Source organism: Actibacterium lipolyticum (assembly GCF_900184935.1).
In the GTDB taxonomy this organism is placed as follows: Bacteria; Pseudomonadota; Alphaproteobacteria; order Rhodobacterales; family Rhodobacteraceae; genus Actibacterium_A; species Actibacterium_A lipolyticum.
Genome location: NZ_FXYE01000002.1, coordinates 1178356 through 1235000, shown reverse-complemented (window position 1 = coordinate 1235000; position 56645 = coordinate 1178356). Strand labels below are relative to the sequence as shown.

At 55.7% G+C, this 56645-nt stretch carries 45 protein-coding genes, 1 tRNA gene, 2 rRNA genes and 1 pseudogene (2 of these 49 only partly in view); 30 read left to right on the top strand and 19 right to left on the bottom strand.

What is annotated here, in order from left to right; translation table 11 throughout:
* The 13 genes from COL8621_RS14670 to COL8621_RS14610 all read left to right on the top strand — a co-directional run.
* Positions 1–870: ribosomal RNA gene (locus COL8621_RS14670) — 23S ribosomal RNA — on the top strand (it extends 1956 nt beyond the left edge of the window).
* A gap of 83 nt (positions 871–953) precedes the next feature.
* A 5S ribosomal RNA gene (rrf, locus tag COL8621_RS14665) occupies positions 954–1068 on the top strand.
* A 76-nt stretch (positions 1069–1144) separates the two neighbouring features.
* Positions 1145–1221, top strand: a tRNA-Met gene (locus COL8621_RS14660).
* 360 nt (positions 1222–1581) lie between these two features.
* Positions 1582–2016, top strand: a complete 435-nt coding sequence (locus tag COL8621_RS14655; protein WP_141137897.1) for a hypothetical protein — start codon at positions 1582–1584, stop codon at positions 2014–2016.
* Entirely contained in the window at positions 2013–2363 is a 351-nt protein-coding gene (gene tnpB, locus COL8621_RS14650; protein WP_093968051.1) for an IS66 family insertion sequence element accessory protein TnpB, read from the top strand. Before COL8621_RS14655 ends, tnpB begins: the two co-directional genes overlap by 4 nt.
* A gap of 136 nt (positions 2364–2499) precedes the next feature.
* A complete protein-coding gene (locus COL8621_RS14645) occupies positions 2500–2979 on the top strand; it encodes a metallophosphoesterase (RefSeq protein ID WP_235823890.1) in 480 nt (159 codons plus the stop codon).
* A 251-nt stretch (positions 2980–3230) separates the two neighbouring features.
* Positions 3231–4562: an SWIM zinc finger family protein gene (locus tag COL8621_RS14640; RefSeq protein ID WP_093968049.1), complete on the top strand. Its 1332-nt coding sequence runs from the start codon at positions 3231–3233 to the stop codon at positions 4560–4562.
* On the top strand, positions 4555–7242 hold the full coding sequence (locus COL8621_RS14635; protein WP_093968048.1) for a DUF6493 family protein: 2688 nt from the start codon (positions 4555–4557) through the stop codon (positions 7240–7242). The genes COL8621_RS14640 and COL8621_RS14635 overlap by 8 nt, the downstream gene beginning before the upstream one ends.
* Positions 7243–7691: 449 nt before the next feature.
* A complete protein-coding gene (locus tag COL8621_RS19445; protein ID WP_093968047.1) occupies positions 7692–7946 on the top strand; it encodes a helix-turn-helix domain-containing protein in 255 nt (84 codons plus the stop codon).
* Positions 7947–8135: 189 nt separating this feature from the next.
* Entirely contained in the window at positions 8136–9815 is a 1680-nt protein-coding gene (gene tnpC, locus COL8621_RS14625) for an IS66 family transposase (RefSeq protein ID WP_093968046.1), read from the top strand.
* A 284-nt stretch (positions 9816–10099) separates the two neighbouring features.
* On the top strand, positions 10100–11983 hold the full coding sequence (locus COL8621_RS14620; protein ID WP_093968045.1) for an AAA family ATPase: 1884 nt from the start codon (positions 10100–10102) through the stop codon (positions 11981–11983).
* Between the two features lie 122 nt (positions 11984–12105).
* Positions 12106–13011, top strand: coding sequence for a hypothetical protein (locus COL8621_RS14615; RefSeq protein ID WP_093968044.1), 906 nt, complete (start codon positions 12106–12108; stop codon positions 13009–13011).
* A gap of 189 nt (positions 13012–13200) precedes the next feature.
* Positions 13201–13569 (top strand): hypothetical protein, encoded by a 369-nt coding sequence (locus COL8621_RS14610; protein WP_141137895.1) that lies wholly within the window; start codon positions 13201–13203, stop codon positions 13567–13569.
* A 343-nt stretch (positions 13570–13912) separates the two neighbouring features.
* Here COL8621_RS14610 and COL8621_RS14605 read toward each other — a convergent pair whose 3' ends face one another.
* Positions 13913–16204, bottom strand: coding sequence for a DUF1963 domain-containing protein (locus COL8621_RS14605; protein ID WP_093968042.1), 2292 nt, complete (start codon positions 16202–16204; stop codon positions 13913–13915).
* A 571-nt stretch (positions 16205–16775) separates the two neighbouring features.
* On the opposite strand from COL8621_RS14605, the gene COL8621_RS14600 reads away from it, so the two are divergent.
* Positions 16776–17084, top strand: coding sequence for a hypothetical protein (locus COL8621_RS14600; RefSeq protein WP_141137894.1), 309 nt, complete (start codon positions 16776–16778; stop codon positions 17082–17084).
* Positions 17085–17374: 290 nt separating this feature from the next.
* Here COL8621_RS14600 and COL8621_RS14595 read toward each other — a convergent pair whose 3' ends face one another.
* Genes COL8621_RS14595 through araD form a run of 4 tightly spaced genes read right to left on the bottom strand, consistent with a single transcriptional unit; the run spans position 17375 to position 22269 of the window.
* The gene (locus tag COL8621_RS14595; protein ID WP_093968613.1) at positions 17375–18085 is read right to left on the bottom strand and encodes a ribonuclease activity regulator RraA; all 711 of its coding nucleotides are present in this window, start codon (positions 18083–18085) and stop codon (positions 17375–17377) included.
* A gap of 10 nt (positions 18086–18095) precedes the next feature.
* Positions 18096–19610 carry an aldehyde dehydrogenase (NADP(+)) gene (locus COL8621_RS14590; protein WP_093968040.1) on the bottom strand — a complete coding sequence of 505 codons (1515 nt, stop codon included), beginning with the start codon at positions 19608–19610 and terminating at the stop codon, positions 18096–18098.
* A gap of 11 nt (positions 19611–19621) precedes the next feature.
* Positions 19622–20515, bottom strand: a complete 894-nt coding sequence (locus COL8621_RS14585) for a dihydrodipicolinate synthase family protein (protein WP_235823889.1) — start codon at positions 20513–20515, stop codon at positions 19622–19624.
* Positions 20516–20526: 11 nt separating this feature from the next.
* Positions 20527–22269 carry an L-arabinonate dehydratase gene (gene araD, locus COL8621_RS14580; RefSeq protein WP_093968612.1) on the bottom strand — a complete coding sequence of 581 codons (1743 nt, stop codon included), beginning with the start codon at positions 22267–22269 and terminating at the stop codon, positions 20527–20529.
* A gap of 232 nt (positions 22270–22501) precedes the next feature.
* Here araD and COL8621_RS14575 point away from each other — a divergent pair, with 232 nt between their 5' ends.
* The 5 genes and pseudogenes from COL8621_RS14575 to COL8621_RS19440 form a co-directional block, all read left to right on the top strand.
* Positions 22502–23548, top strand: a complete 1047-nt coding sequence (locus tag COL8621_RS14575; protein WP_093968038.1) for a type 2 periplasmic-binding domain-containing protein — start codon at positions 22502–22504, stop codon at positions 23546–23548.
* 67 nt (positions 23549–23615) lie between these two features.
* On the top strand, positions 23616–24035 hold the full coding sequence (locus COL8621_RS14570; protein WP_093968037.1) for a tripartite tricarboxylate transporter TctB family protein: 420 nt from the start codon (positions 23616–23618) through the stop codon (positions 24033–24035).
* 10 nt (positions 24036–24045) lie between these two features.
* Positions 24046–25530 carry a tripartite tricarboxylate transporter permease gene (locus COL8621_RS14565; RefSeq protein ID WP_093968036.1) on the top strand — a complete coding sequence of 495 codons (1485 nt, stop codon included), beginning with the start codon at positions 24046–24048 and terminating at the stop codon, positions 25528–25530.
* A 46-nt stretch (positions 25531–25576) separates the two neighbouring features.
* Positions 25577–26602 carry a LacI family DNA-binding transcriptional regulator gene (locus tag COL8621_RS14560; protein ID WP_235823888.1) on the top strand — a complete coding sequence of 342 codons (1026 nt, stop codon included), beginning with the start codon at positions 25577–25579 and terminating at the stop codon, positions 26600–26602.
* 187 nt (positions 26603–26789) lie between these two features.
* Positions 26790–26897, top strand: a pseudogene (locus COL8621_RS19440) (transposase); the annotation flags it as partial.
* A 262-nt stretch (positions 26898–27159) separates the two neighbouring features.
* Here COL8621_RS19440 and COL8621_RS14550 read toward each other — a convergent pair.
* The 13 genes from COL8621_RS14550 to COL8621_RS19210 form a co-directional block, all read right to left on the bottom strand.
* Positions 27160–30504, bottom strand: coding sequence for an error-prone DNA polymerase (locus COL8621_RS14550; RefSeq protein WP_235823886.1), 3345 nt, complete (start codon positions 30502–30504; stop codon positions 27160–27162).
* A complete protein-coding gene (locus tag COL8621_RS14545; RefSeq protein ID WP_093968033.1) occupies positions 30501–31967 on the bottom strand; it encodes a Y-family DNA polymerase in 1467 nt (488 codons plus the stop codon). The genes COL8621_RS14550 and COL8621_RS14545 overlap by 4 nt, the downstream gene beginning before the upstream one ends.
* A complete protein-coding gene (locus COL8621_RS14540; protein ID WP_306345725.1) occupies positions 31909–32346 on the bottom strand; it encodes a hypothetical protein in 438 nt (145 codons plus the stop codon). Before COL8621_RS14540 ends, COL8621_RS14545 begins: the two co-directional genes overlap by 59 nt.
* Positions 32347–32546: 200 nt before the next feature.
* The gene (locus COL8621_RS14535) at positions 32547–32837 is read right to left on the bottom strand and encodes a Rid family hydrolase (protein ID WP_093968031.1); all 291 of its coding nucleotides are present in this window, start codon (positions 32835–32837) and stop codon (positions 32547–32549) included.
* Entirely contained in the window at positions 32812–34917 is a 2106-nt protein-coding gene (locus COL8621_RS14530; RefSeq protein WP_093968030.1) for a hypothetical protein, read from the bottom strand. Before COL8621_RS14530 ends, COL8621_RS14535 begins: the two co-directional genes overlap by 26 nt.
* Positions 34918–35204: 287 nt before the next feature.
* Positions 35205–36371: a pectinesterase family protein gene (locus COL8621_RS14525; protein ID WP_176438508.1), complete on the bottom strand. Its 1167-nt coding sequence runs from the start codon at positions 36369–36371 to the stop codon at positions 35205–35207.
* A gap of 185 nt (positions 36372–36556) precedes the next feature.
* Positions 36557–37654, bottom strand: a complete 1098-nt coding sequence (locus COL8621_RS14520; protein WP_093968028.1) for a glycoside hydrolase family 88/105 protein — start codon at positions 37652–37654, stop codon at positions 36557–36559.
* Positions 37648–39159: a polygalacturonase PglA gene (pglA, locus tag COL8621_RS14515; RefSeq protein ID WP_093968027.1), complete on the bottom strand. Its 1512-nt coding sequence runs from the start codon at positions 39157–39159 to the stop codon at positions 37648–37650. Before pglA ends, COL8621_RS14520 begins: the two co-directional genes overlap by 7 nt.
* A 57-nt stretch (positions 39160–39216) precedes the next feature.
* Positions 39217–40479, bottom strand: coding sequence for an ABC transporter substrate-binding protein (locus COL8621_RS14510; RefSeq protein WP_093968026.1), 1263 nt, complete (start codon positions 40477–40479; stop codon positions 39217–39219).
* Positions 40476–41627 (bottom strand): ABC transporter ATP-binding protein, encoded by a 1152-nt coding sequence (locus COL8621_RS14505; RefSeq protein ID WP_093968025.1) that lies wholly within the window; start codon positions 41625–41627, stop codon positions 40476–40478. The genes COL8621_RS14510 and COL8621_RS14505 overlap by 4 nt, the downstream gene beginning before the upstream one ends.
* Positions 41627–42529 carry a carbohydrate ABC transporter permease gene (locus COL8621_RS14500; protein WP_093968024.1) on the bottom strand — a complete coding sequence of 301 codons (903 nt, stop codon included), beginning with the start codon at positions 42527–42529 and terminating at the stop codon, positions 41627–41629. The genes COL8621_RS14505 and COL8621_RS14500 overlap by 1 nt, the downstream gene beginning before the upstream one ends.
* Positions 42530–42532: 3 nt before the next feature.
* On the bottom strand, positions 42533–43417 hold the full coding sequence (locus tag COL8621_RS14495; RefSeq protein ID WP_093968023.1) for a carbohydrate ABC transporter permease: 885 nt from the start codon (positions 43415–43417) through the stop codon (positions 42533–42535).
* 57 nt (positions 43418–43474) lie between these two features.
* Positions 43475–43651, bottom strand: coding sequence for a hypothetical protein (locus tag COL8621_RS19210; protein WP_176438507.1), 177 nt, complete (start codon positions 43649–43651; stop codon positions 43475–43477).
* A gap of 174 nt (positions 43652–43825) precedes the next feature.
* On the opposite strand from COL8621_RS19210, the gene COL8621_RS14490 reads away from it, so the two are divergent.
* Positions 43826–44683: a helix-turn-helix domain-containing protein gene (locus COL8621_RS14490; RefSeq protein ID WP_093968022.1), complete on the top strand. Its 858-nt coding sequence runs from the start codon at positions 43826–43828 to the stop codon at positions 44681–44683.
* On the opposite strand, the gene COL8621_RS14485 is transcribed toward COL8621_RS14490, so the two are convergent.
* The gene (locus COL8621_RS14485; RefSeq protein ID WP_235823880.1) at positions 44680–45693 is read right to left on the bottom strand and encodes a LacI family DNA-binding transcriptional regulator; all 1014 of its coding nucleotides are present in this window, start codon (positions 45691–45693) and stop codon (positions 44680–44682) included. The genes COL8621_RS14490 and COL8621_RS14485 overlap by 4 nt on opposite strands.
* Before the next feature lie 206 nt (positions 45694–45899).
* Between COL8621_RS14485 and iolG the strand changes: the two genes are divergently transcribed.
* The 10 genes from iolG to COL8621_RS14435 form a co-directional block, all read left to right on the top strand.
* The gene (gene iolG / locus COL8621_RS14480; protein ID WP_093968020.1) at positions 45900–46892 is read left to right on the top strand and encodes an inositol 2-dehydrogenase; all 993 of its coding nucleotides are present in this window, start codon (positions 45900–45902) and stop codon (positions 46890–46892) included.
* 120 nt (positions 46893–47012) lie between these two features.
* Complete coding sequence (locus COL8621_RS14475; protein WP_093968019.1) at positions 47013–47936, top strand: sugar ABC transporter substrate-binding protein; 924 nt, start codon at positions 47013–47015, stop codon at positions 47934–47936.
* 61 nt (positions 47937–47997) lie between these two features.
* The gene (locus COL8621_RS14470; protein ID WP_093968018.1) at positions 47998–49104 is read left to right on the top strand and encodes an ABC transporter permease; all 1107 of its coding nucleotides are present in this window, start codon (positions 47998–48000) and stop codon (positions 49102–49104) included.
* A gap of 1 nt (position 49105) precedes the next feature.
* Complete coding sequence (locus COL8621_RS14465) at positions 49106–49885, top strand: ATP-binding cassette domain-containing protein (protein WP_093968017.1); 780 nt, start codon at positions 49106–49108, stop codon at positions 49883–49885.
* 80 nt (positions 49886–49965) lie between these two features.
* A complete protein-coding gene (locus COL8621_RS14460; protein ID WP_093968016.1) occupies positions 49966–51078 on the top strand; it encodes a Gfo/Idh/MocA family protein in 1113 nt (370 codons plus the stop codon).
* A 3-nt stretch (positions 51079–51081) separates the two neighbouring features.
* A complete protein-coding gene (locus COL8621_RS14455; RefSeq protein WP_093968015.1) occupies positions 51082–53004 on the top strand; it encodes a bifunctional 5-dehydro-2-deoxygluconokinase/5-dehydro-2-deoxyphosphogluconate aldolase in 1923 nt (640 codons plus the stop codon).
* Between the two features lie 5 nt (positions 53005–53009).
* Positions 53010–54854, top strand: a complete 1845-nt coding sequence (gene iolD / locus COL8621_RS14450; RefSeq protein WP_093968014.1) for a 3D-(3,5/4)-trihydroxycyclohexane-1,2-dione acylhydrolase (decyclizing) — start codon at positions 53010–53012, stop codon at positions 54852–54854.
* A 56-nt stretch (positions 54855–54910) separates the two neighbouring features.
* On the top strand, positions 54911–55807 hold the full coding sequence (gene iolE / locus COL8621_RS14445) for a myo-inosose-2 dehydratase (protein WP_093968013.1): 897 nt from the start codon (positions 54911–54913) through the stop codon (positions 55805–55807).
* Between the two features lie 11 nt (positions 55808–55818).
* Entirely contained in the window at positions 55819–56613 is a 795-nt protein-coding gene (gene iolB / locus COL8621_RS14440; RefSeq protein WP_093968012.1) for a 5-deoxy-glucuronate isomerase, read from the top strand.
* A gap of 31 nt (positions 56614–56644) precedes the next feature.
* On the top strand, position 56645 holds a 1-nt sliver of the coding sequence (locus COL8621_RS14435; protein ID WP_093968011.1) for a TIM barrel protein. It continues 788 nt past the right edge of the window; only 1 of the gene's 789 nt is visible here; the start codon is cut by the window's right edge — 1 of its three bases falls inside, at position 56645; the stop codon falls past the right edge of the window.

Sequence of the window (56645 nt, the reverse complement as noted above, 5' to 3'; positions counted from 1 at the left end):
TGAATTGCCTGTCAAGATGCAGGCTTCCCGCGGTTAGACGGAAAGACCCCGTGCACCTTTACTACAGCTTCACATTGGCATTAGGCCGAACATGTGCAGGATAGGTGGTAGGCTTCGAAGCAGAAACGCCAGTTTCTGTGGAGCCTTCCTTGAGATACCACCCTTGTTCTGCTTGATGTCTAACCGCGGTCCGTTATCCGGATCCGGGACCCTGTGTGGCGGGTAGTTTGACTGGGGCGGTCGCCTCCTAAAGCGTAACGGAGGCGCGCGAAGGTTGGCTCAGAGCGGTCGGAAATCGCTCGTTGAGTGCAATGGCAGAAGCCAGCCTGACTGCGAGACTGACAAGTCGAGCAGAGTCGAAAGACGGCCATAGTGATCCGGTGGTCCCGAGTGGAAGGGCCATCGCTCAACGGATAAAAGGTACGCCGGGGATAACAGGCTGATACTGCCCAAGAGTCCATATCGACGGCAGTGTTTGGCACCTCGATGTCGGCTCATCTCATCCTGGGGCTGGAGCAGGTCCCAAGGGTACGGCTGTTCGCCGTTTAAAGAGGTACGTGAGCTGGGTTTAGAACGTCGTGAGACAGTTCGGTCCCTATCTGCCGTGGGTGTAGGATACTTGAGAGGAGTTGCCCCTAGTACGAGAGGACCGGGGTGAACGATCCACTGGTGTACCAGTTGTTCCGCCAGGAGCAGTGCTGGGTAGCTATGATCGGAAAGGATAACCGCTGAAGGCATCTAAGCGGGAAGCCCCCCTCAAAACAAGGTATCCCTGAGGACCGAGGTAGACCACCTCGTCGATAGGCCGGAGATGTAAGTGCAGCAATGCATTCAGTTGACCGGTACTAATTGTCCGATAGGCTTGATTTGATCCAGTAACAGCAAGGCTGACTGATCTGAAAGCATACACTTCATTGTGAAACTTGACTTGGTATATTGTGCTTCTTTCTCGGTTTGGTGGTCATAGCGCGAGCGAAACACCCGATCCCATCCCGAACTCGGCCGTTAAGCGCCGTCGCGCCGATGGTACTGCGTCTTAAGACGTGGGAGAGTAGGTCACCGCCAAACCTAGAAAGAAGCACAAAACGTATCTCTCAAATCGATGGCTTCACTCAAAAAAATGCGCGTGAAGCAAACAATTTGGCGCGGGATGGAGCAGCCCGGTAGCTCGTCAGGCTCATAACCTGAAGGTCGTAGGTTCAAATCCTACTCCCGCAACCAAAAATCAAAAATATAAGAACAAGAAATCAGCGCCCCTTGGGGCGATATACGCGTTTGCAGTATGGCGCGACAATCCCAAGCACAAAATCAATGAAAATCACGGCTCGGAAACAAACGCGTCGCCGGATCACGAGGAGGACGCCAACCGGACCTTCATTTGGTCATTCCCCGCCGCGATGCAGCTTCACTGAAACGAACCTTCGCCGCGAGTGCAAAGTCCTACGGTGGCCGAACTCACGGCCCGCCGGACAATGTGAGCTTTCCCTGCGGAAGCTCCGTAAGCGTTGCATCTGACCCCATAAATAGGGGCTTAGCACATTCGACTTGAGAAAATATGATGTCCAAAAGGATACAGGCATCATGAACTCTCAAACATTAGGTGCACTCTCAAGTGATCAGAAAATCGATAAAGTCTTCCATGCTTTCGGCTACTCCATCCCTGTCGGAAAAGATGGCCGCCGTCTGTGGCCCACAAAATTCAAGCGCGAAATGGCGCAGCGTATGAGATCCGGCACGCTATCAATCGGTGACGTCCAGAAGACGTGCCAGATTTCGGACAAGACCGCCTACGCTTGGCGGAAGGGGCCGAAGCAGAAGAATTCGGCAAAGCGGCAAAAGGTCCAGGAACAGGCACCAGTATTTGCTGAGATCAAGGTTCAGCATGATGTGCCAGTTGAACAAACCGAGATGTGTCACATTGTTTTCAAACGCGCCGGTTGTGAATTGTTGCTGCCATCTGATTACCCCGTCGCTGGCTTGGTTGGCCTCATCCGTGCATTCGAAAGCAGATCATGATTTCTCCAGCGGGCAACTTCAAATTCTACGTGGCCAGCAAGCCGGTCGACTTCCGAAAGGGGATGGATGGCTTGGCGGCCATTGTTCAGAATGAATTTGATCTCGACCCCTTCAGCGGTGCCATATTTATCTTCCGCTCGAAACGAGCAGACCGGCTCAAACTTATTGTGTGGGACGGCACTGGCCTCGTGATGACTTACAAGCGGATCGAAGGCAAAGGCTTTGAGTGGCCTCGTATTCAGGACGGCATGATCAACATGAACAAATCCCAGTTTGAGGCCTTATTCGAGGGCCTCGACTGGAAGCGAGTTACCGCCCGAGATATGCGCCGCCCCGTGGCGGTTTAGAACAGAAGATGCTGAGGCTGGACAAAACATTAAGAGTTGGAAGTGCAAGATGACGAATTGGTATACGGCGGACACCCATTTTGGGCATGAGAACGTCATTCGGTTTTGCGACCGTCCTTTCAGATCAGCGTCTCATATGGACGGCATCCTGCTCGAAAACATGTGGAAGGTTGTGAAGCCGGAGGACGATCTGTGGATTATTGGAGATTTTGCATTTGGCGCACCAGCCAAGGATGCGGCTTACCTACAACAAGTATTTGGCCAGCTGCCCAGAGCGCGTAAACACTTGATCGTTGGCAATCACGATGGCGATCTTACCCAATCGTTGGATTGGACGTCGGTTTCTTTGATGGCCGAAGTGCCCGATGGGCCAAAGAAGCAGCGAAATACGCTTTGTCACTACCCAATGATCACATGGAACCATGCAAGACGTGAAGCTCTCCAGTTGTTTGGGCACGTACACAACAACTGGCGCGGTTCGCGAAATTCCGTCAATGTCGGCGTCGATGTTTGGGATTTCATGCCGGTAACATACGATGATATCGCACGGCGGGCACGAAAATTACCAATCAACAAGCATTGGTCAGACGTCGAGCATCGCAAGGAACTCAACTAATTCCCGAGATTCGGCGCGATCGGTGCTAACCGCGACAATGCGGGACAAAGTGAGCTTTCGCTGCCCGGATCATCAACGGCTGAAAGGACAGCACTTCGGACGCAGCGAAGAACAATGCGCCACCAATTGATGGTTGAATTGGGGCAGACCCAGACGCTCAGATCTTTTTGCGAAGGAAGACAATTGATTAGGGCAGTGCTATCGATGTCTCAACAAAGATAAAATAAGCCATGGTAATTCTGAGTACTTGAATGATTGAACAAATTTACAGGTATGACCGCGACTCGGAGTTGCGCTCCACCTCACAGGGACAGGCGTTAACGCTAGCCAGCGACCAGAACGTTCAAGCGGCGTCGACATTCTTGAAAGCTCGGGCACTCTTTCCAAACGTGACTGCAAAATCGCTCCGTGCGGTTTCCGAGATCGTAGGATCGAGGTTTTATGTACCACCATCAATGCTGGCCAAGATTCTTCGCGAAGCGGATCCCGTCGCGACGGTTGGAACGGGCGCGGTTCGGTTCGAGGGGTTCTCGGCCTGTTGCAGCGCATATATCCGGCTGGATCTGGACAACAGCGCCCTGGAAACCGAAGCGCGCAGCAAAGGAACGACGAATGTTGATTTCGGCCCCGAATTGAGAGGTGCGCTATCCACGGTCTCGCGCGATACCGAAATGGAGATCAGCATCGGCTCAAACTCGGTCGAGGTTGTCACCGACGGCACCGCCTATATCGAAAAGAAAGTGCCGCTGCCTTTGCGATGGGTCAAAGGATTTGCCGAGGTGCAGGTGGCGATGGCCGGAATGAGGCCCGCTTTCAGCCTGCCCAAGATCGGTGCGCAACGGTTTTTACGCGGGCTGCCCCGAGGGAAAAATGACCAACGGATCTGGGTTGCCGCGAATGGCCCCATGGCGCGGGTGACTGCCCGCGAGGCGCGTGGGGCCGTTCCTTTACGAGGGTGCCACCGGCTGCGTGTTTTTGAGCCTTTGGTCACGCTAGCTGATAGTCTCGACGTGCAACACAATCCGGCAACCGGCGCGACGAGCTGGGCGTTGAATTTCGGCACCCAACGGCTGTGGCTTGTTTTGAACGCAGAACCGTGGCGAGGGTTTTCGGGCGACGGCGGATTGCTCAGCCGAATGGCAAGCTCAGTCGACACCGGAATGGCAGCGGTTGCAGCGCAGTTGAACTGGCAAGACAGTATCGAACCGGCAGCGATTTCCAAGACAACTGACCTTTCGATTGAGTCCGTTGACGTTGCTTTGGCCAAGCTCGCCGCTGGAGGCCGGTTGGGGTTCGACTTGAAGCAGCAGACCTATTTCCACCGCGACCTTCCGTTTGACATGAGCAAGACTGAAGGTTTGAACCCGCGCCTGAAGTCGGCAAAGAAATTGGTCGATGCAGGAGCTGTACGTTGGACTGATGAAGTGGCCGAAGTGTCGTCAGACGATGTGATCCACAAAGTCGCACCTGATGAAGCTAGCTGGCGATGCACGTGCCCTTGGTTTGCCAAGAATGGAAACCAACGCGGACCGTGCAAACACATCCTTGCAGCTGAGATGGAATTGGACCGGCAAAATGACTGAGCAGGAATTTCTGAAGTTCATTTCTTCAAACAGCGCCAAAAAGGTGTTGGACTGGTTAGCCAAGATACCGGCGAAGGAACGACGGGCCTATGCCAAACCAACAATGGCCTTGTTCAAGAAACTGGATCGGTACTGGAACGCTGGTGCCGATATATCCCAGCCCAAAGTTAAGGATGGTGAAGCCATCTCAGTCGCGGTCCTTGCGACCTCATCTCAATCCGAACTGACCAAGCTGTCGTTTTTCCCCATGCCTGAGAAAATCCCGATTGAGGACATCATCCGCAAGTTGGACCCCGATTGGGTACAAGGCGTCGTAGAGCATTTCATTGAAGATCGTACTTTCTATATCAACCGTTTCCAAGAGCTGTGGAAGACAGGCCTGTGCAAGCGCCCCGAAAGCGATGCGATCATTCTTGGCTACTACTCTCATTGGTCTGGAACGCGGACAGAAGACAGCAAGTCAGCGTTGTTGGATGGTGATGTTTGGCGGTTCTTCGAGGTCGAGGGCGGCGGTGAAGATAGCCTTGCCAACCACGACAAGTTTCTGAAACGCGGCCAAGAAAGCTGGGCGGATCGGATCAAACGATATGCCGACGAAGGTTTGTTGGACCGCCAGCGTTTGTTGGATGCGTCGCTGGACGCGTTGGATCGAGATTTCGCCCAATACCGCGCCGGATGGTATTCGCGGTTTCATGTGTTGATGGCGCCGGTTGCCGGCGAAATGGCGATGCGGTCTGACCGGTATTTGCGATTGCTGTCATCCTCAATCCCTCCGACGGTTTCGTTTGCTTTGAAGCATGTACAGAAGTTGGAAAAATCGGGGGCCATCGCCGCGGAAGAGCTGTTAGCAGCGTTGGAACCTGCGCTGCAAGCGCGTGTTAAGGGTACCGTGACGGGGGCACTCAAGCTGTTGCTGAGCGCTGCGAAACGGAAACCTGAGTTGAAGCAGGAAGCCGCAGCGAAGATGGTTTTGGCGCTGATTTTCGAAGATGCGGGCGTGCAAGCAAAAGCGCTGGACGCAATCGAGACTCTGGGGGCTGAAAGCGTCTCGGATGAGTTGGCCAACTATGTCGATCTTGTTGCCCCCTCAGTCCGATCACGCATCGCAGAAATGGCGGGTGTTGCGTTTGGGACCGCACCTGATACCGCCCTCGACTTTGTTCCGAATGAGGCTCAGCCGATCGCGGCAGTAACATCCCCTGATGAGGCACTTGCATTGTTTCTGACCGTGCTGGAAGAGCCGCGCGATCCGTTTGAAGTCGAACGCGCAATAGATGGTATTTCGCGCTTCGGGGCCGCGCTTCGACTGGATGACAAGACTTTGTCGCCGCTTCGCAAGCGCGCAAAGCAGGTGTGCAAGTCGTCTGGCGACAGCGATATTCGCTATGTCCTTGCTTTGAGCGGACGGGCGATGGCCGAGAGCGTGCCGCTTGCGGCGATACTTGCGGAAGAAAGCGATGGGCAAAAGAACTTCAGGTTTGTTTCGGAGCTTAGCCTACAAGAACATCATCTTGCCCGAAATGCTGGTGTGATCGAACGGGTCGGAGATGGGGCTTCCCTTCCGTTGCTGGCTCTGCCAAGCGAAACCTCGGGCTTGGTTCACGTTGCCGATCTGCTGGCGCGGATAGAGTGCTATCGCGAACAGGGCATCAAGCCCGAGCCCCATGACCTTGCAATGGCATTGATGAGGCTTGCTCCGGAGGGGCGCGACGTCGGGAACCTTTCCCTTGCAACCGAGGCAGATCGGGCCATTGCCTACGCCCTGGGACAAGACGTCAAGGTCGGCCCCGCGCCTGAGCTGTGGGGCGCCGCATGGCGCGCGCGTATTCCAGAACAGGCCGACAAAGCTATCACCAAACTGTTCAAGAAGCCGCTCAAACTGAAGCAAGATTCCGTACCAGAATGCGGCACGCCTGCCACCATGGAATTGCAGGTCGAGCGCAAGGAAACGGAGGATGGTAGTTGGCATTGGCTTGTGGTTGAGGTTCCGGTAACGCCCGCGAACACGATGAAGTCTCGCGCCTTGCCCGCTCTCTTTTGTCTTCCCGACCAAGGCTACCAATACGCGACGTGCTGCGGATACACATTTTCCGACATCGCATGGGCCTCGCTAACTCGACCGGCGGATCCGGAACCGTTTTTTCGGGTTGCGTTGATCGGTTTGGATACATGGCAAAAACTTTCCGACAATCCCACAAGGGCTTATCTGGAACCGTTCTTTCGACCTGGTCCGTCGGTGGGCCCTCTGGGGGCGGCTGTGCTAGCGTGCTATGTGGCCTGTGAGGACAAATCCGTTTCCTCGCTTGCAATCGAGGCGGCCGCTGTGCTCTCGGCTGAAGGGCGACTGACAGCCCGGGTCTTTGTGCCCGAGCTGAAAAAGGTCTTGATGTCGAATTCATTGCCGACCAGCCGCTGGACAAAGGCCTTGAAAGGCGTCGCCGATTTGGGTGCCAGTCGTTTTGCCATAGAGACGATCTTGGGCCTTTTGGACTTCGCGCCAGAAGAAACCCCAAGGGATATCGGCGGCATGCTGGAGCTTTGCTTCGAGCTTCACGTTGCGCAAAATGCCCAACTTGCCAACGAACGCGCGATTGCTTGTCTGCGATCCATTCCAGGAGGCGGGAAAACGACGCGGTTCTCAAAGAAACTATTGTCCTTGGCGAAGCAAGATCAAGTTTGAGAACGAAGTAGTTTCGTTGAAACTGCGCTCGCCAACGTGGATTGGGCAGAAAGGCCGAATTCTCAAGTTTTGCCACCACGCGACGCCAGTCTAGCCAAAGTCGGCTTCCAGCAAAGTCGCCTCCATTGGTACAAATTGCAGCATCATTCACTTTGGGCTCGTTTGAGACATTCGCCGCTCGGCGCATGAATGGCAGCTCTCGCAAAATGGACAAGCTACTTTAAGTCAAATCCGCCTGACGAACACTGCAGCTGTCGTAAAGTTAAGTTTTTCGTAGGCCGCCTTATGTCAATTGTTGTTTCTACAATTGACATAGATTGCATGGCGGTCTAATACATCACCTAGGTTAGATAATCGCGATAGCGATCCCTTTTTTGTGTCGATTCTGAAAATTGTTGCCGTGTCGACAATAATATGCGACTCATTTGTTGTAAGCAACTTTTGGAGTCATGTTATTGCCTTCCACCGATGTTCAGATTAATCGCGAGAAACACGCTAAAATCAAGTATTTACTGGATTTGGCAGGCTCATCATTTTCTGATCTAGCGTCGAGCCTCGCGCTTTCTCCTTCTACAATCAGCTCTGTATCATTGGGGCGAAGTCGTTCTCGGCGCGTCGAAAAAGCAATTTCTGAACGCATAGGTGTGCCCGAATCCGAACTGTGGCCAGAACGAATGGCAGATAAATCGGAGGACGCCGCATGACCTGATCTCAAAAACTCAGGGCACGGAATGAATGAGGCCCCTCGGATGTGAAGATCCTCGAGGCCTCGGAAAATCGCTTGAACCACGATCTCTTTCCCTTTCATCCCATCCCAATCATCAAAAATCAAGCCAAAACACGCCCGGTTCGCTGGGCGTGACCAAGATCGCTGCATTTCAGCGAACAACGGGATGAACAAAGATATGCAAGAAATACAATCTGCCTGCGCGAAGCTCGCCGGGCACCCAGAAAGCGATGTGTCAAAGCTGGCACTCCTTATTGCGAACGCCGATCTGAGGCGTGATCTCGAACATGACAACGAGATCGTCGCGAAAGACGCCAAGTTGTCGACCGCGAAGGTGAAGCTAAAGGTCATGAAAGCCGATAACAGGCTTTTGAGGGCGCAGCTTAACAAGAGCCAAGACATGCAGTTTGGGCAATCCAGCGAGAAAATTCCAAAGAAACGGAAAAAGAAGAAAGGGGATGATGATGATACCGGCATAGGTGGTACTTCACCGGACGGCGGCAACCCAAACGCTGGAGGCGATGAAGCGAAGCCTGAAACTGGCAAACCAAAACCGCGTGGCATGTTGGGTCGACAGGCAATTACTATTCCCGCGAACATTCCACGTGACAAGGCGACGATATCGCCACCCAACGGTTCTATCTGTCAGTGTGGCTGTGGCATGGTTCAGATTGGCGAACAGACTATTGAACGCTTAACATACGTACCGGCGCAGTTGCGGGTCATTGAAGAACGATACCCCAAATACGTCTGTCGAGATTGCGACAAGATTGTTCAGGCACCGGTTCCCAAGCGCGCATTTGAGCAGACTCGCTTTGACGATCATCTGATCGCGGGCCTCGCTGTCAGCAAGTTTGCTGACTACATGCCCAATTATCGGCAAGAGCAGATATTCAAGCGTTCTGGGGTCCAGCTCCACCGATCTACCATGGGGCGCCTTATGGATCAGGCCGTCGATGCGTTGCTACCGCTCTATGACGTTTTGAATGATGACCTGAAGTCCAGCTCCAAGCTGCTGATGGACGAGACGACGTTGGCACAGCTGATGCCCGGCACAGGTAAAACCAAAACCTGTTTCGTTTGGGCCCTATGTCGTGACGACCGTCGCTGGAAAGGGAACGCACATCCCGGTGTCGCCTTTCATTTCAAGCAGTCTCGCAAAGGCGAACATGCTGAAGAGATCCTTGACGGGTTCAAAGGAACTCTCCAGGTCGATGGATATGCAGGTTACAACCGCCTCACCAGCGATAGCAGTGACGGCGGGCCGATAAACTTGGCATATTGCTGGGCACATGTTAGACGCAAGTTCCTTGACGTGCACAAAGCCACCAAGTCAGACAAAGCACATCAGGTGTTCATGCTGATCAACGACATCTACGCCATCGAGCATGACTTGAAAGGGCAGCCCGCAGATGTTCGCCGAGCCGTCAGACAGGTAGAGAGTGCGCCGTTGGTCACGCAGTTGCAGCTACTTATGCTGCGGTTGTCTGGAGAGATTTCGATGAAGTCCACTTTGGGGCTCGCCATCAGCTATACCATGAAGTTGTGGGATGGTTTGACGGTGTTTCTGTCAGACGGGCGTGTCGAGATGGACAATAACGCCGTTGAGAACACCATTCGCCCAATAGCACTACTGCGTAAAAATGCGCTCTTTGCGGGGTCTGAAATCGGTGGGCGCAACTGGGCGGTCATGGCCAGTCTCATCGGTACATGCCGATTGAATGGCGTCGAGCCCTATGCGTACCTCACTTGGGTATTCGAGCAGATGGCCGAGGGGCATCCGCGTTCGCGGTACGAACAATTGCTACCTTGGTATTGCCCGAACGGTAAGTTCGGCATCGAATAGTCGGGGCCATCAAATGGTACTTGCGAGCTGTCCGGCGGTCGCCGGGCGGCTAAAAGGCGTGTCCGCAGGAAGGGTGCGGAAAGCAGTCATCCGCTGCAGATGCGCATGTTGCTTCTCGCTAAGCAAAAGCAGTCACTGACCTCAAACCTCGGACGCAGAAGCAAGAGCAATCCTAGATTTGGTGCTGCAGAGGTCTAACTCGCTGAGGACTATTTCGTTCTCTAACCCTAGTGCTATGGTGGATACCAAGCGTCACTACTCAATTTGAGGTTTAGATTCACAAAATGAAGTTGAAGCAATTCCGCATTACCAATTTCCGTTCGGTCAACGATAGCGGCTGGCTTGACGTTTCCGATGTAACCGCTTTGATTGGTGAAAATGAAGCTGGTAAGACGAACCTGTTGCTTCCGCTTTGGAAATTCAACCCAACAGCAGCGGGAGAGATAAGTCTGCTCGATGATATGCCGCGCAGCCGATATGCGGAAATGCGTGATAAACCTGAATCCCATCGCTTTGTGTTTTGCCAGTTCGAATTGACTGCAGCAGAAATCAAAATTGCGAATGATTATGGTGTAGAGGTCAAGGAAGGCTCGACAGTAATTGCTCGCCGGAACTTCAACGGAGGATACGGGTTCGAGTTTCCCGAATTTTCAGATGTAGAGTTCACTCATACTTACAACCCCGCGCTTTTAAAGCCCGCTGAAGTGGAAGGTGAAGAACCTGACAAGGGCCCAAATCTTTGGAGTATTTTCTTCAATCGCCTTCCGAAGTTTGTATACTATTCAAATTATGGGAATTTGGATGATCAGATCTATTTGCCTCATGTTGTCGCTAACATGGCGCGTGATGATCTGGGACAGCGCGAAGCTGCCAAAGCTCGTACCCTTAAAGTTCTGTTTGACTTAGTAAACCTTAGCGCAGAAGAAATGTTGGAGCTTGCGCGGTCGACCGGGGTCGTTGAGCGAGTAAACCAGCAAGGTCAGAAAGTTGGAGACGTCACCACTAAGACAGACGACGAGATCCAAGAGGACGACAAACAACTGCGTGAGCGCTTGGCACTGTTGCAAGCAGCATCATCAAAGCTAACCAAGAATTTTTCAGATTGGTGGAAGCAGGGTGACTACAAGTTCAGACTAGTGGCTGACGGGAATTACTTCCGTATATTGGTCGCTGATGGACTTCGTTTAGATGAAATAGAGCTTGAGAATAGGAGTGCGGGCCTCCAATGGTTCCTAAGTTTCTTCTTGGTTTTCACCTATGAAAGTGAAGATGCTCATGAAGAGGCAATCGTTTTATTGGACGAGCCGGGACATTCGTTGCATCCGCTCGCGCAACGAGATCTGACCGCATTCTTCAACAGCCTCGCGAAAACCAACCAACTGATATTTACGACTCACTCGCCGTTTATGATTGATGCTGATCGATTGGATCGCGTCCGAAAGGTATTTGTAGGGGAGGACGGCAGCACTGAGGCGTCGAGCGACCTTGGTCTCACAAAAGGCGCGAAAGGGTTAAAGGACAGGGGTGCCACCTACGCTGTTCATTCTGCTTTAAACTTGACTGTAGCAGAAAGTTTGCTGCTAGGCTGCAAGCCAATTATCGTTGAAGGCCCCTCCGATCAGCATTATCTGACCGCGATCAAAACTATCTTGATTGGTAAAGGGAAGATCGCTCCAAAATCTGAACTGGTCTTCCCGCCGTCGGGAGGAGCCAAGACTGCAAAGCTAATAGCGTCGATCCTATCTGGGCGGGACGATGAACTTCCGATAGTGCTTTTGGATAGTGACGTTGCCGGAAAACAGGCAATTAAGTCTTTGCGCGGTGACCTTTACGCAGAAGTAAATGAGCGTGTTCTAGAAACCGACGACGTGTTTGCTGATCTTGTGGGGACGGAGATAGAAGACCTCATCCCGTCAAGCCTTATGATTCAGGTTCTTGACCGTATGGAGCGGCGCGCGGAACAGGATTTCGACGATGTCCATGATCCGAAGAAACCAATAATTCCTCAAATAAAGCATTGGGCCGCGAGTGAAGGCTTTGAATTGGAGCACGGTTGGAAAGTAAAGTTGGCTTTAGGCGTCAAGGAGAAATTACTTTCTAACTCAGACCGGTACGTTGAAGATGAAGATATTGTTCGATGGAAAGCTCTTTTCGACAAGCTTCTTTGACTTGAGTAACGTCACCATCTCGACACCCGAAATCCCGCAAATGCGAGCTGCGAAAACAACGGCTTACGCTCAAGCCGAACGGCAGCGAGTAGCCTCGAACGACACATGAAAGGAAGCATTTGATGGTGGACTTCTCTAGAGCGAGGTCGGCTCATCAAACAGCCTACCTGCTTCGCCATGCTGAGTTGAACAACCATATCAAAATCGCAACTGCAGCCTTAGACTTCCTAAGTTCGTTTTCAACAGACGACGCAACTGTAGGGAACAAAATGTCGCAACTCATTGTGGATGCTGGTGAACGCTGGACACGCACAACTTTCGTCGATCCTCGAGCTGAATTGAACTCAACTCGAAGGCAGATTTCGGAAATGGCGATTGTACGCGCTTACTCATCGTTCAACGTTTTCACTGACGAAATCGAAGGTTCGTACAATGACCTGAAAACTTCATCTGAAAAACTGGGTGAGAACCTTGTTGAACGAATTTATTCTAGGTTCAACTGGAACATTGAGAATATTGCTTATCTGTTGCCGGTATTGAACTTCTACGAAGTTGCACGACATTGTATTGCCCATCAAATGGGCGCGCCAAACAAGCAGGTATCGGAACTTCTGTCAGACGATAAATTTCTGTCAGCAATTGAAGATTGGCCGACAGTCATTAAGGGTCGCAAGCTGTCGCCACCTCCGGAGATTTCAGACGGATACATACTACTTGCTCCGCACCATCCCATTACTTACTCAGACGTTTGTCTGCGAGTTGTTCGGGACATTGACTGTCAGCTCTTCGATTCACTGGGTCTAGGATACTTTTCCAAGCGCATCGGAGATCGCGATATTTTAGGTCGACCACCCAGTTTTGATCCGAAACAACGGGATGCCTACGCTTACATCAAGCACAGATTGGGCACCGAGTATGGAATATCCAATTTAACCGTTTCTGAAATTCGACAAAGTCTAGGCCAAGAAGAAACCGCCAAACGCTATTATCACAAGTATAAAGAAATAAGACTTCATTGCGGATACTAGCATCACTTGAAGTATACCGAATTCAACAGACCGCTGAATGCCTGCTAGGGTGAAGCCGCAGCGCAGAAACCACAGATGCGATCAAAGCCCGCCTAGGGCCGAAAACAGCCCAATTTTGTTCTTCATATTGGCCGTAAGGCCAATATAGCGCCCATAGTTGCCAGCGGAAGACCTATTCCGAGGGGTCAGATGCAACGCTTACGAAGCTCCGGCAACCGCTTTCGAACGGGAGGTCAAAAACAGTTGTTTTCGCCTGTGAAAGCAACGTGTGAGTTTTGGCCGGTTGCCGCGGTTTGTGGTCTGCTGTTGCTGCTCTCGCCCAACATGGGTGAAATCGGGTTGGTCTGGCACCACAGGGCCTTCCTGTTACTGCTGCTTGTCTTCAGCACCAGCACTTGGGGGCTTTACCCGGTGCTTTTCGTCTTCCGGCTCCTGCCGCGCGTGCTGTCGGTTTGGGGGCTGATCGGCGGCCTCATGCCGGCGGTCTCCGTCCTGCTCATCTTCCGCGGCGTAGACATGTCGGCGCTGCCGACTAAGAGGTTTAGAGGCGCTGAATGAGAGCCCGTAAACGCGCCCTACGATGTCCAATCGGAGAGGATCGAGGATGTTAGCTGTCGAGACGATTGCGAAGATCTGGCGTGCGCCTCTCATCAACGCCAAGTCGATCAAACAGATCTACAGGGAGCTGCGCGTTGGCGCTGTGCCGGATCGTAGCGGACGGAAGGTCTCAGCACGATCATTACAAACTTGCTGCCATTCGCGTGCGGCTTGAAACGCAATTGATCAAAGGGCAACTGGGTTGCTGGTGCACGTTGGCGATCGACGCAGCATTTGCGCCAAATTTGAACTCGATGTCGTCGTTCTATGACTGAACTGCCACCAAAAGAAGTCGCGACGGGCTTCAGCCACCTGCTGTGAATGCCACAACTTTGCTGAAATCGCGCTGCGCCAAGTCTTCGGGCTCGATCCAGAATTCGGCCATTCCCACATCGCAGAACATGAAGTCCAGTCCGCTGTCGCTATCGAGCGCTAACAGTCGGAGACCCGGCCCCGCAGTCGAATTCGTACGGATCTGTGTGTGGCCCAGCATCATGTGTTCGCTTTGGGCCGGGCTGGGGCACAGTTCCGCGTCGAAAACGTCAAAAAGCGCCTGTGGCAGCACCGCTTGCATCTTCGTATCGGTCACCGCTTGCTGGGCCAGCGATTTCAGCGCCTTTCGCAACGCGGTATCGATCGCGGGATGTGCCCGAGCCTTCATTTGCACCAGCCATTCTGCAAAGAATTGCGCCTCTTGGTCGGGCACCCGGTCGTAGTCTCCAAAGGCGGTCAGCCGGTCCGAGACCTTATCCAACCCGGCCAAGGACTTTGAGAGTTCGGCAATCTTGGCATCCTGCTTGCGGATTCGTTCGCGGTCATGATCGGCATCCTTCGTGGTCTCAAATCCACGTTCCAAATAACTTTTGAAAGACCGTTCGCTATCGATCATTTGCCAAATTTGGGCGTTGTTCTCAGCCACAAAGCGGGTCATCGCGGCACCGCAAAAGGGAAAGCCGGCCTCCAGAAGTTCAGGATTCAGGAGAAACTGACGCTTGAGGTTGCCGGCTTCATCCTTGAGGTGGACACCCGTTTCAGGGTCGCGCAAATAAATCTCCTGAAACAGAGGATTGCGTTTGCTGTGAGATGGCGGCGGCAGAAACGGTGCCAGTGCCGCATCCTGTGCGGATTGGGCCAGATTGTGCATCGTTTGAGGCATGCCATAGTCCCAGAAAAAGCTTTCCGTTGCGTGCGGCACCACCGGCCAGAGCGGATAACTGCGGCGCCCCGGCTCACCAGAGATGTCTGCCAGCCGGGCAGGCAGCGCAGCGGGGGTGTCGGGGATCACCGGGTCAGGCACGTATACGACCTGTGCGCTGCCCGCTTCGTCCTCCCAAAGCATTTCTTCGCTGATGTTGGCGAAAAACAGCAAAAGCCCGTCCTCAGGCATCGCCTCCCCGCCTTTCACGCGCGGCAGCTCGGCACAGTCGATCTGGGCTAGGAAATGCAACGGTGCACCTGACGCCTTTAGAACGGGCCAGGCCATGCTTTTGGGCAGGAGCGGCGCGCCCCCCAGCCAGGAACGGCCCGGAACGTCTCCAGATATTGGCCATGTCCTGGCCAGCAGGATCGCTTCTTTTGCATTATCTTCCAAAGTGGTGCGAAGCTCTGCTTCCGACGGCTCTTGTTTCGGTCCCGACGTTGCGGAAGTAGCCACCGGAGTGTGCGGCGAAGCGGTGGTTGCGGCCTTAGCCCTCGGCTCAGTCGTCACATCCCAAAGATGTCTTTCAGGCACCGACACGGTGTCCATGCGGTCCTTGATCGCGCGCAATCGTTTGACGCGAGAAGGATCCGTCAACGCGATTCTGGTCATGTCAGCATTGCCAAATGCGATGCGCGAGATCAGCACCAACTCGCGTTGGACGCCCAGCGGTAGGCCGATGATTGGATCAATCGATTTGCCCGCGAACCCCTCGAGCCCGGCTTTTTTACGGGCGTCCAGGATCGCCGCCGCGAGGCTCGCAAGCCGATCGTTTGTTGACGCTTGCCCGCGGATCAGAACCTGAAAAAAGACATGGCTGATCCGACGGCGTTCCAGTGCGTTCCCCGCAAGCGGCGCAAGAGCCTGGCGAATTGTGGCCCGTGCTTGCGCCATTCGACCCCGAGGCTGGGACTTCGGCGTAGCCTTGACCAGTGCGGCTATCAAGGCAGCGCGCGGCGGGCCACTCAATCCCTCGGCCTCGGCCAGAAACTTGGCGATCCCTTCGGCCGTCAGCGGCTTTTGAAGGATTGGCGGCACCCGAAGGTCGATAGCGCGGGCATCCTGCATCAGACGCTCCAACCGCGCTGCCTGCTCGGGCAAGGCGGCTTGCGGCGCCAGATCATAGGCCTTGATCAACGCGCGGGCGATCTTTTTTCGGCGTCTTTCGGCAAGCACTCTGGGACCGCGGCTCAACTCCCAGCGCAATCGCACCAGGCCGCGCGGGCCCGCCGCACCAACCCGGCCGTTCCATTCCTGCCAAACCAATAGACCCGCAAATACCGGAAGGGCCAGGAACGCGAGCGGGATCAGCATCATCACCGCAAAGACGGCATCTTCTTTAAAGTATAGAAACGCCACGATAAGCGCTGCCAATTGGTAATAGCGGTCTAAAATCATCTGCTCTGCCCAAATGTTTTTTTCAGATTGTTGCGCCCCAAAAGGGCAATTCTAAGGCAAATTACGTAAAGCGGTGATGCTGCATCTCCTACAAACCCTTGCAACGGATTGATCCAAACAACCTGTCGTCCGCCGGGGTCGGAAAAATCGACCAATAGCAGTCATTCCATCAGGCGCTACATTGTTGCACTGCGGCCAACGAAAGCGGTCATTCGCGAAGGGACATAAAACCTGTGTCGTTCTGAATTCACGAAATCGATTTCAGGAGCATTGCGCGTGCGTGTCTGAAGCCCTTTCCTAATGCCTGGTCAATTTCCAGTTGCAGCTCTGCGTCACTGTCCTTCTGCCGGTGAACTGTCTGCATGGGTTCAGTCTTTAGGCGCGATCTTAGCAATCGTCTCTGATTTCACGGCAACTGCTTGGCGGATTTGATCGCAAAGAATGGAAGCCCGGTTAGAACAGAAAGCCGCTCATCTCCTGGCCTTTGAGGTTTTAACTACGGCTGGCGAGCGTTTGGAGGCGGCACTAATACCTCTCAACTCTGTTGCTTCAAGGTGACCGAACGACTGAAATGGTTTTGGCGATGAGGGAATTTGATACCTCCAAGCTTCCGTCTGAATTGCTGCCGCTTGTTGCTCGCATTCGGAGCCAAGTATTTGCTGTCAACGAACGCATCTGCGACGTCTACCGCACGGAAGAAAAGGACAACGACAGACTTCGTGAGCGTGAAGAACGACTAAGGCGTGCTGTTCGAGTGCGCCAGATGGCGGTTGAACTCTTTGATGGCTTAAATGTAGCCGTTGCAAAGTTCGATGTTCTAAGGTTGGAGGTTGTCACCGGTCCAGACACCAAAAGGGTAGCCGAACTGCTCAGCTCATAGTTTGCGCTTACTAACTGCGGCCCATTCCGGACATTGCTGATGCTGACAAGTGCTGCGCCGCAGCTTTCCTAAAGCAGACATCCGACAATGCTACTCCAGCTGGGTGGACAGTTTTGCATCACCGACCACCTCGCTCGAGCAGCGTCAAGAGCATCACCGCTTGATCACACCGTATTCCTCATAGGCCTTCACCCGAGTCCTAGCCAACTGGGTCAGTATGTGTCGCGTGCTTCGGAATAACTTTCCTAGGGCGCAAATTCGTGGGCAAAGACGTCGGCACTTCTTAGTGTTCACCTATTATTTGCGGCGCGCCATGCCTCGAAAGCTGTGCGGTGTTCGTTCTTGGTGCATGGGTACAGCCCGATGATTGCGTGATCGTCTTTCACGCGCTCGACGACGAAATCCTCATAGGCGGTCATTTCAACGGCTTCGTCAGCGACCTCTTCGGCGAGATGCGCAGGAATGACGATCACGCAATCTGCATCACCGACGATGATGTCACCGGGAAAAACCGGGGCATCGCCGCAGCCGATTGGCTCATTTAGCGCGATTGCCTCGTTGTTGGTCAGGTTTGTGGGGCTTGATGGCCGGGTATGATACGCTGGAATGTCCAATTCTGCGATCACCGCGGCGTCCCGAAACCCGCCATCGGTTACGACACCTGCGCCGCCACGCTTCATCAGGCGCGTGATCAGAATGTCCCCGGCAGAGGCGGCTTCCGCCTGTTTCCGGCTATCCATCACAAGCACCGCCCCTTCGGGGCAGGTCTCGATTGCGACCCGTTGCGGGTGCTCTGGGTTGCGGAATTCAGCGAGCGTATTGCGATCTTCGCGCGCGGGCATATAGCGCAGGGTGAACGCGGGGCCGACCATGTTTTTACCTTTCCAACCCACCGGGCGGACATCTTGGATCACTTGATGGCGCAGGCCGCGCTTGTAGAGCGCCGTTGCCAGTGTCGCAACGGAAACGCCCATCAGCTTTTCACGTGTTTCGTTGTTCATCTGATCCATCCTATGGAAGGTCTATGGGCAAAATGCCGGTCGGGAGGTTTTGGTAGCAAACTGGGCGCAAGAAACGCCGGATCGCCATAGTACCGACTGAAGTGGCACCAAAGTTGGTTGAGGCAGGGTAGGGTCCGCCATGGACCATTGTGTCCGACACCTCGACACCAGTTGGGAAGCCGTTGGCGAGGATCCGACCCGCTTTGCGCTCAAGAATTGGCAATAGGCTGCGGGCGTCGCTGGTATCGGCTTCATCCATGTGAAGCGTGCATGTCAACTGCCCTTCGAGGGCGCACGCAACGGTTCGCATCTCGTCCATGTCTTTGACGATGACGACCATGCCCAATGGGCCAAAGACCTCTTCGCCGAGCGCTGCATTGGCGAGCCAATCAGCGCCAGTCGTCACGAACAGATAGGGTGTTGCGTTGCGTAAATCGCAAGTGGTCGTCAGCACGCTGCGCACACCGGCAGATGCCGCAATGCGGTCACGCCCTTGGCGGTAGGCGGCGGCGATGCCATCGGTCAGCATGACTTGTGCGCCTGTTTCACCAAGCGCCTTGGCTGCCGTGTCGATGTATTCTTGTGCCTGCGGCCCGTCGAGCACGACAGAAATGCCGGGGTTGGTGCAGAACTGCCCTGCACCCATTGTCAGTGACCCTGCCCAGCCTATTGCGATACTGCTAGCGCGTGCCTTCATCGCGGCGGGCATTAGGAACATCGGGTTCACGCTGCCAAGTTCGCCGAAGAATGGGATAGGTTCGGGGCGCTGTGCACATAGGTCAAACAACGCGCGACCGCCGCCGAGTGACCCGGTAAAGCCAACCGCCTTGATCAGCGGATGCTGTACCAGTGCTTGCCCGACGTCGCGTTTGCCGCCTTGGATCAAGGAAAATACGCCCGCGTGTAGTCCGCATTTTTGAATAGCTGCGTGTATGGCTTCGGCGACAATTTCGCCAGTTCCGGGGTGTGCGCTGTGGCCTTTGACGACCACAGGACAGCCCGCTGCCAAGGCTGATGCCGTATCACCGCCAGCAGTCGAAAACGCCAAGGGAAAGTTTGACGCGCCGAATACGGCGACGGGACCAACGGGGCGCTGCATCATGTGAAGTTCTGGTCGGGGAAGCGGCGCGCGATCCGGCAGGGCCGCATCGTGACGACGGTCTAGGTAATCACCTTGCAGAATGTGCTGCGCAAACAGACGTAGCTGACCAACGGTCCGGCCGCGCTCACCAATCAGGCGCGCTTCGGGAAGGCCGGTTTCTTGGGTGCCGATTTGGGTAATGGCATCACCGCGTGCATCGATTTCATCAGCGATTGCGTTCAAGAACGCTGCTCGGTCGGCGCGTGTACTATAGCCATATGACCAAAACGCGTCTTCGGCGGCTTTGGCAGCCTGATCGACCAAATCGGGGGTGCCGACACAAAAATCATGGGCTTCGCCATGCGCTGGGCCAGAACGGAAACTGCGATCTGTCGCGACCCAATCGCCAGCGATCAAATGTTTGCCATGTGGAGCAAAGCTCATTGGTTTATCCCCTATGCCAGCTTGTTCTTGGTGAGAAATTTCAACATCTGCGCCTGCTGCCCATCGCTAAGGGGCCAGGCCGATGGGGGGCGGGTTGGGCCACAGTCATGACCCGTTGCCATGAGCGCGGCCTTTACCCCCGTGACGTTCGTGCCGTTGAGTTCTTCGGCGCGAATGTCCTCGAACGGGATCATATCGGCGATCAGCTGCTGCGCGGCGGTGTAGTCACCATCAGCCAGCGCCTTGTGGATCGCGACCGAGCGATCCGGCCAGATGTTGATCAGCCCAGACGTAAAGCCACGTGCGCCAACCGCATACATGGCGGGTGCCCAGACCTCGGCCAGGCCGCAGACCCAAGTGATGGATGGATCACAGGCGGCAATGGCCTTGGAGAGGTTCATGACATTAGGCGTGGCCCACTTCACGCCTTTCACACCGTCAATGTCGCAAAGCGCCTGAATACCGCTGATTCCGATCGCGTCGTTGCGCAGATATAGCATGATTGGTAATCCGCCCGAGGCTTTGCTGATCTCTTTGACGTATTCAACGGTGCCGCGTGGTGCCACGAAAGGGTCGGGTGGTTGATGGATCATCAGTGCGGTTGCACCTGCCTCGGCGGACACCTCGGCCAGCTTGCATGCGTCTTTGATGCCGCGCCCGATGCCAGCCAAGACAGGCGCGCGCCCATCTACCAACTTGAAGACTTCGCGGGCCATCGTGCAGGCCTCATCCGTGGTGAGCGCGTAGAACTCACCCGTATTTCCGTTTACCACGGGCATATGCATGCCTGCGCCCAGTGCGCGGTCAATGATCGGGGGCAGTTTGGCTGGGGCGATGTTTCCTGCGTCGTCGTAGGGGGTGACCAAGATGCCGGAAATTCCGGCGAGTGCGTTGTCGAGATCCATTGCTTTCATCCTTAGAAAATATCTGGCTCGCCCGCTGCAGGGCCAAAGTCGCGTTCGAGGAAGTCAAAGTCGCAACCTTTGTCTGCCTGCTGAATATGTTGCGAGAAAATGTAGCCGTACCCACGATGAAAACGTGCAGGCGGCTGTTTCCATTCCGTGCGACGGCGTTCCAGTTCTTCCTCGGAAACCAACATGTCCAAGCGGCGGTTCGGCACGTCCAGCTTGATGATATCGCCAGTCTTCAACAGCGCCAGAGGCCCGCCGACGTAGCTTTCTGGTGCGACGTGCAAAACGCATGCGCCGTATGAGGTGCCCGACATCCGCGAGTCTGAAATCCGCAGCATGTCGCGATGACCTTGCTTGATCAGTGCCTTCGGGATCGGCAGCATGCCCCATTCCGGCATGCCGGGGCCGCCCTGTGGGCCTGCGTTGCGCAGAACCAGCACAGTGGCTGGTGTGACATCAAGGTTTTCGTCGTCAATGGCGACCTTCATTTCGGAATAGCTGTCAAAGACCAGCGCTGGACCTTCGTGTTCATAGTATTTCGGATCGCATGCCGCGGGCTTAATCACTGCGCCGTCGGGGCAAAGGTTGCCGCGCAATAGTGCAAGCGATCCTTCGTGGTAAACAGGGTTCGAAAGCGGTCTTATCACATCGTCATTGTAAACGACCGCACCTTCCAATCCTTCGCCAAGTGTCTTGCCCGTGACGGTGATGCAGCTCGTGTCGAGCCGTTCTTCGATTTGCTTCATCAGTGCGCGTAGGCCACCTGCAAAGTAGAAATCTTCCATCAGGTAGTCTTTGCCAGATGGGCGGACATTCGCGATTAGAGGGGTCGAGCGGCCCAATGCATCGAGATCATCCAGATCCAGATCTACGCCAGCGCGCCGCGCCATCGCGATCAGGTGCACAACCGCGTTTGTCGAACATCCGGTCGCCATCGCGACGATTGCTGCGTTGCGAACTGACGCGTCGGTAATGATGTCAGCGGGTTTAAGGTCTTCCCAGACCATATCAACGATGCGGCGACCTGAATCTGAACCTAGTCGCTGGTGCCCGCTGTCGGCGGCTGGCACCGATGATGCCCCGGGAAGCGTCAGCCCCATCGCATCCGTAATTGCGGTCATTGTTGAGGCAGTACCCATGGTCATGCATGTGCCTGCCGAACGTGCGATCCCGCCTTGCACGCCAAGCCATTCTGAATCCGAGATATTACCCGCGCGGCGTTCATCCCAGTATTTCCATGCATCAGAACCCGACCCAAGTGTCTTGCCCGCGAAGTTACCGCGCAGCATGGGGCCAGCCGGCAAAAAGATCATTGGCACGCCAGCGGTGATGGCGCCCATGACCAACCCCGGCGTGGTTTTGTCACATCCGCCCATTAGCACAACGCCATCAAGCGGGTGGGACCTGATCATCTCTTCGGTCTCCATTGCGAGCATGTTGCGGTAGAGCATGGAGGTTGGCTTGGTGAAAGATTCGTCCACCGAAAGGGCAGGCAGCTCGACAGGGAACCCGCCCGCCTGCAATACTCCGCGCTTAACGTCTTTGACACGCTCGGGGAAGTGCGAATGGCAAGAGTTCAGCTCTGACCACGTGTTGAGAATCCCGATGATCGGGCGATCACGATATTCCTCATCCGCATAGCCCAGCTGCATCATGCGCGACCGATGGCCAAATGACCGAAGGTCGTCAGGCGCAAACCAACGCGCGCTGCGCAATTGATCTGGCGTTATTCTTTTTTGTTCGGACAAGTGATCCTCCACACTTCTCGATATTTCATCGATATGTATGCGCAAACATTATCTGGGCGTCAACGGCGTTCCGTCAATTTTTTCCTTAATTAACAAAAGTCATTGGCGCTATTGACAGGCGACCTGCGTTCGTGTTGGAAAATATGTATGCGCTTTCATGTATGCGCATTGGACAGGTGGAGATGTCCGACACTATTAATCGAAACGGCCCCGAGGCCGCTGGGAGGAAACTATGAACTTTACCCGCCGCACACTTTTGGCTGCTGCATCTGCGACAGCTTTTGTATCGGCCCCGATCGCTGCGTCTGCTGACGGATTACCCCGCAATGTCCGCATGGTCATTGGCTCAACTTCGACAGGTGGTGACACCTATCAGAACTCTGCCATCGTCGCCGAGGCCCTGTCGGAGCATCTGGGAATCAACATCAAAGTCGACGCTGTCGGCGCGTCAGAGGCATTCAAGGCGCTGAACCGTGATAGCCGCGGTAGCACGATCATGGTTTTCCACGATCAGTCCTATCTGGGTAACCTCTATGGTCGCGAAGGATACGATGATCCGTTTGCCAACTATGTGGTTGGTCCAACTGTCGCAATTAACCCCGGCAACGCCTATCTGGTGCCAGCCAACAGCCCCTATCAGTCGATCGATGACATCCTGACTGCGGCTGAAAAGGGTGAGCGCGTTCGCGTTGCGATCCAGCCGGGTGGTGTCTCCGAGATCGGTTTTTCCGCGCTGAAGAATGCGGCACAGGTCCGTGCACCTGGTTCTGAAGAAAACATTGTTGCCGTCAATACCGGGTCTCAGTCGGACAAGAACCAAGCGATGTGGGATGATCTCGCGGATGTGATCAACGGATCGATCCAAGCCAACGAACAATTCACCCAACTTGAGGACGATGACGCCAAAGGCATGCGTTTCGTTTGGATCACCGCGCGTGACACGACATTGGCTCAAGCACCAGAGGCGGGCATGGGCAACACGACACGTGACGATATGCTAGCCTATGCATCGCCGGAAACATCAGTGACCCTTGATGGCTCGGCTGATTTCACCTTCGACAAAGAGTTCTTCTTTTTGTTCAACCCGGAAATGGATCCAGCCATCATCGATCAGATCGACTCAGCGCTGACTGAAATTTACGCGGCAGGTGAAATCCAAGAACGGCAGAAAGCCTCGTTCTTTATTCCAAACTTCCTGCCATCAGCCGAGGCAAACGCGCATCTGACACAAAAGCGCGACACCTATGCTGACGTGATCGCAGCAATCGCTGGAAACTAATCAAATCATAGCAAGCGGGGCGCGTCTGACGTGTCCCGCTTGCGATAAATTTCGGGGGGGGGAGTGAATGAACGATCTAACCAAAGTTTCCATCGACTTTGAGCGTTCGCATCTGGTTTTTCCAAGGCTTATTGCTCTGGTTTTGGCGATCTTATTGGTCGCGATTATCATTCGTGATCGTCAACGCATCCTGAACGCCATGCCCTATTGGCGCGGAGTGTTCAAAGACATGGATAAAACGCGTTTTTTCGGCGCCTTGGGTGTTACGCTTTTATATTTTTCGTTGATGGTGCCTGTGGGAAATATCTGGCCAAACACTGGGCGGGGATTTCTGATTTGTTCGATCCCCTTTGTCATGTTGGTTGGGCTTTTGTTCATGCATGAACGCCCCATTCGATCAGTCATGAGCCTTGCAATCGTGTCGGTCGTCGGACCCACCTTTGTCTGGTGGCTGTTCACCTATCCGTTCTTTTTGACCCTGCCATAACGAGTCTGCCATGCTTGAACTAATCACTCCTTTGTTTGTGTTGCTGATCGTGGGCGGCACGATGGTCGGTATCATCTTTGGGTCGATCCCAGGTATGACGGCCACGATGGCGGTGGCGGTTTGTCTGCCGTTGACCTATTCCTTGGGCCTTGAAAACGGGCTTGCGCTGCTCTTGGGCCTTTATGTTGGTGGGATTTCCGGCGGGTTGGTCCCGGCAATTCTTCTAGGGATTCCGGGTACACCAAGTTCGATAACGACCACGCTTGATGGTTATCCCATGGCCCAAAAGGGCGAGGGCGAACGCGCCCTGAAAATCGGGATCGTTGCCTCATTGTCGGGCGGATTGATTTCGCTGTTGGTACTGTATCTTTTTGCCCCCGCTTTGGCCGATTTTGCGATCAAGTTCAGCTATGTCGAAAAATTCCTGATCATCCTCTTTGCGCTGACCGTCATGGCGGCTTTGTCCTCGGACATGCTGATGGGCATATTCTCGGGGTTCTTGGGGATATTTATCGCGCTAATCGGTACTTACGACATTTCAGATGGCGGAAATGGGAAATACCGGCTGATCCCACCGGGCACTGAGTATTGGTTGGACGGGGGCTTTTCACTGTTGCCGGTGCTGATCGGGTTGTTTGGACTGGCCGCGATCCTTGAGCAGGCAGAGCTAGGCGTACCCAAAGGTCACTCGGCCAGTGATCTACAGGTTAAAGAGCGCAGCAAGTTTTCGTTTTCGATCTTTCGCGGGCAGGGCACCAACGTCGTTCGGTCTTCGTTGATTGGTACCTTTGTCGGCATTTTGCCTGGGGTCGGTGGGTCCGCAGCATCTATTTTATCCTATACCAATGCCAAAACCTTTTCCAAGAAACCTGAAAATTTTGGCAAAGGTGAACCCGCTGGCATTATCGCATCAGAGAGCGGAAATAATGGCCTGACGGGTGGGGCGTTGGTGCCTTTGCTATCGCTGGGGATTCCGGGGGATAGTACGACTGCCTTGCTGATTGGGGCTTTTACCTTGCAGGGCATTCAGGTTGGTCCGCTGTTTATCGGAAACAGTCCTGACACTTGGAACGCGATGATTATAGCGATGTTGATCGCGAATATTGCCATGTTCGCGATGATGTATTTTGCTATCCGGTACTTTGCCAAAGTTGTAACCGTGGCCAAGCATCTGCTGTTTCCCATCATCCTGATGATGTGTGTGATCGGAGCCTACACGATCAACTATGGCATCATGTTCGATGTTTGGACGCTTCTGATCTTTGGGGTCTTTGGATGGGTTGCGACAAAGCTCCGGCTGGAAATTGCGCCTTTCATCATCGGGTTTATCCTTGGGCCATCTGCCGAAGTCTATTTCGTCAAGAGCCTTGAATCCTTTGGTGATCTGTCAATTTTCGTCACCAAGAGCTGGATTTCGGTGGTTTTATGGTTGCTGATCATCGGTTCGGTTGCCGGGTCTGTGATGCTTAGCAGAAAAACGAAAACCAGTTTATAACTAGAACTTGCAGCCCGTTGATCCCTAAACGACAATGGGCTGCATTATGGATACAACGAACCTCACCCGCAAAAAAACATCGCGCCGCGTCACAATGGAAGACGTCGGCAAGATGGCTGGGGTATCGCAGGTGACGGTATCACGAGCTTTGTCGGACCCTGACAAAGTATCGGCCAAGACGCTCAAGAAAATTACTGACGCCATTGATGCGACTGGCTTTGTGCCCAATGCGATTGCGGGCGCGCTTGCTTCGCAGAAAAGCAACTTGGTGTCTGCGCTTGTGCCTTCGATTACCAATATCGTTTATTCGGCGGCTGTTGCGTCATTTTCATCGGTCATGCGTGAACATGGCTATCAGGTATTGCTGTCTGAAACCGGGTTCGATCCGGCGGACGAAGAGGCGATGATTTTGACCCATCTGTCGCGGCGCCCAGATGCCGTTCTGCTAACTGGCATTCATCACACTGCCAAGGCGCGTAAGATGCTTCTTGCCTCTGACATTCCCGTGGTTGAAATCTGGGACGTGACCGAAAGCCCCATTGATATCTGCGTCGGGTTTTCACACGACAAGGCCGCTGCAATGGCGGCTGAGTTTGCTGTGTCCAATGGCTACGGGATGGCGGCGACAGTCTCGGCCAGTGACGAGCGCGCGCAGCGCCGTCGCAATGCATTTGAAATGCGTTTTGCGGAACTCACAGGCACGAAAGTTGAGTATGCGGTACAGTGTGAACATGCCTCACTCGCCAACGGTCGCGCAGGGTTGCGGGCCTTGCAGGGTCAACAGATGACGCCGGGCACCTTCGTGTTTTGTAGCTCCGACGTGCTTGCTCACGGCATGTTGATCGAGGCCAACGCCCAAGGGCTGACTGTGCCATCCGATGTGGCGATTATGGGATTTGGCGACCAAGAGTTTGCCGCACATACCGAGCCCTCGCTCAGTACTGTCCGGGTTGATCGCGCGAAACTCGGCAGTTCCGCCGCGATGGCATTGCTTTCACGGTTTGAAAACGCAGTGCCCGTTGCACCTGTCAATGACATCGGTTTCGAAATAGTCAAACGCACCAGCGCTTAGCACATTCGGCTTTAGTGGCAGTCCAGTTCGCAAAGAATGATCAGATTTTAGCCAGGCAAACTGAAACGTTAGAATAAGATTGCTGCCAAACGAGGGTTGTTTTCTGACAGCTTATTTGAAGTGTCCTGCTCCCCTGGAAGAGTCCTCGATTTGAGGTTGGCCTGTTCTCCAACTGAGGAGACAGATGATGAAGAAAAGCGGTTTCAGCAAAGAGCAGATCATTGGCATCCAGAAGGAACACCAGGCTAGGCTCGGCGCCAAGGAACTATGTCGCAAGCATGGGATCAGCGATGCTGCAGGTTCCATACCCAATCAGCATCCTTTGGAATTGAAATTCGGTGCTGACGTCAGACAATTGTCAAAAACAATAAGATAGGGCAGGTGGGCGCAAGGTGGCGCAAACCGTGCAGATGGGCCGGGCCTCTCTCATAATCTGGAGATCGTAGGTTCAAATTCCCCTCCCGCAACCAAAAATCAAACATACAAGAGCAAGAAATCGGCGCCCCTTGGGGCGATATACGCGTTTGCAGTATGGCGCGAACATCCCAAGCACAAAATCAATGAAAATCACGGCTCGGAAACAAACGCTTGGCCTGATCACGAGGATGACGCGCACCGGATGAATAGCGTGGCGGGCGGGGCGCATCATCGGCCTGCGGGTGAGTGATCCCAACCGCGTGCTCAAACGGATGCCCGAGAGCGGAAAGCAGATACGAAACGTCTTCGATCACATCCGCAATCAGATGAAGCACAATCCCCGAACGCTCCAAAATTCCGGTCACACGTAACAGCCTTCCACCCATCACGGTGCGGCGAAAACGCTCGTAAATTTTAGGCCAAACAACGATGTTTGAGACGCCAGTCTCATCTTCGAGCGTTAGGAATATTACGCCAGACGCAGTTCCTGGCCGTTGGCGGGTGATGACCAGACCGCACACACTGATCCGTTTCTTGACCGGTGCCACGGTCAACTGATCGTGGGGGGTAAGGTTAGGGATCGTAGGGCGTAAAAGTTCCATGGGATGGGCGCGAAGCGTAAGGCGCAGTGCGACGTAATCTTCGACCACCTCTTCGCCCAAAGACATGGTAGGTAACGTCACGGCGGGTTCGACCGCGCCCTCTCCGTCGAGCGGGTCCGAGAAGAGAGGCAGAGGCGACGGCGTCCGGATTGCACGTACCTGCCACAGCGCGTCGCGTCGGGTAAGGCCCATGCCGATGAACGCATCGGATTCGGCCAGCCGTTCAAGTACCTTGGGCGCTACGCCTGCTCTAAGCCAAACACTTTCAGGATCCTGATATCCGTTGCCACGGGCGCCAACGATCCAATTTGCGTCTTCTTCGCGAAAGCCTTTGACCTGACGAAACCCAAGCCGCAGGGCCAAGGTGCCATCTGTGCGCCGTTCCAGCTGACTGTCCCAGCGGCTGCTGTTCACGCATACGGGCCGTACCTCGACGTTGTGATCCCGCAGGTCGCGCACAATCTGGGCGGGGGCATAAAACCCCATCGGTTGGGAATTCAAAAGCGCGCAAGCAAAGACTGCGGGATGATGGCATTTCAGCCAGGACGAGACATAGGTCAGCATGGCAAAGGCGGCGGCGTGGCTTTCGGGAAAGCCGTAATCGGCAAAGCCTTCGATCTGTGCGAAACACTGTTCGGCAACGTCGCGCGCATAGCCGTTGTTCAACATGCCCTTGATGAACCTCTCTCGGTGGGCACCGATCGTCCCCATGCGCCGGAAAGAAGCCAAAGAGCGGCGCAACTGATCGGCCTCTTCGGCGGAATAGCCCGCGCCGACGACAGCTATTTGCATGGCCTGTTCTTGAAATAGCGGCACACCCAATGTCTTGCGCGTAACCTCTTCGAGGGCCGGGCCGAAAGGCTCTGGTGCTTCTAGGCCTTGGCGTCTGCGGATATAGGGTTTGACCATTCCGCCCTGAATTGGTCCGGGGCGGACGATGGCGACCTCAATGACCAAATCATAAAACGTTGCGGGTTTCATGCGGGGCAGAAAATTCATTTGGGCGCGGCTTTCGACCTGAAACACACCCACAGCATCGGCCCTTTGTAGCATCTGATAGGTGGCCAAATCTTCCTGCGGAACAGTGTCGAGGGTGAGGTCGGTCTTTTCATGCTCTTGCAAAAGAGCAAAGCTTTTGCGCAGGCAGGTCAGCATGCCAAGACTTAAGACATCGACCTTTAAAATGTTCAGCGCATCAATGTCGTCCTTATCCCATTCAATGACGGTGCGATCTTCCATTGCGGCGTTTTCGATCGGGCACAGTTCATCCAAGCGTCCGCGTGTGATGACAAAACCGCCGACATGTTGGCTAAGGTGACGTGGGAAACCTGTAATCTCACGGATCAGACGGACGGTCTGAGCCAGACGCCGGTCTGACAGATCAAGCCCTAGTTCTTTGAACCGGGCCGGGCTGGCGCCGCTGTTTGACATGCCCCAGATTTGCCCAGACAGCCCTGCGGTCACATCCTGCGAAAGCCCCATCACCTTGCCCACTTCGCGGATCGCTGCGCGGCTTCGGAAATGGATCACGGTGGCGCAAAGCCCCGCGCGATGCCGCCCGTATTTTTCATAAATCCATTGGATGATCTCTTCGCGGCGTTCATGTTCGAAATCCACATCAATGTCAGGCGGTTCGCCCCTGTGGCGCGAAATGAAGCGTTCAAAGACCATGCCGATCATATCTGGCGACACATCGGTGATGCCCAGAAGATAACACAGGACCGAATTCGCCGCCGAGCCGCGCCCCTGACATAGAATGCCGCGCGATCGGGCCTCTTGGACAATGTCGTGAACGGTAAGGAAATAGGCGGCAAATTTTAGCTCTTTGATTAGAGCCAGCTCTTTCTTCAGCAACTGATGCACCCGCTTGGACGCGCCGTTGGGATAGCGCCGCTGGATACCCAGCTTTGCTAATGATGCAAGCCGGTCTTGGGGTGCCAGATGGTCGGTAATTTCATCGGGGTATTCATAGCTTAATTCGCTTAGGCAAAAGCTGCACCGGGTGGCGATTTCCAATGTACGTCGAAGTGCGGCGGGGTGGCAGCGATAAAGTCGCGCCATGTCACGCGCGCTTTTGAGGCGCCGTTCCGCATTAAGCAGAGCTTTCGTGCCAATCTGATCAATCGTAATCTTTTCGCGCATGCAGGTCAGCACATCGGCAAGTTGCCTTCGCCCGCCATGATGCATCAGCACATCCCCGACCGCGACCATGGGCGCTGCGCAACGCAGGGCCAATGCAGCGCAGGTATTGAACCATTCCTGATCAGAGCCGTCATAACGCGGTGCGGCCCCCAGAAACACATGGCCGGGGTGACGGCGGGCAAGCCGCTGGATCGGCGCTTGGGCCTGTTGCAGATCAGGCGGGGGAAGGGCGATAAGGATCATGCCCTGACATCCTTCTTCCAAATCACTTAGATTAAGAATGCAGTCCCCTTTTTCTGTGCGCCGCTTGCCTAGGGTCAAAAGCCGCGCAAGCCGATGGTAGGCCGCGCGATCTTTGGGCAGGGCCAGCCACGAAACCGGGGAATCCCGCAGGACAAGCCGCGTGCCAACGATCAGTTTTGGCACATGCGTTACGCCGGAATTGGGTAAATCCTGTGGGTGCCCAACGATTTGGCGCGAACAGCCATCGATCTGCTGCGAAGAACGCACGGGCAGGCTTTCCTCGGCCTCGCTGCGCAAGGTTTTAAGCGCGCTATAGGCACGTACAACACCAGCCAAAGAGTTTTGGTCGGTGATGGCGACGGCATCCAAGCCCAATTCCGCAGCACGTAGGACCAGTTCTTCTGGATGTGATGCCCCCGTAAGAAACGTGAAATTTGAAGTCACGCACAGTTCGGCATAGCGGGGCTGTGGGATATTGGTGGGGCAATCAGAACTCACGCGAACTCTCCCTGAACGAACCAGCCGGGGTTTTGTGGTGTGTAAAACAGCCATAGGCGACGGCCTTGGCGCGTTTCGACTTTCCAATAATCGCGTAACCCCGTGTGCCAGCTTTCGTCCTGAAGCCACCATTCTGGCGTGATACGTTCGGGCCCTGTGACCCGCGCCGTGGTCAGGGACATGCGCCGCCAGCGAAACCTTTCTGGTGGGGTGCTGCCGACACCTGCGATGGCTTCGGGCCGGAACAAGAGCAACGGCCGGGGGCGCAGGCTGACCCACGGGCCTTCGGGTGTGGAATAGGCCGCCGGTGCGATGGTGAAGCCACGTTCGGGGATATGGCTGTCAGCGGGCAGAAACCGCTGCACATTTTCCAGCCCGATCCGTGTACCAATCCGGGTGATCAGATCGTTCAGTTGATCTGGGGTGTTTCGTGGTGTTGTCGCGCCGATCTGTTCCATCATCAGCGGTTCGACAAGCGTCGCTTCTAGGCGCATCTGATCAATGCCGAAACCTGCATCGACTTCGCCAAGCCCCCGTTCAAAAAGCGGTAAAATCCGCAAGGGATCGCGCATCGCAGCGGCCAAGCGCAACTCTACCTGTTGGCTGCCTTGATCGACCCGCCTTAACGTCAGGCTTAGCTTTCGCGCACCCATTTCGTGGGCTTTAAGCTTTTTGCACAGCGGGTCCAAAAGTCGCGCGGTGACACCCATCACATCATCCAAAAGCCCAATAGGGTCTGACATAGTCATACGCACACCGAAATGGGGGGGCTCTGCTTCGGGGGTGATTGGTTCTGGCTGCACGCCAAGCATTTGATCCAAGCGCAGCAAAAGGTCGCTGCCAAAGCGGCGCGCCAAAGGTGCGCGTGCTGTGGTCGAGATATCGCCAATGGTGCGCAAGCCAAGGCGTTGCAGGCCACTGATTACTTTTTCATCCAAGCGCAGCGCAGCGGCAGGCAGTTGTTCCAGCGCGCCATCCACCGGATCATTGCTATAGTGCGCCAAAGCCCAGGCCGCGCCCCGTGTGTTGGCGCAGCCAAGCCGTATGTTTAACCCCGCGCGTTCGGCGTGCGCGCGCATATCGTCCAGCATCGCCGCTTCGCCATCCCACAGATGCGTTGACCCGCTGACATCAAGCACCAACCCATCTGCCCCCTCACGCCCGACCCAAGGGCAGTAACGCGTGGCCCACCTGCGCAACACGGAAAGGAAGCGCGCGTCCTGTTCCGGGCGGGCCGGGTGGCTTACAAGATCGGGGCAAAAGGCGCGGGCATCGGCAAAGCTCATCCCACGGTGAAGGCCCCGCCGTTCTGCTTCGGTGTTCAGGCAATAAATCCGTTCGGCATTGCTTGTCTTTAACGTCAGAATAAAGGGGCCATCACATGGGCGTGCTCTAAGAACCCGGTCACTTGCCAGCCGGGGGAACCACATGCAAACGACGCGTTTCTTGATCCCATCGAACATTCCAGGCTCCAATTGTTCCCGATTTGTTCTTATTAATTTCCCAGCGCATTAGAGTCGAGTCCTTCCTCTGGGGATCAAAGAGGGGGGTCGCGTTCCAGCGGGTTTCGGCGGCGTTGGAGCCCATGCCTTCGGGGATAAGGCAAAGGCCCGTGGTACGCCCCGCCTTCGCCGCCAGTTGCAGCCGCCGACCTTCGCGCAGATCAAGCGGCCGAGTGATTTCAATAATAACGAAGCCGACACTGCCATCCTTAAGCGCCTCTTCCGCGACGGCGAGGCTGTCAATTTGATCGCGTGTCTGGGCGATCAGGATATCCGCCGGTGTCATAAAGTGAGACAGGGCAATGGGGTTCAACTGTTCGGATTGCCACCCTTCACGCACCCACAACCCCTTAGAACGCACGGTCGCGCCAGCAATGGCTGCAAAGCTTACAGATGCAGGGCCGCTGACTTCATGGACACGGCCAGAGCGCAAAGGGAAAGCGTTATGAAAAGTGGCGGGCATGGGTAAAAGTTAAACCCTATGGCGCGGGTTTCCAACGCCCGTTCAGCAGAAAATGGGACCACAGCGCGCGACCTTGGCTAATGAAGGCTGGCGATCACTTTGATTTCGAAGTCAAAACCACTCAGCCAAGTTACTCCGACGGCGGTCCAATTGGGAAAGGGCGGTTCGGCAAAAACGCGGTTCTTTACCTCCATGATGGTGCCAAGCTGCGTTTCTGGGTCGGTGTGAAAGCTGGTGACATCGACAATATCGTCAAAGGTGCAGTCCGCAGCTTTTAGTACGGCTTCAAGGTTGTCGAATGCCAGCTGCACTTGCTTTGCGAAGTCTGGTTCGGGGCCGCCCTCATTTACCTCTGAAGCATACCTCAAGAAAAAAGATGCAGCCTATCAAGTCATCGCTGGTCTTAAAGCGGGCGGTGTCAAATGGGCCGGGCTCCATTTCCGGGTCGGACGCGGTCCAGTTGTTGCCGCTTTCGGGTTCATTCAGTTTGACCGAGAACTGAACAGGTGTCCCGCCGATCACATCATTGCGTGTCAGCCGGTATTGCGACGAAAACAGACCCTTCTTCCTGACAATCGACAGACCTTGATTGTGCTGCGCCGCGTTGCACATCAAGTCACGTACCGGCACCGGTTTGACGCCGGTCAGCAGGTTCAGTTGGTTTACATAGCCTTGTTGCAGGCCATCCGGCGCGTCAATGTCATCCCAGACAAGGTCGCATTGATATTCGGCCCGTTGGCGGGCCATCATCTGCATCGACGTTCGGCACAGGTTAGACAATGGCTGCAAACGCGGACCCGCGCCAAAACCCGTAAATTCCCGACACAGCGCTGCGGCGTTTTCTTCGCTTTCAGTCATCGGTTCGACCTTGGCGAATGCGGCCTTAACCTCTTTTGTTGCGGCGTCCATGGCTGTGTTGAAGGCATCATTCGTCTGGTTTTGCGCGGTGATAAGCTCTGCTTCGATGTTTGCTAGCACCGGGGTGAAAGCTGCGTTGCGCGAATAGAGATTGGGAAGCACCTTCGACAGGTCATAGCCGTTGGTTTCAAGCAAGTCCGCACGGGTGCCCTTGCGCGCCAGAAACGCATCGCGTGCCGCATGAATTTTGACGATCGCGCGTTCTTCCAGCATGGCGGCAAGCCGATCTTCGCAGCCGCTAAACACCGTATCGACCAACGCCGAACGGCGCATCCGCGCTGTAACGTCCGCCCGCTTTTGCCGACAATAGGAAAGCAGCGCCTCTAGGCTTAGGTCAGCGGCTTCTGCTTCGGCGGCAAGGTCAGATGGAAGGGCAGCGATTGCCTCTTGGCGCTTTTGTTCCAAGACAGGTTCTAACAATTGGCCCAAGCCAAGTGCGCGGGCTTTGTTCTTCAGATCGGGCTGCAGTTCTAGCCAGTTGTTTTGCGCAACGGAGCTAAGCGAGATGTCCAATGCGGCCAAGCGGTCACGTTCTGCGACAAGCTCTTTCAGATCCTCGGCGCGCTTTTGCGCTTCTGGCCAACGTTTTGACAGAATGCTGGAAAACTTCGCGCCGCTTGGGCAGGGGGCCGCCTGATCAAGGAACGATTGTGCAAGTTCGGGCGTCCAATGCATTAGCGGCAGACCGGTTGAGCCTTCAAGAGCTTGCCGCCAATCCAGGCCTTGGGCGGTCCGCTCAACCCGTGAACAAAATTCGTCGCCTTCAGTGATGCGAAGGTCGGTCACATCCGCCCCAGCAGAAAAGAGAGCAGTGGCACGGATGTTTTGTGCCGCAAGCAAAAGTTCAAGGTTCCTGCGGGCGCGCTGCCCTTTGGAAGAACCGGTTAGCCATTCGTGCGTTAGCTGATCAAGGATTTGGTCATCCTCAACCGTCCCGGCGCGCTGTTTAGACGTTTCAAGAAACCGCTTGTCGAACGCGCGCTGCTTTTCCTTCAGCGCCGCACTTGTTGCGGCCTGTTCCAGCGTTGGCAAAAAGGCGGTGGGTGGCAGAGCGCTTAGAAGGTCGGGAACCGCAGCGGCGTCTGCAGGCGTTGGCGCGTCTATGGACAGATGAGACAGGACAAAACCATAGCGTTCCACCGGCGTTGGAACAGCCGTCAGAACGGGGGAGCAGTCTTTGATCGGTTCGCCCTTGCGATCAAGGGGGATCACTTGGGGCGCCTGCGTCCCGATCCCGATAAAACGATAGGCCGGTCTTCCGTTGCTGCCGTTGACAACCACGTCGCCAGTCAATGCTTCCGCTGAAAGCTGCCACTGCGACCCTGTCAAACTGGTGCGCCCAGTACGGCGTTGGAACGTGGATACGGTCGCGCCGGTTTGGGTGTCGCCTGCGATCTGCCATTCGCTTTCATAGCTGCGGCTACCACATTCATAGGAATCCGCCCGAAAGTAAGCCTCAATCGGGTCAGCCGCGGCAGCAGCGCCAAACAGGACGGAAATTGCAAAAATGTAGGGGCCGGTTTGTTTCATCGGGGGTCAATTCCTTGGGGCCGGTGAATGTGCGTTCACCATCTAATCTTGGACATGGGCGGATTTTGATTTGTCAGCGCAAAAGGGGGAACTGCCACCGGTAGGCGCTGTTTGTCATGTTTTGTGGGGATTTGTGCGTCTCGGTCACTCGTAAAATGATGATAATGAACAGATGTTTTGAAAAGCTATGCGCAACATGCAAGAGCACAAAAAGGAAATCAAGCCGTCGTATCTGCGAAGCGCCTATTTCGGCGTGTCATGGTCGCTGCGATGCTGGGCCGTTCGTTTTAGGCCAACAGAAAAGTCGTGTTGAACGTCCCTAGCCACAATATGTCTGCGGGAATATCGGAATAATCCAAGCCATAGTTTTCCAACCATTCCCCTAGATACTGGAAGAAGTCGCCAGAGCCGTGCTGAACCGGGCGGTAACGTGGGTTCCATGCAAAGGGCGGTGTGACGCCGTCTGGGTTGGGCAACCCGCCGTTCCAATCGGTCCATGCGCATTGCTGGCTGATATGCGGGCCAATCACGGACCCTATGACAGCGCATTTTCCAACGGCTTCCAGTGTGGCGCGGCTGATCTCTCCGGATTGTCCGTCAAGCCGAGATACCTTTCCGGGGGCGCAGGTCATCCCTGTACCGGCTTCGGCCTTGTATGGGGTCGCCCTGACGCCTTCGAACCATTGGCGCCCAAGGTAGCAGTTGGCGGTGCCGTGCCCATCGTGTGTGAACCGACAGCCATCAAACACAAACCCATATCGCGTGCGAATGTTGGTGCTTGGGGCCGTGGCCCAACTGATCGCGCCCCGCACCCCGCGCGATTTGATTTCGCAATTCTCGAAAAAGCCCGTGGCTTGGCCAAAGATGAAATCAACGTCGCCTTCGATTTTGCAGTCTGAAAGATAGGTTCTGGCGGTGGAAAACGGCGCCGGGGACTGTAGGTAAAGCGTGTCCTGAAAACTTGAAAGCTGTAGCGCATGCAGGTGGACCCGATCTGCCCCCGCGACATGTAAGGCAACCGCCTGATGCTGACCGCGCGCATAGCGCCCGTTCACGTCAAGCGGTTCCCCATCCGGGGCCGCCGCAACACGATCACAGCCATAGGTGTTTTCGACCGTCAGGCCGGAAATCACCGTGTCATCGCTTTCGATACGCATCACGGCGGAGTTCCCGGTGGAGATCACGCCCTGCGCTGCGATACGTTCAAATATCGCCTTTACGTGTGGGTGTGCGTGCAAGAAGGCACCGCCAAATCGCCGTTGGTATTCCTCTCCGGGCATTTGCGCATCGATCGGTGCTTTTACTCTGACGGCCGCCGCCCCAGCCCCCTGAAACGTGAGCGGAGGAGCAGAGCGCGGAATATAAACCGGCCCGTCATAGGTGCCCGGGCACACACGGATAAAGCGCCGCCGCTTTGAGCCGCTGGAACTGGCATCAACAAGCGCTTGATCCACGGCATCTTGCAGCCGCTGGAAACGCTGCGGGGGACGATCTGACAACGCAGAATCGACAACATAGTCGGGCGTTTGTGCTTTCGCGGGCGCTGGGCTTGGTTGCCAAGGATCAATTCGTTCGGCACCGGCGGGCCCTGTCCAACCAAGCACTTTGTTGCGTTGGAAAGCTGTGGCTTGGACAAGGGTCATCCCTGAATGGCGACCGGCTCTTTCGCCTCCCCGGCTAGGTGGGATGCGGCGACGCTCATCATTAGGGGGCCAACACCTTTTGCATCGTCCGCAACGCGTTTTTCCGACAGGTAATATTCCGCGCTGCCGTCCCGATAACGGTCACCAAACAGACCCAAACCCGCAACTTCGCAAATATCCACCATCTCGTACCCGCCGCCTTCGCGCGGGCGCAGGGATTGCGCCACCAACGTTTCGATAAGCCCATCTAGGGGCCCATTCCAAAGCCCCAACTGGTGACCCTTTTCAAGCGCATAGACGAACATGGCAGAGGCCGAGGTTTCTTCGTAATTGTCGGCCAGATCGGGGCGGTCGATAACCTGAAGCCACAATCCATTCGGACGTCTTAATCTGGCGATATCTTCAAGAAGGCGCGTGGTCCGAGCGGCGAGGGGTTGGAACTGCGCTGGGCCAACCAGTTCGGCAATATCCACCAGCGCCATGGCCAGCCAGCCAAGGGCACGTGACCAATGGGCCGGTGACTGGCCGGTTTCAGGGTTTGCCCATGGCTGTTTGCGGGCCTCGTCCATCGCGTGGGCATAAAGCCCTGTCGCCGCAACGGCGGTGGCGTCCAGCGCAACGTCAACTTGTGTCAATGCGTCCGCAACAAGGTCAGGCTGGTTTGTCCGCTGGCCATAGCCAATCTGGAATGGCACCCCCATGTACAAACCATCAAGCCAGATTTGCCAAGGATAGCGCAGCTTGTGCCAGTAAACGCCGCTTTTCGTGCGGGGATGCGTCGCCAGTTGGTCAATCAAACAGGCCGCCGCATCGAGGTATTTTGACTGCCCCGTCACCTCGTGCAGATACAGCAGGGTGCGGCCCGATTGAATGTTGTCGATGTTGTAATCACTGGGGTCATAGCCAGCCAAGCGCGGCCCCTCGAGGATCTGTGGCGTAATCAGCCGGACAATGTGGTTAAGCCAGATTGCGTCGCCCGTCGCGCGGTGCAACAATTCAAGGCCACGGTAAACGCACCCATCCTCGTAACAAAACGCGCCGCGTTTATACGGCTGATATGCGCCCGCATAGGTATCAAAATAGTCCTTCAGCATGGCTCATGATCCTCTTGGTGTTCGATTTGTTTGATATCCGCATGAACCTCGGCAAATTCAGACACGACGCTTGCGTGGCGCACCGGGGCGACGCCCAAGGCCATCAAGGCGACGTCTGGTTTTGCTGCGGGGTCATAGGAAACGGCGTAGTTGTGAAGGCGCACATTCTGAATGGGTGCTTCGGGCAGACCCAAAATGGCGGCGGCCGCCAATGTCACGCCGGTTGCTGTCACGTCTGACATTGTGATGTCTTTGACGCGGGGCGTGGTGTCATCAACGGGTGCGGGGATGCGCGATTGCACGGCATCGCTTTTTCCATCCGGATCGCAAAAATAGAACGCGTTTATCGCCAGCGGCGTCAGAACACGTTCCATCGACACGTTGCGCATATGGATCGACGCCATAAGGCCGCCCCTACCGCGACGGGTCTTTAGGCGCAGCCCACGATCCGTACCGACAAATTCGCAATTGGACACATCCACGTCGGTCACATCGCCTGACATTTCCGAGCCAATAACAACAGCGCCGTGCCCACGCGCCATGCGGCAATGAGATATGCGAACCCGGCGCGTTGGCGCAATGTGGTCAGAAACGTCGGGCGACCGCTTTCCCGACTTAATGGCGATACAGTCATCCCCAACGGAAAAATTCAGCCCGATCATCTGCACATCTTCACAGCTTTCGGGGTTGAACCCGTCGGTGTTTGGGCTGTCCGGGGGATTTTCGATGTTCAGGGCCGCAGCCGTCAAATGCTGACAGCGATAGGGGTGCACCGTCCATGATGGAGAGTTTCGCACCGTAACACCGGACAAGATGACATCGTCGCTGTGGGCAATGAACACCGTTCTGGGCCGCCGTGCGCCATCCCGTGTTTCCTTGGGCCATTGCCACCAATCGCCTTGTGCGCCGCCGCCATCAATCACACCGCGGCCGGTGATCACCAGACCGTCGCAATCAATACCCGTCAGCACAGAGGCAAAGCTTGCCTCTGGCAGGCCTTCCCATGTTCCGATGACGCGGCTGGTTTTGTCGCGGGCGGGCAAAATGGGCCAACCGGCACGGTCAGCAAGCGCGACAATTTCTGCGCCTTCCGGAATAAGAAGCGTCATGTTTGGCTTTAGGAAAAGTGGCCGTGTTAGGTGCCGCCCGGGGGGCACCAATAAGGTGCCGTTTTCGGGAACGGCCGCCAGCGCACGTCCGAAGGCTTCGGTGTTGTCCGAACTCTCGGGGCGAACGCCATGGGTCTCTGCGTGAACAAGGCCAGCGCAGAGCTTGGTGCGAAACGCGAACCTTTCGCCGCCACAGGCCAGCACATAGCTTTGATCGGGCTGCAGCCCCTCAATGAACAAAGGAACGGTGTGGGTGGTGCCAGACCTAAGGCTTTCCCCGCTGGCGTTCGACAGGCTCCACTCTCTTGGCTGGGCCAAGGTGAACTTCGCACCGTCGGGGACGACGGCAAATGCCGCTGTCCGTGCTGTTAAAGCGATAAGTTTCATCATTGCCATGATTTGAGTGCCAAGGGGGGGAGGATGCCGGGCAAACCCGGCATCCTATGGGAAGGCTTACGAACCGATATCTTCGAGCGCTTCAGCGATCGAAAGCATCATTTCATCCGCCGCCGTAGAGGCATCGATTTCACCGTAGGCAAACAGTTCCAGATTGTCCTGCATCGCAGAACGCACATCGGGGAACTCCATCATCGGGTGAATTGCCGGGCCTTCGGCGGCCAATACGCGGGCTTGCGCGTCGATCTGAACTTGCTTGATCGCGCCAGCATCCAAAAGTTGCGCGCGCGCCGAAGATGACGATGGAACACCACGGGTGGACCCCAACGCGGCAACGCCTTCGGGTTCGTTCAGCATGCAGTTGACGACCTGCGCCGCGGCCTCTTTGTTGGGAGAGTTGGCCGAGATCGAGAACACCATGGATGCCTTGCGGTAGATACCCGGTGTTTTCTGACCGTCCTGCGTAAGAAGGTCTACGTAGGCAAGCTCTTGGCCATCTTCCAACGGATCAGAGATTTTGAAATAGGTCGAATCCCACTGGTATGTTCCCGCGATTTTGCCCGAAGACCACGCCGGATTTTCATGCAGCGCCTTGATGCCGGTAGAGGCCACATCTTTCCACGGTTGAACCACATGGTTGTCGACCAGCGATTTGTAGAATTCAATCGCGTTGACCAGCTCGTCCTTATTCCAGGCCAGTTCGTTGGTGGCGGGGTCGATCAGCGGCTTGCCGGTGGCCTGCGTGCCGTAAAGGGTCATGATAAGCGCGGCGTCAAGTTTGGCGGCTTCAAACGGGAAGTAGTCGTCGCCCAGCTTTTCTTTGAAAACCGGCCCCGCGGCCAAAAGGTCATCCCAAGTTTTCGGAAGCGCCAAGCCAGCCTTGTCAAAGGTTGTCTTGTTGAAAACGAACAAGCGCCCAGTGGTCGAAATTGGCAGGCCGTTAAGCTTGCCATTCAACGAACCCGCTTGGATTTGCGCAGCATCCCAGTTTGACAAGTCGATGATGCCGGACAGTTCATTCAGGTCAGCCAAGCCGTTGCCATCTGCGGAATAGATCGACAGCCATGGCCAGTTCACCTGCATAATGTCCGCTTCGGTGCCGCCCGCGATTTGGGTGGTCAGCTTTTCGTAATGGCCCGACCAACCGGTGAATTCTGGGCTGATCGTGTGACCGTGTTTTGCGCCACATACCTTTAGCGCCTCTTGGGTTGCGGCATGTCGGCTGTCACCGCCCCACCAACTCATCCGCAGATCGGCAGCATTGGCCGCCCCGCTTAGCGCTGTTGTGGCAAGTACTATGCTTAAGAACTTAAGTTTCATTTCTTGGTCTCCTCCCTAATGGTGTCGTTCGCTTGTGGTGACAGCGATATGTTTTCTCCGCTTTCCACGTCGAACAGGTGAATGCGCGGGCCAAGAGGTCTCAGCCCGACGCTGTCCCCACGTTCGAGCGTTCGGTCAAACAGCTCTGAGGGGACCACGGCCACGAAAGTCGCAGAGCCAACAGAGGCGTGCAGATTGACTTCGTGTCCCATGAATTCGAGATTGGTAATTTCGCCGGTAAAGGCGTTTTCCGCACCGGTTTCGACGACTTCCAAATGCTGGGGCCGGATACCCAAGGTCACTGGCCCCGTGGTCCCGCCGATGCGCCCTTCCAGACCGTCTGTTAAGATGGATTGGCCATCGATCGTGATGCGCGCACTGCCGTCACGCGACACCATGGCGGGCACCAGATTCATTTCGGGCATCCCGATAAAGCCCGCGACAAAGGCGTTGGCTGGGCGTTCATACAGGGTCACCGGATCGGCGACCTGCATGATGTGACCGTCTTTCATAACGCAAATCCGGTCACCCATTGTCATTGCTTCGACCTGATCATGGGTCACGTAAACGACGGTGGCGGGGCGCCCTTCTTTGCGCAGCCGCTTGTGCAGGTCGGTGATCCGTACCCGCATGGATGCGCGCAGCTTTGCGTCAAGGTTCGACAAGGGTTCATCGAAAAGGAACACTTCGGGTTGCTTGATCAGTGCGCGCCCCAAGGCCACGCGCTGGGCTTGGCCGCCGGACAGCTCTTTGGGTAAGCGCTCCAGCAACTCCTCAATCTCAAGAATGCCAGAAACCTCTTGGGTGGAGCTTTCGATTTTGTCCGCCGCATAGCGTTTCAGCTTAAGCCCAAACGATAGGTTCCGGCGCACTTTCATGTGCGGGTACAAAGCGTAGTTCTGAAAGACCATGGCGATGCCGCGTTTGCCGGGCACCAGATCGTTGACCACTTGGTTCCCGATGCGCACTTCGCCGCGAGTTATGGTTTCTAGCCCCGCAATCATCCGCAACGTTGTGGATTTCGCGCAGCCCGACGGCCCGACAAGCACCATGAACTCGCCCTCGGCGACATCCAAGTTGATGCCGTGAACGGCCTTGTAACCGTTGCCATAAGTCTTTTCGATTGCTCTGAGTTGTAGTTCAGCCATCAGCCCTTCACCCCCCCGGTCGAGATGCCCTCGATGAAATATTTCTGCGCCAAGAAGAAAACGGTCAGCGACGGCGCAAGGGTCAGAACTGACATGGCTAGGATTTGGTTCCATGCGAACGCTTCGGTCGTGTCGATGCTAAGCTTTAGCGCCAGCGAGACTGGGTATTTTTCGACCGAAGAGATGTAGATGAGCGGCCCCAGAAAGTCGTTCATTGTCCACATGAACTGAAACAGACAGACCGAGATCAGCGCAGGCATCAGCATCGGTACGACAATGTAGATCAGCGTCTGCAACGTCGTCGCACCGTCAACACGCGCGGCTTCTTCCATGTCGCGCGGAATGGCGCGCAGGAACTGGATCACCATGAAGACAAAGAACGCATCCCCCGCCAAGGCGGAGGGCACCCAAAGCGGCAGGAAGCTATCCAACCAGCCGATATCGCGGAACAGCAGATATTGCGGGATGCGCGTCACGACATTCGGCAACAGAAGCGTCGCGATGACCGTGGCAAAAAGGATCTTCTTGCCCGGAAACTCAAATCTGGCAAAGCCATAGGCAACCAAGGTGCAGGACACGGCGGTGCCGATCACTTTGGGGATGATGATCCAGAGCGAGTTCAGAAAGAAATGCCCGAAGGTGTAGGGCGTCGAAGTCTTCCAGCCGTCGATATAGCCCTGAACAGTGGCCTCTTTCGGCCAGAACGAGGGGCTAGAGAACATCTCGGCGTTGGTCTTGAACGAGGCACCGATCATCCAGATCAGCGGATAGATCATCATCAAACCAACGACCGCCAGCACGGTGTATCGGAACGCCGCACTGATGCGTGTCTTGCGCCGCAGCTTCAATTCCAGCTCTGTCTTCGGCTCAAGCCCTGTGCCGATGTGTGATAGGTTATCCATGGCTCAGTTCCTTTTATCGCCGGCGTAATAGACCCACTTCTTCGAGGACCAGAACGCGATCAGGGTTAGCACCATGATGATGACGAAAAGGACCCAGGCGATGGCAGAGGCATAGCCCATGTCGAAACTCTTGAACGCTTCGTCATAGATATAGAGCGGCAGTAGGTAGGTTGATTTCAGAGGACCACCTTCGGTGATGATGTATGGCCCGTTAAATTCTTGGAACGCCTGCACGGTTTGCATGATCAAGTTGAAGAAGATCACAGGCGTAATCAGGGGCAGGGTGACATGGCGGAAGATCTGCCACGGTTTTGCCCCGTCAATCGAAGCCGCCTCGTAAAGTGATTTGTCCACGGATTGCAGCGCAGCCAGAAAGATCACCATCGCCGAGCCGAATTGCCAAACCCGAAGCAGGGTGATGGTGAACAACGCGTTGCCTGGCTCTCCGAACCAGTTAATTGGTTCAAATCCGAACAGGCCGATGATCATGTTAATCAGGCCGGTGTTGGCGAAGATGTACCGCCACAGAACCGCAATCGCGATTGAGCCACCCAAGATCGACGGCACGTAGTAGGCCGTGCGGAAAAACCCGATCCCTTTAATGCGGTAATTCAGGACTACCGCGATAAACAGCGCAAAGGCCAGCTTTAGCGGTACGGTCGTGCAGACGTAGATCAAGGTGACATTCAGCGACTTTTTGAACGTACGGTCGCGCGTGAACAGCTTTTCGTAGTTTTCGGTTCCGACCCATTTCGGGCTGGAAAGAAGATCGTAATCCGTAAAGCTTAGGTACAAGGACGCCACGAAGGGAAAGCCTGTGAATAACAGCAGGCCGATCACATAGGGGGCGACGTACCACAGGCCTTGATACTTGCTATCACCGCCCATTATGCGGCCCCTCGCAGTGCTTGGGGCAACCAATCTTCGGTCGCCTTAGTCATGTCTTCAAACAATTGTTTCACCTTCATTAAATGGCGCGACCAACGGGTCTGAATGATCGGCGATGGCGGCCGCCAAGTGGGGGTCGCAAGCCAAGTCCGACATCAGCGTCTGCGCCCATTTCAGGGAAACGCCACCGATATCGGCAATGCCTACCGAAATTGAATGTTCGGATTGATGCATGTTGTTACAACTTCCCCCCTCTTTGATCTGCTGAGTATCGACATCAAACCGGCCAAGAGGCGCATTCCCGGGCGCCTATCGGTCATATTCGACTCACTCGAAGCAAAATCTGTCTCCGAAAAGGAGGATACTTTATGCTGACACGGCTACGAATATCGGCTATCGCATAAAATAATGGATGAAATCGAACATTTTCCGCTAACACGCATTCCGATGCAGTCTTTGACGCTGCGCCTTGCGCGCTCTCCGATCAGGATGCGGCATGGGGCAAGCTGGAAAATCGACAAATTGAACCCGGTCCATGATCTGGTGATTTGTCTGACGGGCGGTGGCAGCTATATGATTGGCGACGATCCCGTCGATATCTCGCCGGGCGAAGCGTTGCTGATCCCCGCATACACGCGCTTTCGTGGGCGTCATAATGGCGGTGAAGAGCTTTACACCGGGATCGCGCAGCACTTTTCGCTAGAGCTGTTTAAGACGGGCGACATCATCAATCAGCTATCGCTTCGCAATAAGGTCCGGCTAAGCAATTGGGACGCATTGCGCCCGTTCATCGAACTTTACAGTGAAAACAGCCCGCGGACGGCCACCACCTTGCCGCAGCATCATCAGTTTATGGTGTTGCTGCTTGCCTATTTGCAAGATGCGTTCATCGGCTGGGACGAGGCCCCCGATACGCCAAAGCCGCAGGATCAGTTATCGCGGCAGATTATGTTGGTGGCCGCGCGTCTGTCATCGGACCCTCTTGGCGCCGGGGTCGATGAAACCTTGGCAGACATTCCCTACAACCTTGACTATTTTCGCCGCGCGTTTCGGGACCGCATCGGCCTTACGCCCCAGAAATTCCGAGAGTTGAAGCGGATGGAATTTGCGATCCACAGGTTGGACTCTGGGTTGACGGTCAAGCAGGTCGCGATTGAGCTTGGTTACAGCGACCCGTATTTTTTCAGCCGCCAATTCAAGCGCCACATCGGTGCCAGCCCATCCAGATACCGGGCGCGCAATGCGATGGATATGGATGCGGACTAAGCGCTATCGCGAACGACAAGCCGACCGCAGAATGTGCGATCCAGATCGCTTGTTTCCACGTTTTCCAAGACATCGACCAAATAGTTCGCCATGTCCGTTAGGGGCTGGCGATACGTTGTTAGCCGATAGTTGGGGCTTTCGGCTTGTGGCACATCGTCAAAGCCGATCACCGCGATATCGTTAGGCACGCGCAGGCCAAGGCGATGCCGAATTGCGTCGATCGTTCCAAGGGCAAGCGCGTCATTTTCGCATACGATGATGTCGGGCAGTTCGGCCTTTGGGCGCTCCGAAAGGGTGATGGTCACGGCGTCGGCCGCCAAATTCGCGTCATATGCCGGTACGCTAACCGACTCTGGGGTTGTGTTTAGGTGCTTTTGCCACAGTGCCAGAAACGTTTCTTTTCGCTTCAGATGGGCCGAGACAGTGCGCGGCCCCGCCAGATAAAGCGGCCGTTCATATCCGCGTTCCATCACGTATTGCGTTATTTCGCTGGTCGCCGCTTCGTCGTCGACGGCAATCGAAATTGTGTCCGGGTTTTCCGAGGTTCGCGCAAAGATGATAAGCTTTTTGAAGCGCCGGGCGGTGTGGGCTGCGCGCAGAACCTCGTCGTCGAACTGAATACCGATCAAGATCGTTGCATCAACGCGTCGTTGGCTGGCGTTGGCGATGGCCGGGGCGGCGTCGTCGCGGTTTAGCGTGTTAACCAGAAGGGTATCCCACCCACGGGATCGCAGGGCGCGGGTTAGGCGTTCAAGCATCACCAGCTTGTGTGGGTTCGCGAAATCATCGACCAACAGCGCGACAAGGTGCGAGCGATCCGAGGCCAATGCTGCCGCGCGCAGATCCGGCAGATAGCCCAGTTCGTTGGCCGCCTGCATCACCTTTTCACGCGTCTTCGGCGAAATGGACGCGTCTTTTTTGAAGGCGCGGTTAACCGTCCACCGGGAAACGTTTGCCGCCGCCGCCACGTCGTCGGCGGTTACGTTCGCAGGTAAAGCGTCTTTTTTCAATCTGTGCCACTCCGTCATCCAAAGGCCTACTTATGGTCAGTCGACAAGGATTTCTAGATATCTTGCCCAGAAGCCTCTTCTGCACTTTCAGTTCAGGTTAATGCAATTTTGCACGCGCGTGCACATTTTTTGTTGCACGCGCGTGCAAAATGACTATCCCATATTGGAAAGCGGCGAATGAGCCGCCAAAGATTCGGGGGGAATAGATGCTTAGAGTTGGTTTGCTTGGTGCTGGCCGCATTGGTCAGGTGCATGCTGTGAATATTGTGCGGAACGTCCGTTCGTCTCTTGCGGCGGTGTCGGATATTCATGCGTCTGCGGCAGAAGAGCTGGCCGCGAAATACGGTTGTGCGGCACGCAGTTCCGACGAAATTATCAATGACCCAGAAATCGACGCGATCTTGATCGCCACGTCCACCGACACGCATTCCGACCTGATCGAGGCTGCGACCGCGGCTGGCAAGGCAGTGCTTTGTGAAAAACCTGTCGATTTGTCTTTGGCGCGCGCCAAGGCCTGTTTGGCGGCATCAAAGGGCACGTCCAGCCCGGTCATGATCGGTTTTAACCGCCGTTTTGACCCAAGCTTTGCTTACCTGAAAGAGCAAAGCGTCAATGGCGAGATCGGAAAGTCAGAGCTGTTGTCCCTGACGTCGTTCGATCCGGCCCCGCCGCCTGTGTCTTATATCAAAGTGTCGGGCGGGCTGTTTCGGGACATGATGATCCATGACTTTGACATGGCGAATTTCCTGATGGGCGATCGCCCCGTCACCATCCGCGCCGTTGGCACGTCCCAAGTCGACCCCGCAATCGGCGAGGCGGGGGATGTGGATACCGCAGTGGTAACAATGACCTATTCGGACGGGCGCATTGCCGTCATCAAAAACAGCCGCCGTGCCGTTTATGGGTACGATCAGCGGATTGAGCTTCTTGGCTCTGACGGGCTGTTGCAGGCGAACAATATCTTGGAAAACACGGTGACCAAATCGACGACTGCCGGCGTCGTTTCAGGCAAGCCTGTCCACTTTTTCCTAGAGCGATACATGCCAGCCTACGCGGCCGAATGGGAAGCATTCGTAGAGGCGACGCTGTCAGGCGCGCCAGTGCCCGTATCGCTTGAAGATGGCATCGCCGCATTGGCGATGGCCGAGGCCGCGACTCTTTCGCTGCAAAGCGGGCAGACGGTCGACGTGGAATACTAAATTCCGGAATGCGGCTCGCGTTATGAAAAATCGCGGGCCTCACGGCCTGGTTGTTTTGCCAGGCTGAAAGAGCGGCAAGAGGAGTTGCCGCGTTCAAAAACCCTAAGGGAGGACTTTATAATGAATAAGCTTCTTGCAACTGTGGCGACGGTCGCCACTGTGGCTGCTGCTGTACCAGCCTTTGCGTCCGACATCATTGTCGTCGCGCATGGTCAAGCAAACGACCCGTTTTGGTCGGTTGTGAAAAATGGCGTAGAAAAAGCCGCTGAACACACTGGTGCTAACGTTGAATTCCGTTCGCCAGAAACATTTGACATGGTCGCGATGAGCCAGCTGATTGATGCGGCTGTAAACCAAGAACCCGATGGGTTGGTCGTGTCCATTCCTGACGCTGACGCGCTTGGGCCATCGATCGAACGCGCGGTTGCCGCAGGTATTCCTGTGATCTCGATGAACTCTGGCTCTGATGTTGCTGCTGGGCTGGGTGCGCTGCTGCACGTTGGTCAGTCTGAATATGATGCTGGCGAAGCAGCTGGCGCAAAGCTGGCCGCGATGGGCGGCACCAAAGGTATTTGCGTTAACCAAGAGGTCGGCAACGTTGCTCTTGATCTGCGTTGCGAAGGTTTTGCAAAGGGCTTCGGTCAGGAAGTCACTGTAATTCCAACCCAGAACGATCCTGCAGAAGTACAGTCCAAAGTGCGCGCTGCGCTAGAGTCTGACGAAGACATCGACACAGTGCTTGGCCTTGGCGCGTCGCTGGTGGGTGAGCCTGCGGTCGCTGCCGTCGAAGCAATGGGCCGCGACGATGTGCTGATCGCATCGTTCGATCTGTCCGCTGGTTTCTTGGAAGCCGTGTCTGAGGGCAAAGCAGCATTCGCGATTGACCAGCAGCAGTTCCTGCAGGGCTATTTGCCAGTCGTCTTCTTGGCGATGAACGCAGAATACGGTCTGATCCCAGGTGGCGACGTGCCGTCCGGGCCAAACCTTGTGACCCAAGAGGCCGCAGGTCAGGTGATTGAACTTTCTGCCCAAGGCATTCGCTAAATACTAATGACGGGCCGCGCCCTGTGCATGGCCCGTCACCTACATTCGGGAGGCTAGACAAATGGCAACTGATGCCAGCGTAGTTAAGGACGAACGGATCAAAGCCGAGTCCTTTGTTGCCAGACTTATGAAACGGCCTGAACTGGGTGCGATTGGCGGTGTGATCCTTGTGACCGTGTTTTTCATGATCACAGCCGATAGCGCGATGTTCACGCTTTCAGGCATCATGAACTTCATGACACCGGCTGCCCAGCTTGGAATCCTTGGTATCGCAGCGGCGATGCTGATGATCGGCGGCGAATTCGATCTTTCCATCGGTTCGATGGTTGCTTTTGCCGGGATGATCTTCGGCGTGCTGACGGTGAATGCCGGGCTGCCACTGATTGCCGCCATCCCACTTACGCTTGCTTTCGCGGCATCGATTGGCGCGGCAAACGGCATGATTGTTATTCGCACTGGTTTGCCGTCGTTCATCGTTACACTGGCAAGCCTGTTCATTTTGCGCGGTGTTTCATTGGTTGGGCTAAAGCTCTTTACTGATGGGTCAACACAGCTGCGCGGGGTTCGTGACGCCGTCGAAGGCGATTTCCTGACCCCAGTCTTTTCCGGCGAAGCGTTCGGCTTTGTCTTCCGCGCGCTGGCAGAAATGGGTCTTGTCGATACCTTCAAATCGGGCTTGCCAAAGGTTCCGGGCATTCCGGTGGAAATCATTTGGTTTATCCTGATCGCGTTGCTGGCCACTTATGTGTTGTTGCGGACGTCGGCGGGGAACTGGATCTTTGCCACGGGCGGTGACTCGAACGCTGCACAGAATTCTGGCGTGCCCGTGCGCCGTGTCAAAATCTCGCTCTTTATGGTGACGGCCATGGCCGCTGCGCTGGTTGCGATCATCACAGTGATTGACGCTGGTTCGACCGATGCGCGCCGTGGGTTCATGAAAGAGTTCGAAGCGATCATTACGGCCGTTATCGGCGGTTGCCTTCTTACCGGCGGCTATGGTTCGGCGATTGGCGCGTTCTTCGGTGCGATCATCTTCGGAATGGTAACCATCGGTCTGACCTATACGGATTTCGATCAGGATTGGTTCCAAGTCTTCTTGGGCGGCATGCTTTTGATCGCGGTGGTCTTCAACAATGTCATCCGCAAACGCGTGACGGGGGAGCGCTAATATGACCGATCCCATCATCCACATGGAAAACATCAAAAAGCACTTCGGCAACGTGATTGCGCTGAACGGTGTGACGTTTGATGTAACTCCGGGCGAATGCCACTGCCTTTTGGGCGACAACGGCGCGGGGAAGTCCACCTTCATCAAAACGATGTCCGGCGTTCACAAGCCGACAGCCGGGTCCATCAATTTTGAGGGTAAACCGCTTTCGTTCAACTCTCCGCGTGACGCGATGGAAGCAGGGATCGCGACGGTTTTCCAAGACCTTGCCATGATCCCGCTGATGAGCGTGACCCGAAACTTTTTCATGGGACGAGAGCCCACAAAAGGCCGCGGCGTTCTAAAGCGGTTTGATCTGGATACCGCCAACGAAATCTGCGTGGAAGAGATGCGCAAGATGGGCATTAATCTGCGCGGCCCTGACCAAGCGGTTGGAACGCTTTCGGGCGGTGAACGTCAGACCGTTGCGATTGCGCGTGCCGTATATTTCGGCGCTAAGGTTTTGATCTTGGATGAACCGACATCGGCCCTTGGTGTGCGCCAGACCTCTAACGTGTTGTCGACGATTGCCCGCGTGCGCGAGCAGGGCGTGGGTGTGGTGTTCATTTCGCATAACGTGCGCCATGCAATGGCTGTGGGGGACCGTTTTACGGTGTTGAACCGGGGTCAGACGCTGGGCACCGCCGTTAAAGGCAAGATCACCGCATCAGAGCTTCAGGATATGATGGCTGGCGGCCAAGAGTTGGCACAGCTTGAAGGCTCTCTTGGTGGTACGGTCTAACACGTCCACATGGCGGACGATGTCGCGGTGTGCCATCGCCCGTCAGTCAATCAAAAGACCTATCTGAAAGGGGTTTCGACATGAGCGCGAGACAATCCAAATCTCTTGGCGTGGCCCTGATTGGGTCGGGCTTTATGGGCAAATGCCACGCGATGGCGTGGAACAATGTTGCGACCGTCTTCGGTGGTGAACGTCCGCGCCTAGAGGTGTTCTGCGACGCCAGCCAAGATGCTGCCGATAGGTTCGCGGGGCCCTTCGGCTTTGCGCGCGCCACAAGCGATTGGCGTGCGGCCGTGTCCGACGAAAACGTTGATGTGGTGTCCATCACGACGCCCAACGGGTTGCACCGCGAAATGGCCGAGGCCGCGCTGAAGGCTGGCAAGCACGTGTGGCTTGAAAAGCCGATGGCGCTGACTCTGGCCGATGCAGAAGCAATGGCAGAATTGGCATCCAACTGCCCCGATCAAGTGACGCTTTTGGGGTACAACTATCTGCGCAGCCCGGCGTTTCAGGCTGCCAAGGCGATGCTGGATGCCGGTGAAATTGGCACGCTGCACAGTTTTCGCGGCGTATATGACGAAGACTATTCCGCCGACCCGAACCTCCCCTGGAGTTGGCGGATGACCCACGAGGGCGGCGGCCTAGGCGCATTGGGCGACTTGGGCTGCCACCTCGTGAGCCAGATGACCACGCTGATGGGGCCGGTTCAGGAACTGACGGCGATGACCCATGTGGCCGTGCCTCACCGGAATTCTCCGGACGGGCCAAAGGCGGTTGAAAACGAAGACAGTGCCATGGCGCTGATCCGTTTTGCGTCTGGCGCACAAGGCAGCTTTGCGACGTCGCGGGTGGCGCGTGGGCGCAAATGCCGACTGCAGTGGGAGATTCACGGCAGCGATGGCACCTTGGTGTTCGACCAGGAAAACCTGAACGAATTGTGGGTTCACCGCGCTGGGGACGACGGGTTTACCCGCCACCTGACCGGGCCAGATCAGCCCGATTTTGCGGCCTTCTGCCCCGCGCCGGGCCACAACATCGGCTTTAACGAGCAAAAGGTGATCGAAGCCCGTGATCTTGTCCGCGCGATAGAGGGTGGGGAGGCCGCAAAGCCGGGCTTTGCCGCCGGGCTGACCATTGAACGCATCATTCATGCAATGGCGACGTCGCAGGGACGTCCCGTGACGATCGGATAAGACATGACGGACAAGACTCTTGATGTAATCACCATTGGTCGTGCTGGCGTTGACCTTTACGGCGCGCAAGTTGGTGGGCGCCTGGAAGACATGGGAACGTTCGAAAAGTACATCGGGGGTAGCCCAACAAACATGGCCTGTGGCACCGCGCGTCTGGGGCTTAAGTCCGGTTTGATTTCGCGTGTCGGCGACGAACACATGGGCCGTTTCATCCGTGAAGAGCTTATTCGCCACGGTGTCGACGTAACCGGTGTGGCCACCGACACAGAGCGGCTGACGGCGCTGGTTCTTCTTGGCTTGCGCGACGAAGAGCGTTTTCCCCTGATCTTTTACCGCGAAAACTGCGCCGATATGGCGCTTTGCGAGGATGACATTGATCCCGCTTTTGTCGCCTCGGCGCGGTCAGTCGTGGCGACCGGCACGCACCTAAGCAATGTGCGCACCGAAGCGGCGGTTCTTAAGGCGTTGAAGATCGCCCGCGAAAACGGTCTGAAAACCGCGTTGGACATTGATTATCGCCCTAACCTGTGGGGCGTTGCTGGGCACAATGACGGCGAAAGCCGCTTTGTTGAAAGCGCGAAAGTCACCGAAAAGCTGCAAGAGAGCCTTCACTATTTTGATCTGATCGTTGGGACAGAGGAAGAATTCCACATCGCCGGTGGATCAACGGATACGGTCAAAGCCCTTCGTGCGGTGCGGCAGGTGTCGGGCGCAACACTGGTTTGCAAACGTGGCCCAATGGGCGCGGTTGCCTTCGAAGGGGACATTCCCGACAGCCTAGAGCACGGCGTATCCGGCCCCGGCTTCCCGATTGAGGTTTTCAACGTGCTGGGCGCAGGCGATGGGTTCATGTCAGGCCTGATTAAAGGCTGGCTGGATGGTGAGCCTTGGCCGACGGCCCTGAAATACGCCAATGCCTGCGGTGCATTCGCTGTCAGCCGCCATGGATGCACGCCCGCTTACCCCAGTTGGACAGAGCTTCAGTTCTTCTTTGACCGCGGAATCGTGCGCAAAGATCTGCGCAATGATGAAGAGCTTGAACAGATTCATTGGGCCACGAACCGGCATGGTGATTGGTCATCCGTTCGCACCTTTGCGTTTGATCACCGCCTGCAACTTGAAGAAATGGACGGGTACACCCCCGCCAAAGGGGCCGCTTTCAAAGAGCTGTGCCTAGATGCGGCATTGCAGGTTCAGGATGGCAAGCCAGGATATGGTATCTTGTGCGACAACCGCATCGGCAAATCCGCGCTTCACCGTGCTTCGGGGTCTGGGTTGTGGATTGGTCGGCCCGCAGAATGGCCCGGGTCTCGGCCGCTTTCGCTTGAGCCAGAGCTTGGGGAGGATTTCGGCGCGCTGAACGAATGGGCCCGCGAAAACGTCGTTAAGGTTTTGTGCTTTTGTCACCCCGATGATGACGAAACGCTTCGTGCAGACCAAGAGGCGACAGTGAAACGCCTGTTCGCATCGGCACGCCGCAATAAGCTTGAATTCTTGCTAGAGGTTATTCCGTCGAAGGTGGGGCCAGTCACCGCTGACACGACCGCCAAGTTGATTCAGCGTTTCTATGATATCGGGGTTTACCCCGACTGGTGGAAACTTGAACCGATGGCCGACGCTGCGGCGTGGTCAAACGCCGTGAACGCGATCGAAGCAAACGACCGCCACACACGCGGTATCGTTGTACTTGGCCTTGATGCGCCCGAAGCGGAACTTGCCCAAAGCTTCGAAGTCGCGGCCAGCTTTGATCTGGTCAAAGGCTTTGCAGTTGGGCGCACCATTTTTGGCGATGCGGCGCGCGCGTGGCTGAAAGGTAAGATGACCGACGAAGAAGCCGTTGCGCAGATGGCGACGCGTTATGCAGCCCTTTGTCAGGTCTGGGATGCGGCCCGTGCCAAGGCGTCGCAGCAAACGAACCAAGGGTGACGAAGATGACGCATACAATCCGACTGACCGCTGCCCAAGCCATGGTTAAATGGCTTAGCGTGCAGATGACCAAAGACGGCGAACGCTTTATCGAAGGTATCTGGGCGATATTTGGCCACGGAAACGTTGCCGGGCTTGGTGAAGCTTTGGAGAAATCCCAAGACACGTTCCCCACGTGGCGCGGCCAGAACGAACAAACGATGGCGCACACTGCGATTGCCTATGCCAAGGGGCAAAAGCGGACGCGGGCGATGGCGGTTACATCTTCTATCGGGCCGGGGGCAACCAACATGGTCACGGCGGCCGCACTTGCCCATGTGAACCGTATTCCGGTGCTGTTTGTTCCGGGGGATGTCTTTGCAAACCGCCGCCCAGATCCTGTGCTGCAACAGGTTGAGGATTTCGAGGACGGCACAGTTTCTGCCAACGATTGCTTGCGACCGGTCAGCCGCTATTTCGACCGGATCACCCGGCCCGAGCAGCTGTTGACCTGTCTTCCACGTGCATTGGCAACGATGACTGATCCGGCCAGCTGTGGCCCGGTGACCCTTTGTTTCTGTCAGGATGTTCAGGCAGAATCCTATGACTATCCGGCTGAATTTTTCGAACCACGGGTTTGGCATATTCGCCGCCCAGCCCCTGATCCGCGCGAACTTGACGAGGTTGTTACGCTTATCAAGGCAGCCAAGCGCCCGGTGATCGTGGCAGGCGGCGGTGTGATCTATTCGCAGGCGGAACAGACGCTTGCCGGTTTCGCACAAAAGCACGGCATCCCCGTTGTGGAAACTCAGGCCGGCAAATCCGCATTGGCGCAAAGCCACCCAATGAACCTTGGCGCGTCGGGTGTTGATGGGTCAGCGGTTGCAAATGCAGTGTCACAAGAAGCCGATTTGGTCCTCGGCGTTGGGACACGCTTTCAGGATTTTACCACCGGGTCGTGGGCTTTGTTCAACAACCCCGAACGGACCTTGGTGTCGATCAACGTGGCGGCCTATGACGCGGCCAAGCACGGCGCGGTTCCTGTGATGGCTGACGCAAAAATCACGCTGGAAGCGATATCAACCGCGCTGGGCGTTCATACCGTATCGGCCTTTGACCCGGCGGCGCGTCAGGACTGGCTGGATGCGGTGACGGCCCACTGTGCCCCACGCGAAGACCTGCCCGATGGTTATCGCCCGATGGATTGCGAAGTGATTGGTGCCGTCCAGCGCGCGACAGGCGAAGATGCAATCGCAATGTGTGCTGCTGGTACCATGCCCGGCGCGCTTAAGCTTTTGTGGCAGCCCAGCCAAGGTGGCTATCACATGGAATACGGGTTTAGCTGCATGGGCTATGAAATTGCCGGTGCGATGGGCCTTAAGCTTGCCCAACCAGACCGCGAGGTGATCTGTTTCGTCGGTGACGGGTCATACATGATGGCCAATTCCGAACTTGCCACTGCGGTGATGCGCAAAGTGCCGTTTACGGTCGTGCTGACAGACAACCGTGGCTATGGCTGCATCAACCGGTTGCAGCAGGGATGCGGGGGCGAGCCGTTCAATAACCTTTATCAGGATTGCAACGTCGAACAGCAGCCAGAGATCGACTATGTCAGCCACGCGGCGTCCATGGGCGCGTTTGCGATTAAGGCAAAAAACATCGCCGACCTTGAAGCGCAGATCGCTGCGGCGCGTGGGCGCAATATTCCAACAGTTATCGTGATTGAGACGGACCCGACGAACGGTCCGGGCTTTGGCGACGCTGGCCATTGGTGGGACGTCGCCGTGCCGGAAGAGGCGCCAAACGACAAGATGAAAGCGGCGTACGCGGCCTATCTTGAAAACAAACAGCGCCAGCGGCTGGTTAACTAACGCGGCTAAGCCGTGATGAAAACAGGCGGGTGATCCCGTCTTTGGAGATTCCAGAAATGATCCAGTTTGGTACCAACCCGATTGCATGGGCCAATGATGATGACCAGACACTTGGCGCGGATATCCCGACCGAGCGTATCTTGACCGAGGCGGGCCGTTTGATCGGCTTTGACGGGATCGAAAACGGTCATCGCTGGCCTCAGGACGACCCTGAGGCGCTGAAGCAATTGCTTGCAGAATATGGCCTGTCTTTCATTTCGGGCTGGCATTCGCTGAACCTGTTGGCGCATTCGGTCGAGGACGAAAAGAAGGCGATTCAGCCGCATCTTGATAAGCTCAAGCATAATGGCTGCAGAGTTTGCATCGTTTGTGAAACCTCAAATTCGGTGCAGGGGCAGGATAAGCCGCTGTCTGATCGCCCGGTGCTGGACGCCGCCCAGATGCAAAGTTTCGCCGCAAAGGTCGAAGAAATCGCACAGTACTGCGCCGATCAAGGGATCGATCTGGTTTATCACCATCACATGGGCACCGTTGTCCAAAGCCCAGAAGACATCGATGCGTTTATGGCGGCGGTCGGTCCGGCGACAAAGCTGCTGTTTGATGCGGGCCACTGCTATTTTGGCGGCGGTGTTCCCGAAAAGGTCTTGGCGAAACACATCGGACGGGTCGGGCATTTTCACGCAAAGAACGTACGCCCTTCGGTGCGTGCCCGCGTTGAAGGGGAAGGTCTGTCGTTCATGGATGCGGTGCGTGCGGGCGTATTCACCGTGCCGGGCGACCAAGAAGGCGGCGTCGATTTTGAGCCGCTTTTGAAGATCCTCGCTACACATGGCTACGACCGTTGGATCGTCATCGAAGCCGAACAAGACCCGGCTGTACACAACCCGCTTCTGTATCAGACGCTTGGATTTCATACGCTAAAGCGGATCGCGCGGGAAACCGGACTGGTCTGAGGAGACACATCATGCCCGACCTTCTTAAGAAACCCTTTGGCACGCACGGCAAGGTGCATCAAATAACACCTGCCGATGCTGGCTGGCGCTATGTCGGTTTTTCCCTCTACAAACTGCGGGCTGGCGAAACCGCGTCCGAGCAGACCGGGGACAACGAAGTCATTCTTGTGGTGGTCGAGGGTAAAGCCAACTTTCAGGCCGCCGGGCAGGATTGGGGTGAATTAGGGTCGCGGATGAATGTGTTTGAAAAGACGCCGCCGCATTGCCTCTATGTGCCGAATGGCAGCGATTGGTCCGTTGAGGCGACGACCGACTGTACCATTGCGGTCTGTGCTGCGCCCGGCCTTGGTGGGCACAAAGCGCGCCGTATCGGCCCAGATGGCATTACGCTGACCGCGCGCGGTGAAGGCACGAATACGCGCTATATCAACAATATCGCGATGGAGAATGAGGACTATTGCGATAGCCTTCTGGTCACCGAAGTGTTCACGCCTGCGGGCCATTGGTCGTCTTACCCAAGCCACCGCCACGACGAAGATGACTTTCCGCGCATCACCTACCTTGAAGAAACCTATTATCACCGGATCAACCCGGCGGATGGTTTCGGCATTCAGCGTGTCTATACGGATGACCTGACCCTTGATGAAACGATGGCGGTTCACGACGGCGACGTCGTTTGTGTGCCGCGCGGACACCATCCTTGCGGCGCACCGCATGGGTTCGAAATGTATTACCTCAACGTGATGGCTGGTCCGCTGCGCAAATGGCGGTTTGTAGCGGCACCGAACGTCGAACACCTGATGTAAGCCAAGCAATCATTCTGATCGGAGAAAAAGTA

Bases quoted from the DNA above. Each gene is read 5' to 3' on its own strand.
- COL8621_RS14505 (WP_093968025.1), bottom strand. From the start codon at position 41,627: ATGGCTGAACTACAACTCAGAGCAATCGAAAAGACTTATGGCAACGGT.
- COL8621_RS14570 (WP_093968037.1), top strand. From the start codon at position 23,616: ATGAACGATCTAACCAAAGTTTCCATCGACTTTGAGCGTTCGCATCTG.
- COL8621_RS19210 (WP_176438507.1), bottom strand. From the start codon at position 43,651: ATGCATCAATCCGAACATTCAATTTCGGTAGGCATTGCCGATATCGGT.
- COL8621_RS14560 (WP_235823888.1), top strand. From the start codon at position 25,577: ATGGATACAACGAACCTCACCCGCAAAAAAACATCGCGCCGCGTCACA.
- COL8621_RS14490 (WP_093968022.1), top strand. From the start codon at position 43,826: ATGGATGAAATCGAACATTTTCCGCTAACACGCATTCCGATGCAGTCT.
- tnpB (WP_093968051.1), top strand. From the start codon at position 2,013: ATGATTTCTCCAGCGGGCAACTTCAAATTCTACGTGGCCAGCAAGCCG.
- COL8621_RS14585 (WP_235823889.1), bottom strand. From the start codon at position 20,515: ATGGATCTCGACAACGCACTCGCCGGAATTTCCGGCATCTTGGTCACC.
- COL8621_RS14595 (WP_093968613.1), bottom strand. From the start codon at position 18,085: ATGAACAACGAAACACGTGAAAAGCTGATGGGCGTTTCCGTTGCGACA.
- COL8621_RS14605 (WP_093968042.1), bottom strand. From the start codon at position 16,204: ATGATTTTAGACCGCTATTACCAATTGGCAGCGCTTATCGTGGCGTTT.
- tnpC (WP_093968046.1), top strand. From the start codon at position 8,136: ATGAACAAAGATATGCAAGAAATACAATCTGCCTGCGCGAAGCTCGCC.
- COL8621_RS14640 (WP_093968049.1), top strand. From the start codon at position 3,231: ATGATTGAACAAATTTACAGGTATGACCGCGACTCGGAGTTGCGCTCC.
- COL8621_RS19445 (WP_093968047.1), top strand. From the start codon at position 7,692: ATGTTATTGCCTTCCACCGATGTTCAGATTAATCGCGAGAAACACGCT.
- COL8621_RS14545 (WP_093968033.1), bottom strand. From the start codon at position 31,967: ATGTTCGATGGGATCAAGAAACGCGTCGTTTGCATGTGGTTCCCCCGG.
- iolE (WP_093968013.1), top strand. From the start codon at position 54,911: ATGATCCAGTTTGGTACCAACCCGATTGCATGGGCCAATGATGATGAC.
- COL8621_RS14635 (WP_093968048.1), top strand. From the start codon at position 4,555: ATGACTGAGCAGGAATTTCTGAAGTTCATTTCTTCAAACAGCGCCAAA.
- COL8621_RS14470 (WP_093968018.1), top strand. From the start codon at position 47,998: ATGGCAACTGATGCCAGCGTAGTTAAGGACGAACGGATCAAAGCCGAG.
- iolB (WP_093968012.1), top strand. From the start codon at position 55,819: ATGCCCGACCTTCTTAAGAAACCCTTTGGCACGCACGGCAAGGTGCAT.
- COL8621_RS14475 (WP_093968019.1), top strand. From the start codon at position 47,013: ATGAATAAGCTTCTTGCAACTGTGGCGACGGTCGCCACTGTGGCTGCT.
- COL8621_RS14615 (WP_093968044.1), top strand. From the start codon at position 12,106: ATGGTGGACTTCTCTAGAGCGAGGTCGGCTCATCAAACAGCCTACCTG.
- COL8621_RS14530 (WP_093968030.1), bottom strand. From the start codon at position 34,917: ATGAAACAAACCGGCCCCTACATTTTTGCAATTTCCGTCCTGTTTGGC.
- COL8621_RS14510 (WP_093968026.1), bottom strand. From the start codon at position 40,479: ATGAAACTTAAGTTCTTAAGCATAGTACTTGCCACAACAGCGCTAAGC.
- COL8621_RS14565 (WP_093968036.1), top strand. From the start codon at position 24,046: ATGCTTGAACTAATCACTCCTTTGTTTGTGTTGCTGATCGTGGGCGGC.
- COL8621_RS14610 (WP_141137895.1), top strand. From the start codon at position 13,201: ATGCAACGCTTACGAAGCTCCGGCAACCGCTTTCGAACGGGAGGTCAA.
- COL8621_RS14590 (WP_093968040.1), bottom strand. From the start codon at position 19,610: ATGAGCTTTGCTCCACATGGCAAACATTTGATCGCTGGCGATTGGGTC.
- COL8621_RS14575 (WP_093968038.1), top strand. From the start codon at position 22,502: ATGAACTTTACCCGCCGCACACTTTTGGCTGCTGCATCTGCGACAGCT.
- COL8621_RS14460 (WP_093968016.1), top strand. From the start codon at position 49,966: ATGAGCGCGAGACAATCCAAATCTCTTGGCGTGGCCCTGATTGGGTCG.
- pglA (WP_093968027.1), bottom strand. From the start codon at position 39,159: ATGGCAATGATGAAACTTATCGCTTTAACAGCACGGACAGCGGCATTT.
- COL8621_RS14645 (WP_235823890.1), top strand. From the start codon at position 2,500: ATGGACGGCATCCTGCTCGAAAACATGTGGAAGGTTGTGAAGCCGGAG.
- COL8621_RS14500 (WP_093968024.1), bottom strand. From the start codon at position 42,529: ATGGATAACCTATCACACATCGGCACAGGGCTTGAGCCGAAGACAGAG.
- COL8621_RS14600 (WP_141137894.1), top strand. From the start codon at position 16,776: ATGGTTTTGGCGATGAGGGAATTTGATACCTCCAAGCTTCCGTCTGAA.
- COL8621_RS14495 (WP_093968023.1), bottom strand. From the start codon at position 43,417: ATGGGCGGTGATAGCAAGTATCAAGGCCTGTGGTACGTCGCCCCCTAT.
- iolD (WP_093968014.1), top strand. From the start codon at position 53,010: ATGACGCATACAATCCGACTGACCGCTGCCCAAGCCATGGTTAAATGG.
- COL8621_RS14520 (WP_093968028.1), bottom strand. From the start codon at position 37,654: ATGCTGAAGGACTATTTTGATACCTATGCGGGCGCATATCAGCCGTAT.
- COL8621_RS14655 (WP_141137897.1), top strand. From the start codon at position 1,582: ATGAACTCTCAAACATTAGGTGCACTCTCAAGTGATCAGAAAATCGAT.
- COL8621_RS14465 (WP_093968017.1), top strand. From the start codon at position 49,106: ATGACCGATCCCATCATCCACATGGAAAACATCAAAAAGCACTTCGGC.
- COL8621_RS14620 (WP_093968045.1), top strand. From the start codon at position 10,100: ATGAAGTTGAAGCAATTCCGCATTACCAATTTCCGTTCGGTCAACGAT.
- COL8621_RS14455 (WP_093968015.1), top strand. From the start codon at position 51,082: ATGACGGACAAGACTCTTGATGTAATCACCATTGGTCGTGCTGGCGTT.
- iolG (WP_093968020.1), top strand. From the start codon at position 45,900: ATGCTTAGAGTTGGTTTGCTTGGTGCTGGCCGCATTGGTCAGGTGCAT.